55 protein-coding genes, 1 tRNA gene and 1 pseudogene (1 of these 57 only partly in view) are annotated in these 54,363 nt (G+C 68.9%); 33 read left to right on the top strand and 24 right to left on the bottom strand.

From position 1 onward, the window contains the following. Both AC1DMQ_RS23620 and kduI read right to left on the bottom strand, forming a co-directional pair. A protein-coding gene (locus AC1DMQ_RS23620) for a glycoside hydrolase family 88/105 protein (protein WP_477035978.1) crosses the window boundary here: on the bottom strand, positions 1-238 show its 5' portion. The gene continues 968 nt to the left of window position 1, outside the view; 238 of the gene's 1,206 nt are visible here — the first part of the coding sequence; the start codon lies at positions 236-238; the stop codon falls past the left edge of the window. Between the two features lie 62 nt (positions 239-300). Beyond that, positions 301-1,143 carry a 5-dehydro-4-deoxy-D-glucuronate isomerase gene (gene kduI / locus AC1DMQ_RS23615; RefSeq protein ID WP_477035977.1) on the bottom strand — a complete coding sequence of 281 codons (843 nt, stop codon included), beginning with the start codon at positions 1,141-1,143 and terminating at the stop codon, positions 301-303. Between the two features lie 395 nt (positions 1,144-1,538). Between kduI and AC1DMQ_RS23610 the strand changes: the two genes are divergently transcribed. Both AC1DMQ_RS23610 and AC1DMQ_RS23605 read left to right on the top strand, forming a co-directional pair. Further along, positions 1,539-3,908 carry a TonB-dependent receptor gene (locus AC1DMQ_RS23610; RefSeq protein ID WP_477035976.1) on the top strand — a complete coding sequence of 790 codons (2,370 nt, stop codon included), beginning with the start codon at positions 1,539-1,541 and terminating at the stop codon, positions 3,906-3,908. 145 nt (positions 3,909-4,053) lie between these two features. Next, on the top strand, positions 4,054-6,312 hold the full coding sequence (locus AC1DMQ_RS23605; RefSeq protein ID WP_477035975.1) for a transglycosylase domain-containing protein: 2,259 nt from the start codon (positions 4,054-4,056) through the stop codon (positions 6,310-6,312). A 30-nt stretch (positions 6,313-6,342) separates the two neighbouring features. Here AC1DMQ_RS23605 and AC1DMQ_RS23600 read toward each other — a convergent pair whose 3' ends face one another. The 5 genes from AC1DMQ_RS23600 to AC1DMQ_RS23580 all read right to left on the bottom strand — a co-directional run bounded on the left by AC1DMQ_RS23600 (position 6,343) and on the right by AC1DMQ_RS23580 (position 12,036). Next, the gene (locus tag AC1DMQ_RS23600) at positions 6,343-6,711 is read right to left on the bottom strand and encodes a YciI family protein (protein WP_477035974.1); all 369 of its coding nucleotides are present in this window, start codon (positions 6,709-6,711) and stop codon (positions 6,343-6,345) included. Positions 6,712-6,813: 102 nt separating this feature from the next. After that, a complete protein-coding gene (locus AC1DMQ_RS23595) occupies positions 6,814-7,590 on the bottom strand; it encodes a FadR/GntR family transcriptional regulator (RefSeq protein WP_477035973.1) in 777 nt (258 codons plus the stop codon). Positions 7,591-7,761: 171 nt separating this feature from the next. Next, the gene (locus AC1DMQ_RS23590) at positions 7,762-9,333 is read right to left on the bottom strand and encodes a DHA2 family efflux MFS transporter permease subunit (RefSeq protein WP_477035972.1); all 1,572 of its coding nucleotides are present in this window, start codon (positions 9,331-9,333) and stop codon (positions 7,762-7,764) included. A gap of 36 nt (positions 9,334-9,369) precedes the next feature. Next, positions 9,370-10,497: an EmrA/EmrK family multidrug efflux transporter periplasmic adaptor subunit gene (locus tag AC1DMQ_RS23585; protein ID WP_477035971.1), complete on the bottom strand. Its 1,128-nt coding sequence runs from the start codon at positions 10,495-10,497 to the stop codon at positions 9,370-9,372. A gap of 57 nt (positions 10,498-10,554) precedes the next feature. Then, positions 10,555-12,036, bottom strand: coding sequence for an efflux transporter outer membrane subunit (locus tag AC1DMQ_RS23580; protein ID WP_477035970.1), 1,482 nt, complete (start codon positions 12,034-12,036; stop codon positions 10,555-10,557). Positions 12,037-12,137: 101 nt separating this feature from the next. On the opposite strand from AC1DMQ_RS23580, the gene AC1DMQ_RS23575 reads away from it, so the two are divergent. The 3 genes from AC1DMQ_RS23575 (at position 12,138) to AC1DMQ_RS23565 (ending at position 13,936) form a co-directional block, all read left to right on the top strand. Continuing rightward, a complete protein-coding gene (locus tag AC1DMQ_RS23575) occupies positions 12,138-12,761 on the top strand; it encodes a TetR/AcrR family transcriptional regulator (protein WP_477035969.1) in 624 nt (207 codons plus the stop codon). A gap of 92 nt (positions 12,762-12,853) precedes the next feature. Next, a complete protein-coding gene (gene upp / locus AC1DMQ_RS23570; protein ID WP_477035968.1) occupies positions 12,854-13,483 on the top strand; it encodes a uracil phosphoribosyltransferase in 630 nt (209 codons plus the stop codon). Positions 13,484-13,537: 54 nt separating this feature from the next. Continuing rightward, a complete protein-coding gene (locus tag AC1DMQ_RS23565; RefSeq protein WP_477035967.1) occupies positions 13,538-13,936 on the top strand; it encodes a response regulator in 399 nt (132 codons plus the stop codon). Here AC1DMQ_RS23565 and AC1DMQ_RS23560 read toward each other — a convergent pair. The 4 genes from AC1DMQ_RS23560 to AC1DMQ_RS23545 form a co-directional block, all read right to left on the bottom strand. Further along, positions 13,933-15,384, bottom strand: coding sequence for a M6 family metalloprotease domain-containing protein (locus AC1DMQ_RS23560; protein WP_477035966.1), 1,452 nt, complete (start codon positions 15,382-15,384; stop codon positions 13,933-13,935). The genes AC1DMQ_RS23565 and AC1DMQ_RS23560 overlap by 4 nt on opposite strands. 86 nt (positions 15,385-15,470) lie before the next feature. Beyond that, on the bottom strand, positions 15,471-16,124 hold the full coding sequence (locus AC1DMQ_RS23555) for a hypothetical protein (RefSeq protein ID WP_477035965.1): 654 nt from the start codon (positions 16,122-16,124) through the stop codon (positions 15,471-15,473). 68 nt (positions 16,125-16,192) lie between these two features. Further along, entirely contained in the window at positions 16,193-17,149 is a 957-nt protein-coding gene (locus AC1DMQ_RS23550; RefSeq protein ID WP_477035964.1) for a KpsF/GutQ family sugar-phosphate isomerase, read from the bottom strand. Continuing rightward, positions 17,146-17,388 (bottom strand): hypothetical protein, encoded by a 243-nt coding sequence (locus tag AC1DMQ_RS23545; RefSeq protein WP_477035963.1) that lies wholly within the window; start codon positions 17,386-17,388, stop codon positions 17,146-17,148. The genes AC1DMQ_RS23550 and AC1DMQ_RS23545 overlap by 4 nt, the downstream gene beginning before the upstream one ends. A 122-nt stretch (positions 17,389-17,510) precedes the next feature. On the opposite strand from AC1DMQ_RS23545, the gene gpmA reads away from it, so the two are divergent. The 3 genes from gpmA (at position 17,511) to AC1DMQ_RS23530 (ending at position 21,026) form a co-directional block, all read left to right on the top strand. After that, a complete protein-coding gene (gene gpmA / locus AC1DMQ_RS23540; RefSeq protein WP_477035962.1) occupies positions 17,511-18,224 on the top strand; it encodes a 2,3-diphosphoglycerate-dependent phosphoglycerate mutase in 714 nt (237 codons plus the stop codon). A 123-nt stretch (positions 18,225-18,347) separates the two neighbouring features. Further along, entirely contained in the window at positions 18,348-19,607 is a 1,260-nt protein-coding gene (locus AC1DMQ_RS23535) for a pentapeptide repeat-containing protein (protein WP_477035961.1), read from the top strand. A gap of 156 nt (positions 19,608-19,763) precedes the next feature. Further along, a complete protein-coding gene (locus tag AC1DMQ_RS23530) occupies positions 19,764-21,026 on the top strand; it encodes a pentapeptide repeat-containing protein (protein ID WP_477035960.1) in 1,263 nt (420 codons plus the stop codon). A gap of 126 nt (positions 21,027-21,152) precedes the next feature. Here the strand turns inward: AC1DMQ_RS23530 and AC1DMQ_RS23525 are convergent, their stop codons facing one another. Then, entirely contained in the window at positions 21,153-21,620 is a 468-nt protein-coding gene (locus tag AC1DMQ_RS23525; RefSeq protein ID WP_477035959.1) for an Hsp20 family protein, read from the bottom strand. Positions 21,621-21,861: 241 nt separating this feature from the next. Here AC1DMQ_RS23525 and AC1DMQ_RS23520 point away from each other — a divergent pair, with 241 nt between their 5' ends. The 6 genes from AC1DMQ_RS23520 (at position 21,862) to AC1DMQ_RS23495 (ending at position 26,119) form a co-directional block, all read left to right on the top strand. Then, positions 21,862-22,704: a class I SAM-dependent methyltransferase gene (locus tag AC1DMQ_RS23520; protein ID WP_477035958.1), complete on the top strand. Its 843-nt coding sequence runs from the start codon at positions 21,862-21,864 to the stop codon at positions 22,702-22,704. 93 nt (positions 22,705-22,797) lie between these two features. Then, complete coding sequence (locus AC1DMQ_RS23515) at positions 22,798-23,700, top strand: class I SAM-dependent methyltransferase (protein ID WP_477035957.1); 903 nt, start codon at positions 22,798-22,800, stop codon at positions 23,698-23,700. Beyond that, on the top strand, positions 23,697-24,371 hold the full coding sequence (locus tag AC1DMQ_RS23510) for a hypothetical protein (protein ID WP_477035956.1): 675 nt from the start codon (positions 23,697-23,699) through the stop codon (positions 24,369-24,371). The genes AC1DMQ_RS23515 and AC1DMQ_RS23510 overlap by 4 nt, the downstream gene beginning before the upstream one ends. Positions 24,372-24,461: 90 nt before the next feature. Next, complete coding sequence (locus AC1DMQ_RS23505; RefSeq protein WP_477035955.1) at positions 24,462-24,770, top strand: SCP2 sterol-binding domain-containing protein; 309 nt, start codon at positions 24,462-24,464, stop codon at positions 24,768-24,770. Positions 24,771-24,773: 3 nt separating this feature from the next. Next, positions 24,774-25,745 carry an alpha/beta hydrolase gene (locus tag AC1DMQ_RS23500; RefSeq protein ID WP_477035954.1) on the top strand — a complete coding sequence of 324 codons (972 nt, stop codon included), beginning with the start codon at positions 24,774-24,776 and terminating at the stop codon, positions 25,743-25,745. After that, a complete protein-coding gene (locus AC1DMQ_RS23495; protein ID WP_477035953.1) occupies positions 25,742-26,119 on the top strand; it encodes a hypothetical protein in 378 nt (125 codons plus the stop codon). The genes AC1DMQ_RS23500 and AC1DMQ_RS23495 overlap by 4 nt, the downstream gene beginning before the upstream one ends. A gap of 7 nt (positions 26,120-26,126) precedes the next feature. Here AC1DMQ_RS23495 and hisN read toward each other — a convergent pair whose 3' ends face one another. Continuing rightward, positions 26,127-26,963 (bottom strand): histidinol-phosphatase, encoded by an 837-nt coding sequence (gene hisN / locus AC1DMQ_RS23490; RefSeq protein ID WP_477035952.1) that lies wholly within the window; start codon positions 26,961-26,963, stop codon positions 26,127-26,129. Positions 26,964-27,018: 55 nt separating this feature from the next. After that, entirely contained in the window at positions 27,019-27,402 is a 384-nt protein-coding gene (locus AC1DMQ_RS23485) for a helix-turn-helix domain-containing protein (protein ID WP_477035951.1), read from the bottom strand. Between the two features lie 139 nt (positions 27,403-27,541). On the opposite strand from AC1DMQ_RS23485, the gene AC1DMQ_RS23480 reads away from it, so the two are divergent. Then, positions 27,542-28,468 carry a lysophospholipid acyltransferase family protein gene (locus tag AC1DMQ_RS23480; protein WP_477035950.1) on the top strand — a complete coding sequence of 309 codons (927 nt, stop codon included), beginning with the start codon at positions 27,542-27,544 and terminating at the stop codon, positions 28,466-28,468. Between the two features lies 1 nt (position 28,469). On the opposite strand, the gene AC1DMQ_RS23475 is transcribed toward AC1DMQ_RS23480, so the two are convergent. The 5 genes from AC1DMQ_RS23475 to gcrA all read right to left on the bottom strand — a co-directional run bounded on the left by AC1DMQ_RS23475 (position 28,470) and on the right by gcrA (position 33,364). Further along, positions 28,470-28,973, bottom strand: coding sequence for a response regulator (locus tag AC1DMQ_RS23475; RefSeq protein ID WP_477035949.1), 504 nt, complete (start codon positions 28,971-28,973; stop codon positions 28,470-28,472). 102 nt (positions 28,974-29,075) lie between these two features. Next, positions 29,076-29,816, bottom strand: a complete 741-nt coding sequence (locus AC1DMQ_RS23470) for a M23 family metallopeptidase (protein ID WP_477035948.1) — start codon at positions 29,814-29,816, stop codon at positions 29,076-29,078. A gap of 107 nt (positions 29,817-29,923) precedes the next feature. Continuing rightward, entirely contained in the window at positions 29,924-30,145 is a 222-nt protein-coding gene (locus AC1DMQ_RS23465) for a DUF2093 domain-containing protein (RefSeq protein WP_477035947.1), read from the bottom strand. A 56-nt stretch (positions 30,146-30,201) separates the two neighbouring features. Beyond that, a complete protein-coding gene (gene xseA / locus AC1DMQ_RS23460) occupies positions 30,202-31,791 on the bottom strand; it encodes an exodeoxyribonuclease VII large subunit (protein WP_477035946.1) in 1,590 nt (529 codons plus the stop codon). A 1,054-nt stretch (positions 31,792-32,845) separates the two neighbouring features. Continuing rightward, positions 32,846-33,364 carry a cell cycle sigma 70 cofactor GcrA gene (gene gcrA, locus AC1DMQ_RS23455; RefSeq protein WP_477035945.1) on the bottom strand — a complete coding sequence of 173 codons (519 nt, stop codon included), beginning with the start codon at positions 33,362-33,364 and terminating at the stop codon, positions 32,846-32,848. A gap of 256 nt (positions 33,365-33,620) precedes the next feature. Between gcrA and AC1DMQ_RS23450 the strand changes: the two genes are divergently transcribed. From AC1DMQ_RS23450 to AC1DMQ_RS23425, 6 genes are all read left to right on the top strand, one after another. Continuing rightward, on the top strand, positions 33,621-34,442 hold the full coding sequence (locus AC1DMQ_RS23450; protein ID WP_477035944.1) for an ABC transporter permease: 822 nt from the start codon (positions 33,621-33,623) through the stop codon (positions 34,440-34,442). Between the two features lie 327 nt (positions 34,443-34,769). Further along, positions 34,770-35,984, top strand: coding sequence for an acetylornithine transaminase (locus tag AC1DMQ_RS23445; RefSeq protein ID WP_477035943.1), 1,215 nt, complete (start codon positions 34,770-34,772; stop codon positions 35,982-35,984). A gap of 69 nt (positions 35,985-36,053) precedes the next feature. Then, on the top strand, positions 36,054-36,989 hold the full coding sequence (gene argF / locus AC1DMQ_RS23440) for an ornithine carbamoyltransferase (RefSeq protein ID WP_477035942.1): 936 nt from the start codon (positions 36,054-36,056) through the stop codon (positions 36,987-36,989). Positions 36,990-37,005: 16 nt separating this feature from the next. Further along, positions 37,006-37,245: a DUF2164 domain-containing protein gene (locus AC1DMQ_RS23435; protein WP_018062315.1), complete on the top strand. Its 240-nt coding sequence runs from the start codon at positions 37,006-37,008 to the stop codon at positions 37,243-37,245. A gap of 189 nt (positions 37,246-37,434) precedes the next feature. Continuing rightward, entirely contained in the window at positions 37,435-39,654 is a 2,220-nt protein-coding gene (locus AC1DMQ_RS23430) for a formylglycine-generating enzyme family protein (RefSeq protein ID WP_477035941.1), read from the top strand. A 50-nt stretch (positions 39,655-39,704) separates the two neighbouring features. Beyond that, the gene (locus AC1DMQ_RS23425; protein ID WP_477035940.1) at positions 39,705-40,625 is read left to right on the top strand and encodes an Hsp33 family molecular chaperone; all 921 of its coding nucleotides are present in this window, start codon (positions 39,705-39,707) and stop codon (positions 40,623-40,625) included. A 5-nt stretch (positions 40,626-40,630) separates the two neighbouring features. On the opposite strand, the gene AC1DMQ_RS23420 is transcribed toward AC1DMQ_RS23425, so the two are convergent. From AC1DMQ_RS23420 to metZ, 5 genes are all read right to left on the bottom strand, one after another. Then, positions 40,631-41,485, bottom strand: a complete 855-nt coding sequence (locus AC1DMQ_RS23420; RefSeq protein ID WP_477035939.1) for a hypothetical protein — start codon at positions 41,483-41,485, stop codon at positions 40,631-40,633. A 101-nt stretch (positions 41,486-41,586) separates the two neighbouring features. Next, the gene (locus AC1DMQ_RS23415; RefSeq protein WP_477035938.1) at positions 41,587-41,949 is read right to left on the bottom strand and encodes a hypothetical protein; all 363 of its coding nucleotides are present in this window, start codon (positions 41,947-41,949) and stop codon (positions 41,587-41,589) included. A gap of 76 nt (positions 41,950-42,025) precedes the next feature. Then, positions 42,026-43,246 (bottom strand): hypothetical protein, encoded by a 1,221-nt coding sequence (locus AC1DMQ_RS23410; RefSeq protein WP_477035937.1) that lies wholly within the window; start codon positions 43,244-43,246, stop codon positions 42,026-42,028. Positions 43,247-43,358: 112 nt separating this feature from the next. Next, positions 43,359-43,823: a Co2+/Mg2+ efflux protein ApaG gene (gene apaG / locus AC1DMQ_RS23405; protein ID WP_477035936.1), complete on the bottom strand. Its 465-nt coding sequence runs from the start codon at positions 43,821-43,823 to the stop codon at positions 43,359-43,361. Then, positions 43,804-44,988, bottom strand: a complete 1,185-nt coding sequence (gene metZ / locus AC1DMQ_RS23400; RefSeq protein WP_477035935.1) for an O-succinylhomoserine sulfhydrylase — start codon at positions 44,986-44,988, stop codon at positions 43,804-43,806. The genes apaG and metZ overlap by 20 nt, the downstream gene beginning before the upstream one ends. A gap of 178 nt (positions 44,989-45,166) precedes the next feature. Between metZ and AC1DMQ_RS23395 the strand changes: the two genes are divergently transcribed. The 12 genes and pseudogenes from AC1DMQ_RS23395 to AC1DMQ_RS23340 all read left to right on the top strand — a co-directional run. Next, positions 45,167-45,385 carry a hypothetical protein gene (locus AC1DMQ_RS23395; protein ID WP_477035934.1) on the top strand — a complete coding sequence of 73 codons (219 nt, stop codon included), beginning with the start codon at positions 45,167-45,169 and terminating at the stop codon, positions 45,383-45,385. Between the two features lie 60 nt (positions 45,386-45,445). Further along, entirely contained in the window at positions 45,446-46,465 is a 1,020-nt protein-coding gene (locus AC1DMQ_RS23390; protein ID WP_477035933.1) for a 2'-deoxycytidine 5'-triphosphate deaminase, read from the top strand. 81 nt (positions 46,466-46,546) lie between these two features. Continuing rightward, a complete protein-coding gene (locus tag AC1DMQ_RS23385; RefSeq protein WP_477035932.1) occupies positions 46,547-47,431 on the top strand; it encodes a TraB/GumN family protein in 885 nt (294 codons plus the stop codon). Positions 47,432-47,600: 169 nt separating this feature from the next. Next, entirely contained in the window at positions 47,601-48,479 is an 879-nt protein-coding gene (locus AC1DMQ_RS23380; RefSeq protein WP_477035931.1) for a kinase, read from the top strand. 132 nt (positions 48,480-48,611) lie between these two features. Further along, a complete protein-coding gene (locus AC1DMQ_RS23375) occupies positions 48,612-48,893 on the top strand; it encodes a hypothetical protein (protein WP_477035930.1) in 282 nt (93 codons plus the stop codon). A 100-nt stretch (positions 48,894-48,993) separates the two neighbouring features. Next, entirely contained in the window at positions 48,994-49,575 is a 582-nt protein-coding gene (locus AC1DMQ_RS23370) for a hypothetical protein (protein ID WP_477035929.1), read from the top strand. A 13-nt stretch (positions 49,576-49,588) separates the two neighbouring features. Further along, positions 49,589-49,783, top strand: a complete 195-nt coding sequence (locus AC1DMQ_RS23365; RefSeq protein WP_477035928.1) for a helix-turn-helix transcriptional regulator — start codon at positions 49,589-49,591, stop codon at positions 49,781-49,783. 119 nt (positions 49,784-49,902) lie between these two features. Beyond that, positions 49,903-50,814, top strand: a complete 912-nt coding sequence (locus AC1DMQ_RS23360; protein ID WP_477035927.1) for an alpha/beta fold hydrolase — start codon at positions 49,903-49,905, stop codon at positions 50,812-50,814. Positions 50,815-50,856: 42 nt separating this feature from the next. Next, positions 50,857-51,741, top strand: coding sequence for a TraB/GumN family protein (locus tag AC1DMQ_RS23355; protein ID WP_477035926.1), 885 nt, complete (start codon positions 50,857-50,859; stop codon positions 51,739-51,741). A gap of 121 nt (positions 51,742-51,862) precedes the next feature. After that, positions 51,863-52,690: a class I SAM-dependent methyltransferase gene (locus tag AC1DMQ_RS23350; RefSeq protein WP_477035925.1), complete on the top strand. Its 828-nt coding sequence runs from the start codon at positions 51,863-51,865 to the stop codon at positions 52,688-52,690. An 85-nt stretch (positions 52,691-52,775) separates the two neighbouring features. Beyond that, positions 52,776-52,850, top strand: a tRNA-Gly gene (locus AC1DMQ_RS23345). Positions 52,851-53,031: 181 nt separating this feature from the next. Continuing rightward, positions 53,032-54,363 (top strand): annotated as a pseudogene (locus tag AC1DMQ_RS23340) (hypothetical protein); the annotation flags it as partial.

Here is a 54,363-nt window from a genome sequence, read left to right as displayed (position 1 = left end):
GGGCCTCGGTGTCGCGCCGGAACTGCGAGGCGGGCACGTAGTCGAAGTTGTCCATGTGGGCCAACTGCCAGTCGGCAACATGGGCGCCGGCCGCGAGGACGGCCGCGTTGGTCTTCGCGGCTTTGGTTTGGGCGGCGGTGGGCTTGGCTCCGGATTGGGCGGGAGTCGCCGCGCAGGCCTGCATCGGGCCCAGCAGGGCGGCGGTGGCCAGAAGCGTTCCGGTCAGGCGTCGCAACATCGTCTCGTCTCCCTAGTCGTTCTTGTACTTGTCTTCGGTCTCTTGTCCGGCCGCCCGCGCCCCTAGCGCAGGTCGGCCAGGGTCAGGTGGTCCATGTCGTCGAAGTCCAGGTTCTCGCCGCCCATCGACCAGACGAAGCGGTAGTCGGCCGTGCCGACGCCGCTGTGCATCGACCAACTGGGCGAGAACACCGCCTCGCCGTCGTCCATGAACACCGTCCGAGGGTTCGAAGGCTCGCCCATGATGTGCATCACCCGGGCCGGAGCGGCGTCGAAATACATGTAGATCTCGCTGCGACGCCCGTGGGTGTGCGGCGGCATGGTGTTCCAGACGTTGCCGGATTCCAGCTCGGTGAAGCCCATGACCAGCTGACAGGTCTCGACGATGCCGGGGCGGATGCTCTGGCGGATGACCCGGCGGTTGGCGGTCTTCTGGTCGCCGGCCTGGATTTCCCGGGCGTCGGCCTTGCGCACCACCCGGCTGGGGTGGGCGGCGTGGGCCGGATAGCTGACGAAGTAGAACTTGGCGGGCGCATCGACCGAGACGCTGGCGAAGGTCACGGTTTCGACTCCGCGACCGACATACAGGCTGTCCAGGTTGTCCAGATCGTGGCGCGCCCCGTCCAGCTCGACCCAGCCGGGACCGCCGATATTGATCACGCCCAGCTCGCGACGCTCGCAGAAATGGGTCGAGGCCAGGCGGCGGTCGGTGGGCAGGGGCAGGGGCGCGGCCAACGGCGCGGCGGAACCCACCACGGCGCGGTCGACCTCGACATAGGTCATCGAGACCTGGCCGGGCTGGAACAGGTCGTCGATCACGAACGTGTCGCGGATGTCCTCCGCCGTCATCCGACGCAGGCCTTCGCGGTCGGTGCTGGGGCGCAGCTTCATGCCGGACCCGCTCATCGGACGGATCCCGTACGGGGGCCGACGGGCCGCGCCTGGGGGATCGACGCCGTCGCGCGCGGTGGTGTTCGGATCATTCGCCCCTCAATCCTGTGACCAATCTGGCATTACCAATTTGCCGTCTGTCCGCAAGCTAAATGACCATATTCCACAGCCGTACGCAAAGGGGCTATCGCCGGCCGCTCGTTTAGTGTCGTTAAGTCGCTACATTAAATCGCCGCATTTTCAGTGAGTTGTGACGAAATGACAACGATGTCACTACTTACTTGACAAATTGCCTGACCACTGGCCAATTTTGGCCTTACCAAATTGGCGCTGATAATTGACCGGATGAACCGGCCTGGCGCCGCGCGAGGAAGCGAGGGGAAGTTATGAGAACGATCCAGCATGCCCTGTTGGCGTCTACCGCCGTGTTCGCCGTCATGGCGGCCACCGGCGCTGCCCATGCCCAGTCCGCCGGTTCCGATCCGTCGATCCAACTGGAAGAGATCATCGTCACCTCCACCAAGCGCGCCGAGCGCCTGCAGGACGTGCCGGTGTCGGTGACCGCCCTGACCCAGGACGTGATCGACCGCAACAACGTCCGCGAACTGGGCGACGTGGTGAAGCTGTCGCCGGCGATCTCGATCGACTACGGCTCGCAGCCGGGCAATTTCAGCATCAAGATGCGCGGCATCGGCACCTTCTCGAACGGCATCGCCGTGGAGTCCGATGTCGCGGTGGTCATCGACGACGTGCCGATCGGCTTCCAGGCCGCGGCCTTCAAGGACCTGATCGACGTCGAGCGCGTGGAAGTGCTGCGCGGTCCGCAAAGCACCCTGTTTGGCAAGAGCGCCATCGCCGGCGTGCTGAACATCGTCACCGCCGCGCCGTCCGACACCTTCGGCGGCAAGGCCATGTTGCTGACCACCGACGACGGCGAGAAGCGCATCGGCTTCACGGTCACCGTTCCGATCAACGACACCGTGCGGGCCCGCCTGACCGTGGCCAAGAGCGACTACGACGGCAACCTCAAGAACCTGACCACCGGCAAGAACGTCAACGGCAGCTCGGGCCTGACGGTCACCGCCAAGATCGAGTGGACCCCGACCGAGAACCTCAAGCTCAGCCTGGCGCCGCGGTTCAACCACAACGTCTCCAGTTGCTGCGCCAGCGCGATCATCGAGCTGACGCCGGGCCTGTTCTACCAGGGCGAGCCGGGCTTCCCCGCGACCACGACCCTGCGCGGCATCACGATCGACAAGAACAACCACTTCATCCGGGCCGACGACCGCATCGGCGGCGGCAATTCCGAGGTGTTCGGCGGCACGGCCCGCCTGGACTACGACTTCGGCGAGGGCTCGGTCCTGAAGGGTCACACCTTCTCGTCGATCACCTCGCAGGACCGCTGGAAGATGCGCGACTTCCAGGACATCGACGGCACCGACGTGCCGTTCCTGATCGGCTTCCCGGTGGCCAACCCGTCGGGGATCAACAGCGGCGCGGTGATCAACGGCTATTTCCACGCCAAGTCGGTGACCCAGGAGTTCCGCCTGACCTCGCCGGGCGACAGCCGGTTCCGCTACGTGGCCGGCCTCTGGTACGCCAAGAACGACCTGGACCGCTTCCTGGATCGCGGCCCGGTGCTGCAACTGGCCCGCTATCTGGCCGAGAGCACCAACGAGAACTATTCGGCCTTCGCCAACGCCACCTTCGACGTGACCGACAAGCTCAGCCTGACCGGCGGCGCGCGGGTGAACCGCCAGAAGATCAGCTACAAGTTCGACAAGACGATCTTCGCCAGCACCACGCCCGGCGCGGCCACCACCCATCAGTATTTCGGCAAGTCCGACGAGGACGACGCGGTGACCGGCAAGGTCGGTGTCCAGTACAAGTGGACGCCCGACATCATGACCTTCGCCACCTATTCGACCGGCTACAAGGGTCAGGCCTACGACCTGGTCAGCACCTTCGACGCTCGGATCGCGGCCCAGATGCCGGTGCCGCCCGAGACCGCCAAGAACTATGAACTGGGCTTCAAGAGCAGCCTGCTGGACCGCCGGGTCTATTTCAACGCCACCCTGTTCAACGCCGACTATTACGGCTTCCAGACCTCGGTGACCTCGTTCTTGCCGGACGGCACCTTCCTGACCTTCCTCAACAGCGTCGGCCACCTGCGGACCCGGGGCCTGGAACTGGACGCCGTGGCCCGGATCACCTCGAACTTCCGGCTGAACGGCGCCTTCGCCTACACCGACGCCACGGTGATCGATTTCCCGAACGGCCCCTGCTACAGCGGCCAGCCGACGGTGGTCAGCGCTGACCCCGCCTTCGTCGGCGCGCCGGGCGTCTGCTACAACACGCCCCGCACCAACGGCCGCGTGCAGAACCTGCACGGCAAGCGCCTGAACAACGTGCCCGAGTACAAGTTCAGCGTCGGCGGTCAGTACGACATCGACCTGCCGGACAACGTGCCGTTCAAGGGCTTCATCGCCGCCACGCTGCGCTGGCAGGACGACATCAACTTCGGGCTCAGCCAGGATCCGCGCACGATCCAGAAGGCCTACAGCATCACCGACCTGAGCGCCGGGATCACCGACCGCGACGGCAAGTACAAGCTGACCGCCTTCGCCAACAACCTGTTCGACAAGCGCTACGCCCAAGGCCTGGGCAACGGCACCTCGGGCTACAGCAACCCGGCCATCCCGACGGCCCAGGGCAAGACCTGGTTCCCCGGCCGCGACGCCTTCCGCTACTTCGGCGCGCGCCTGGACGTGAACTTCTAGACCTCCCCGTTCATCCCCCCCACTGTTGGCCGGTCCCGTTCGCGGGTCCGGCCAATTTTTTGCGTCCCGCGCCATCCGCTCGCCGGATCGTCTGTGCTATTGCCGCGCTCTTGCTGGCGATTTCGCCCGAACGAGTCCGATCCGAATGTCCGACGCCGCCGACGACCGCGAACCCATCGATCCGACGATTCCGGGGGAGGTCCCGGTCGAGGAGGTCGTGGACGCGGTGACGCCCAAGCGCAAACCCGCCCGCCGCCGGTCCAGGGCCAAGCCCGCCGCCGAGCCGGTCGCGGCCGACGCCGTCGAAGAGCCCACGAGCGAGGCCACGCCGGCGCCCGAGGCGCAAGCCGACGACGCCGCCGAGCCGGCCGAAACGGTCAAGGCGGAAGCCGTCGAAGCGCCCGTCGCGGAGGTCCCCGAACCGCCGTCGCCGGCCAAGCCGCCGATCTGGAAGCGACGGCCCTGGCAGATCGGCGCGGCCGCCTCGGTGGCGATCGTGATCGCGATCGTCGTCTCGCTGCTGTGGTCCCTGCCGCTGGGCCGGGCGCTGGAGCCCCTGGCCAATCCGACCTTGGTGATCGTGGCGGCCGACGGCTCGCCGATCGCCCGTCGCGGCTCGTACAAGGAGGCCCCCGTCGAGGTCGCCAGGCTGCCCGCCTATGTGCCCGGCGCGTTCATCGCCATCGAGGACCGGCGCTTCTACAAGCACATGGGCATCGATCCGAAAGCGATCCTGCGGGCCGTGGGCGCCAACGCCAAGGCCGGCGGGGTGTCCGAGGGCGGCTCGACCATCACCCAGCAGCTGGCCAAGAACGCCTTCCTGTCCAACAAGCGCACCTTCCGGCGGAAGATCCAGGAGGTGCTGATCGCGCTCTATCTGGACGCCCGCCTGTCCAAGGACGAGATCCTGTCGCGCTACCTGTCGTCGGTCTATTTCGGCGACGGCACGTTCGGCCTGGGGGCGGCGTCGCGGCACTATTTCGACAAGGCGCCCGAGCAACTGAGCGTCGGCGAGGCGGCGATGCTGGCGGGCCTGGTCAAGGCGCCGTCCCGCTGGGCTCCGACCGAGAACTTCGAGGGCGCCAAGACGCGGATGAAGACCGTGCTGGGCGCCATGGTCGACACCGGGGTGATCACCCAGGCCCAGGCGACCAGCGCCGTGCGGCAAGTCCACGTCCGGGCGGGGCGCCCGAAGCTGCCGGTCGGTTCGTACTTCGCCGACTGGGTGTTCCCCCAAGCCAAGGCGGTGTTCGAGAACACCTATGGCGAGACGGTGGTGCGCACCACGCTGGATCCCAGGCTGCAGGCCCAGGCCGAGAAGATCCTCGACCAGGCGATCGCCCGCGACGGCAAGGTGCTGAACGTCACCCAGGGCGCGATCGTGGCCATGCGCACCGACGGCCGGATCGTCGCCATGGTCGGCGGCCGCGACTACAAGGTCAGCCAGTTCAACCGCGCCGACGCCCAGCGCCCGCCCGGCTCGGCCTTCAAGCTGTTCGTCTATCTGGCGGCCCTCCGCCAGGGCATGACCCCGACCAGCCCGATCCTCGACGCGCCCGTCGTGGTCAGCGGCTGGACGCCCAAGAACCACGAAGGCAAGTACGCCGGCCGCGAAGTGCCGCTGATCACCGCCTTCGCCGGCTCGTCCAACGTGGCCGCCGTGCGCCTGGCCCACGACATCGGCCGCGACCCGATCGTCCGCACCGCGCGCGACCTGGGGATCACCGACCCGATCCCGGACGACCTGACCCTGGCGCTGGGCACGGGGCCGATGAGCCTGGTGCATCTGACGGCCGCCTATGCGGCGATCGACGCCGGCGAGGCGCCGGTCATCCCGCACGGCCTGGCCGACTGGAAGAAGCCGGCCAACATCAAGAAGCTGAGCAAGGCCGAGCTGGCCGGCATGCGCGACCTGCTTCGCTCGGCCACCCAGCGCGGCACCGGCATCGAGGCCGCCATCCCCGGCGCCTTCGGCAAGACCGGCACCAGCCAGGATTATCGCGACGCCCTGTTCGTCGGCTATGTCGGCGACCTGGTGATCGGGGTTTGGGTCGGCAACGACAACAACAGCGCCATGAACGGCGTGGTCGGCGGCGGCCTGCCGGCCAAGATCTGGAAGAGCGTCGCCACCTACGCCGTCAATCGCGACGCGCCCAAGGCGGCCGAGCCCGAAGGCGACGACGCCGTCTCGGCGGCCGAGGATCCGACGCTGGTGGGACCCGACGGCCTGCCGATCAACGGGGCTATCCCGCTGGAAGGCCAGCCGGCCCAGCCGATCGACCCGAACGCGCCGCCGGCTCCCGCTGGACCATCGCCCTCCGCGCCGCCGCCGCCCGTGATAGGCGTGCCCGCGGCCCCGGCCCCAGTCCCGGCCGCGCCGACGTCGGATCGACCGGCGGGCTAGGACCGGTCGTCGGAGGCTGGCGCGGGGACCTCATTGCAGATCTTCGATCTCGTACAACGGCCGGATCTCGATATCGCTGGGTCCGGGCATGGGGTTGGGGCAGCGCTTCACCCAGGCGACGGCCTCGTCCATGTTCTTGACCTCCCAGAGCCAGGAACCGGCGACCAGCTCGCGGGTCATGGCGAAGGGCCCGTCGATCACCGTGCGGCCGGCGCCGTCGAAGGCGACGCGCTTGCCTCGGGAGGAGGGTGTGAGGCCGTCGCCGGCCCGCAAGACGCCGGCTTTCGTCAGTTCGTCGTTGTAGCGGCCCATCGCCTCGAGCATCGCGTTCGTCTCGGCGGTGGGGAAGAAGCCCTTTTCGCTGTCTTCGGTGGCTTTCACGAGCACCATCACGCGCATCGTCCGTCTCCTTGTTCGAGCCGATCCCATCGGCCTGACACTGGAACGACGAACGACGCCCGCGGGGACCGACATCGCCCCGCGAAGATCGGGATGGGTCGTTTACTTCGCCGCGCTGGCGGCCCGCAGGGCGATCTCTTCGCGCTTGCTGGCCAGGCGTTCGCGGGTCTGCTCCATGGCCTCCAACTCGGCGGTCAGCAGCAGGTTCTCGATCAGCCCGCCCAGGTGGGTCTGCATGGCGGACCGGGCGGCCTTGGGATCGCGAGTGCGCAGGGACTCGATGATGTCCTGGTGCTCGTCGTTCAACGGCCGCTTGCGCACGTGCCGGGCCTTTTCCAGCATCTGCATGCACAGGCGCGACTTGTAGCGCAGGTCCCAGGTGTTCTCGACCACGCGGACGATGGCGCTGTTGCGGGTGGCCTGGGCGATGGTGATGTGGAACTGGCGGTCGGCCAGCTCGGACTGTTCCTTGGTCGACTTCTCGCTGTTCATCTCGGCGACCAGGGTCTCGAGATAGGTCAGCTCCTCGTCGGTGATCAGGGTGGCGGCCAGGGCGGCGGCTTCGCCCTCGAACAGGCGGCGGGCCTCGGCCTGATCGAACGCCCCGATGTCCAGGTCGCGCGGCGGCGGGGGCGGCTGGCCCCCGGCGCGGACATAGACGCCCGAGCCCTGCCGGGCCTCCAGCAGGCCGCGCATCTCCAGGGCGATCACGGCGCGGCGGATGGTGGGACGGCTGACGCCGAACTCCTCGGCCAGGTCGCGCTCGGAAGCCAGGCGCTGGCCGGGCTGGTGACGGCCGTCGGCGATGGCCTGACCGATGTCCGCGGCCACGCGCTGGTACAGGCGCAGGGGATTTGCGGCGGCCGTCGTCGTCGTCATTTCGTCTTCAACCCTCTCGACAGCGCTATCTTAAGCGGCGTCGCGCCGGAAGGGTAGGGCGCGCGCGACAACCGCGGTCTAGAGCCCACACCGGCTCTAGACTGAGCATCTGGAGCGTGACGGGCGCCGAAACCGGCATCCACTTTCGGCTGTCACGCTCCGGTCGGCCGCCTAATCGGCCGGGGGCGGTCCGCCGCTGCTCATCGCCTTGTTGGTCATCCAGACCAGGGGGATCAGCAAGACCGCCAGCCAGGCGGAGGCGCGGAAGAAGTCGATGGTCGACAGCAGATAGGCCTGGTTGACCACCTGGCTGGTCACCGCGCCCACGGCCTGGGCGTGGCTCAGGCCCGCGGCCTGAAGGCGTTCGAGGGCCGTCAGCCAGGTCGGGTCGTTCGAGGCCATCGACTCGGCGAGGCGGTTCTGGTGCAGGCTCTCGCCCCGGTCCCAGATCGTCGTGGTCAACGAAGCCGCGAAGCTGCCGGCGGTGATCCGCGAGAAGTTCGACAGGCCCGAGGCCGAGGGCAGTTGATGGGGGGGCACGCCGTTCAGCGAGATGGTCACCATCGACAGGAAGAAGGTGCTCATCGCCACGCCCTGAACCAGCATGGGCCAGACTAGGGCGCTGAAGTCGGCGTCGGAGTTGAAGCCCGAGCGCATGAAGAACGACAGGCCGAACGCGGCCAGCGACAGGGTGGCGGCCCAGCGGGCGTCGACCTTCTGCATGATGCGGGCGGCGAACGGGGTCAGCAGCACGGCCACCACGCCGCTGGGGGCGGCGACCAGGCCGGCCCAGGTGGCGATGTAGTGCATCTGGGTCTGCAGCCACAGCGGCTGCAGCAGGTTGCTGCCGAAGAACACCGCGTAGCCCAGGCAGAAGGCGACGGTGCCCAGGGCGAAGTTCTTGGACTTGAACAGCGACAGGTCGACGATCGGGTGCTTCTCGTTCAGCTCCCAGATCACCCAGGCGATGAAGCCGACGATGGCCACCAGGGTCTCGACGACGATGGCCGGCGAATTGAACCAGTCGGCGTCCTTGCCGGTGTCCAGCATCACCTGCAGGGCCCCGACCCAGACCAGCAGCAGCATGAAGCCGGTGGTGTCGATCGGGACCTTGCGGGTCGGGGTCTCGCGGTTGCTCATCCCGCGCCAGCACAGGAAGGCGCAGAGCAGGCCGACGGGCACGTTGATCAGGAAGATCCACGGCCAGGCGAAGTTGTCGGAGATGTAGCCGCCGAGGATCGGCCCACAGATCGGCGCCACCAGGGTGGTCATCGACCAGATGGCCAGGGCCGTCCCGCGCTTGTGAGCCGGGAAGATCATGATCAGCAGGGCTTGCGAGCCGGGGATCATCGGCCCCGAGACCAGGCCTTGCAGGATGCGGAAGCCGATCAGCGACGGCAGGTTCCAGGACACGCCGCACAGGAACGAGGCCAGGGTGAACAACAGCACCGAGGCGACGAAGGTCTTGACCACGCCATAGCGACCCATCAGCCAGCCGGTCAGCGGCACCGACACGCCGTTGGCCACGGCGAACGAAGTGATCACCCAGGTGCCCTGGCTGGTGCTGACGCCCAGATTGCCGGCGATGGTCGGGATCGAGACGTTGGCGATGGTGCTGTCCAGCACCTGCATGAAGGTGCCCAGCGCCAGGGCGATCGAGGTGACCGCCAGCATCATGCCGGCCATCGGCGCGGGGCCGGCGGCGGCCGGTGCGGCGGCGGGTGAGGAATCCTGGTCGGCCATGCGGCGCTTCCTTGGAGGGGCTTGTAAGGGCGCGGACTACTTGGAGATGTCGATGGCGGCCTTCATCGACAGGCCGACCCGCAGCGGGTGTTCCTTCAGCTCGGCCGGGTCCAGCTGGATGCGGACCGGAAGACGCTGGACCACCTTGATCCAGTTACCGGAGGCGTTCTGGGCGGGGATCAGCGAGAAGGCCGAACCGGTGCCGCCCGACAGGCCCTTCACCCGGCCGTGGAACTTCACGCTCCCGCCGTAGAGGTCCGAAGTCAGGGTCACCGGCTGGCCGATGCGGACCTTGTCCAGTTGCACTTCCTTGAAGTTGGCGTCGACGAAGGCGTCGGTGGTCGGGACGATGGCCATCAGCGGCGCGCCGATGGTGACCTGCTGGCCGACCTGGACGTTCTTCTTGGACACCACGCCGGCCAGCGGGGCGCGCAGCACGGTGCGGTCCAGGGCCAGCTGGGCGCTGGCGAGACGCGCCTCGGCGGCCGCGATTTCCGGGTTCTTGTTGGCGGGCAGGCCCGAGATCAGGGCGGTGTTGACCTCGCGGTTGCCTTCGGCGGCGACGCGGCTGGCCTTGGCCTGCGCCAGGGCGGCGCGGGCTTCGGTCACGGCCGACTGGGCGTTGGTGAACTGGCCCTGGGCGATGGTCAGCTCCTCGCCCGAGACCGCGCCGGAGTCCGACAGGGCCTTGCGGCGCGACAGCTCCAGCCGGGCGCGCTCGAGGCTGGCCTGGGCACCGGTCACGGCGGCGGCGGCGCGGGCGATGTCGGCGTCGCGGGCCGCGACCTGTCCGGCCAGGGCGTCGTCGCTGGCGAAGTAGCCGTTGACCTTGCGCTGGGCCTGGCCGAGGGCGGCCTCGGCGGAGAGGACGGCGATCCTGGCGTCGGCGTCGTCGATCACCACCAGCGGCTGGCCGGCGGCGACGACCTGGGTCTCGGAGACCAGCACCTTGGCGACCGGGCCGCTGATCAGCGGCGTCACCTGGGCGACCTCGGCCCCGACATAGGCGTTGTCGGTCTCGACGTGGTGCGAGCCGATGAGGACGGCGTAGAGCACCCAGAGCACGACGCCGACCACGACCACGGCGGCGAGGCCGGTCAGCAGTTGTCTGCGGTTTCCATTGGGCTTGCCCGTGGGCTGGGCGGAGGGGGCGGTGTCGGCCATGGGTGGAGGTCCTGGAGGCGCGAAAAGCGAAGGGGCGAAGAAGGGTTCGGACTGAAATCAGACCGGGGCGAAGCCGCCGCCCAAGGCGCGCACCAGGGCGACGTCCAGGGTCAGGGCGCGGCTTTCCAGGTCGGCGACATTCCGGCGTTGGGCCAGAACCGCCAGCTCGGCGATCAGCACGTTCTGATAGGTGGAAAGGCCGCCCTGGTAGCGGAGGCGGGCGATGCGGAAGCCGTCCTCGTTGGCGGCCAGGGCGGCGCGGCTCTCGGCCAGCCGGGTGTTCAGGGCCCGCTCGCTGGCGGCCACGTCGGCCACGTCGCGGAGGGCCTGGGTGACGGCGGAGTCGTAGGCGGCCACCGCGCCGTCGCGATCGGCCTCGGCGGCGCGGAGGTTGGCCTTCAGCCGTCCGCCCTCGAAGATCGGCAAGCTGACGGCGGGGCCGACGCTGCCGACGTCCGAACCGCTGTCGAACAGCTTGTCCAGGTGCAGCGACTGCACGCCGATGGCGGCGGCCAGGTTGACGTTCGGATAGAAGGCCGCCTTGGCCTGGCCGATCCGCTTGCTGCTGGCCTCGGCCCGCCACTTGGCGGCGACCACGTCGGGTCGGCGGCCGATCAGGTCGGCGGCGAGATTGGCGGGCAGGCCGAACGGCTTGAGGTTGGCGACCGACGGGCGGGCGATGGCCAGGCCGCGGTCCGGACCCGCGCCCAGCAGGGCGGCCAGGCCGTTGCGGGTCTGGGCGATCTGCTCGTCGATGGCGGCCAGTTCGGCGCGGGCGTTGGGCGGCCCGGCCTCGGCCTGACGCAGCTCGCCGCGGGTGTCGAGGCCGTTGGCCACCCGGTCGCTGACCAGGTTCAGGGTCTCCAGCCGCAGGGCCACGGAGCGTTCGGCCACGTCGCGCTCGGCGTAGAGCCGGGCCAGGTCGGCGTAGGACGCGGCGACCGAGGTGGCCAGCATCAGCCGGGCCTGGGCGGCGTCGGCCTGGGCGGCCCGGGCTTCCGAGGTGGCGGCGGCGACGGCCGCGCGGTTCTTGCCCCAGAAGTCCAGCTCCCAGCTGAAGTCCAGGCTCAGCCGGCCGTAGTCGTTGTAGCCCTGGGGCACGAAGTCGGCGGGGATGCCGTTGTTGTAGCTCTGCTTGGCCCGCTCGACGCCGCCGTTGGCGCTGACGCTAGGCAGTTGGGCGGCCTTGGCCTGGTTGGCCAGGGCCTGGGCGCGGCGCAGGCGGGCTTCGGCCTGGGCGAGGGTGGGGGAGCCTGTCAGGGCCTCGTCGACCAAGGCGTCCAGCTGGGTGTCGCCATAGGCCTTCCACCAGGAGTCGGCCGGCCAGGCCGCGGCGTCGGCGGTGGTTAGGGTCTGGGCCGCGGCGTAGGCCTCTGGGGCCTTGGCGACCCGGGCCGGCGTCGGGGCGGGCATGGTGGCGCAGGCGCTGGTCAGAAGGGCGGCCAGCAGGATCGAAACGGTGACGCCGACCTCGCGAGACCTTGGCGACCCTGAAGCGGTTGGAAAGGCGATGGGCTTGTCCAGGGCGTTGGTAGTCATGAGCGCCGACCTTGAATTGACCGTACTGTACGGTCATATGATGGCGCTGATATAACCGTGAGCTTGACGGGATCAAGGGGGACCCCGAAGGAAAAGAAATGATGCAGGACGTGAAACCGCGTCTCGACCGAGACGCCCGCCGTGAAGCCATCCTGGACGTCGCCAGCGACGTGTTCCTGGAGGAGGGCTATGCCAATGCATCCATGTCGACGATCGCGGCGCGGGTCGGCGGCTCCAAGGGCACGCTCTACAACTACTTCAAGAACAAGGAAGAGCTGTTCGCCGCCTATGTGGTGCGCCACTGCGCCTGGCAGCGCGACGCCATGTTCGAGATCGAGTCCGAACTGGGCGACATCCGCGAAGCCCTGATCAAGACGGGGCGCATCTATCTGTCGATCGTGCTGAGCGACTTCAGCATGGCCAATTTCCGGGTGATCGTCGCCGAGGCCCAGCGCACGCCCGAGATCGGCCTGGCGTTCTACGAGGCCGGTCCCCGGAGCGGATCGAAGCGGCTGGGCGCGGTCCTGCAGAAGGCGGTCGACGGCGGCCAGCTGAAGATCGACGACCCGGTCCACGCCGCCCGGCAATTCATCGGCATGTGCCAGAACCACCTGCTGAAGGCGCGGCTGTGCAACGCCATGGCGGCGCCGACGTCCGAGGAGATCGACCGCGAGGTGCTGCCGGCGGTCAACATGTTCCTGGCCGCCTACGGAACCGGCCGCTAGGCGATTTCCGCTTGGCGTTGGGGGCTTAAGACGGCACTTGGTCCGGCGAGGGGGCGCGGCTGTCCGGCGTCCCGCAAGAGGAAAGCCCGGCCATGCAAGGCGTCACCATCGTCGACCACCCGCTGGTCCGCCACAAGCTGACCCGGATGCGCGACAAGCAGACCTCGACCAAGACCTTCCGCGCCCTGATGCGCGAGACGGCGACCTTGCTCTGCTACGAGGTCACCCGCGCCCTGCCGACCCACACCGTCGAGATCGAGACGCCGGTGGCGCCGACCCAGGCCGAGGAGATCTCCGGCAAGAAGCTGGTCTTCGCCCCCATCCTGCGGGCGGGCCTGGGCATGGCCGAGGGCATGCTGGACCTGGTGCCCTCGGCGCGGGTGGCGCACATCGGCCTGTTCCGCGACCCGGCGTCGCTGGAGGCGGTGGAGTACTACTACAAGACCCCCGAGGACATCGCCGACCGCCTGGTCATCGTGGTCGACCCGATGCTGGCCACGGGCCATACGGCGGTCGCGGCCCTGAACCTGCTGAAACGCTCGGGCGTCACCGACCTGCGCTTCGTCTGCCTGGTGGCCTCGGTCCAGGGCGTCGAGACCCTGCGCGCCGCCCATCCCGACGTGCCGATCTGGACGGCGGCCGTGGACGCCGAGCTGAACGACCACGGCTACATCGTGCCCGGCCTGGGCGACGCCGGTGACCGGACTTTCGGCACGCGCTGACGAAAGTCCGGCGGTGGTCTTCCGCTGGCCAAGCTTGGGCGTTAAGGCTTTCGCATGCTGTTCGCGCCGCCCCTGATCTTCGTCGCCGACGACGATCCCGTCACGCTGGAGGTGATCCAGATCACGCTCGAGCGCGAGGGGTTCGCCGTGCGCGTCTTCGGAGCGGTGGAGCCGCTCATCGCCGCCCTGGCCAACGAGACTCCCATCCTCGTCTTGCTGGACGTGCGCATGCCTGGGCAGAGCGGGCTGGACGGCCTGAAGGCGATCAAGGACGCGACGAACGAGCCGGGGCGCGATCCCGGCCCGCCCGTCCTGATGCTGACCGGCGACGGTCGCCTGGACCGCATCGTCCAGGCCATGCAACTGGGCGCGGCCGGCTACGTGATGAAGCCGTTCGAACCGCGCCAGCTGGCGGCCAAGGTGCGCGAGACCCTGGCCGGGCTCGCGCCCTAGGCGTCCAGGGTGATGTCGATCTTCATCTGATCGTCGCCCGGATTGCCGACCACCTTGATGCTGACGCCGGACCATTTGGAGCGAGGCATGTTCAACGCCGGCTTGGTCTTGCGGCCCAGCTCGGCGTTGCCCAGCGAGGGGTAGAGGTCGTTGGAGTCGCCGCGATTGCCCTGGCCGAAGATCTTGGCCAGGTCGCGCCGGTTGTCGGCCTGCATCAGCTCGATGGCCAGGCGGCCCTCGTCATTGACGTCCTCGACCGCCTCGTCGACCACATAGACCGCCACGCCCTGGTCGGGGAGGAAGGCGTCCTGGCTGCGCTTTCGTCGGTACTCCACCAGCAGGTACTGGCTGTCGGTCATGAAGGCCGAGTTGCGGATCATCACCGGCGCGCCGCCCTCGGCGGCCGGTTTCAGCACCACGCCCTTCTTGCTTTCCATGATGATCTGCGGCTCGACCCAGCCGTGGAACATCCGCAGCATGCCGTTGGGATAGACCGGCGTCAGGCCTGAATTGCCCCACGACCCGGCCGCCATCAGGCAGTAGTTGCCAAGGCCGTTGGACTGGGTGCTCTGGGTGGCGCCGGTGTCATAATAGTCGGCCCAGCGCGCGGCCAGGTGGCCCCATTCATGGGCGCAGACGCCCACGCGGCAATCCTCGGGCACGGTGAGGTAGGTGCTGACCGAGATGCCGTGGCCCACCTCGACGCCGTCCGGGATGATCCACTTGTGGCTCCAGATGTCGTTGCGATCGCCCGTGGTCTCGGCCCCGCCGCCGGCGTGGATCACGAACAGCGCCGTGACGGTCCCTTCGCCCAGGGCGTCGAAGGCCCCGAAGTCGACACCGGCGAACTTGGCGGCCAGCACCGCGTCGCGAGCCAGGGCCGGCGCGTTGCGCGGGAAGTTGTCGCTCATGCCGGAATTGCCGTCGGCGTAGAAGGTGATCGGGTTGGGCATCCGGAACCAGCCGTGCACCTCGCCGGTGACGTCGATGCCGGGGCCCTCCGCGCCGCTGTCCTTGTTCCAGCCGCTGATCTGCCGGTAGAAGTCGCGCATGCTGCCGGACGGGAACTTCCCGACGCTGAACAGCATCTGCTCATACATGCCGGGGCTGTGGTCGTCGGCGTGCGGACGATCCGGGAAGTCGACCAGCAGCACCATGGTGCGGATCTCGCCGGCCAGCTTGCGCGCTGGCTGGTCGATCCGCAGGGGGCCCTTGGTCCCGCCCAGCCGCACCTCGCCGTCGTCCAGCCCGACATTGTTGGGGCCGCGCCGGCTGGCCCGCCAGACCTTGTAATAGGCTTCGAAGGTCATGTCCTTGTCGAGCCGGCCTTCGGCCAGCAGCGACAGGTACCGCGCGTAGAGCTGGGAGATCAGCCCCGGCGAGGCGGGCACCGCGCACTGGGCCCGCCGACAGGCGCATCCGGAAAACGGCTTGAACGCATAGCGCATGGAACCCTCCACGAGACGCCCGACGCGCTAGCACAGTGTCCTAAAAGTGCATGTCAGGCAAACTCAACCATATGGAGATATTCGCGCTAGAACGGCCACCAGCCGCGCCACCAGTTCACCACGCCGTCCCAGAAGGCCGCCAGCCGCTCCAGAGGACCGGGCGCGGTCGGCGTCGCGACGGGCTTGGGCGGCGGGGCGGGCACGAACCAGCTGGGGGCGGCCGGCGGTGCGCAGTTCATCCGCATGCCCACGCCCTTCAGATAGCCTCGACGAACGGCGCCGGCCTGGATCGCCGCCTGGACGGCCCGGTCGTGCTTGGCCGCGCCGGTCAGTCTGCGCACCCAGCCGCGGAAGGGCAGGGCGTGCTGGGTGGTGTTGCGCACCTCGCCCACGCCAGCGCCATAGGCGGCGTCGGCGACCTTCTTGCCGCGCGAGCGGGTGTCGGGCGGCGGGGCCTCGTCCAGGTCCGGCCCCAGGGCCGCGTCCAGCCGGCCGATCTCGCCAGCGATGCCCTCGCAGCGGGTCAGGTCCGTCAGGTCGTACGGACTCTCGACCGCGCGCAGCAGCACGGGAGGGATCGCGGCCCGCTTGAGGTTCAGGTCCTCCAGCGGCGCGGCCACCGCGTCGCGCAGGGAGTCTTTCTGCTGCATCGTGCCGGGGTCCGACGCCCCCAGGGCCGGCGCGGCCGGACCGGCAAGCAGCAGGGCCGTGATCAGGAGCGGAAGGGACGAGCGGCGCATGCCCCGAGATCGCCTGTCTTAGCTTCGCCGTGCAAGTGGAATCGCCGGCTAGGGAGCGGGCGGCCTCGTCAGATCACGCCGGCCCGCAGCAGGTCGTGGACATGCAGGATGCCGACCGGGCGGCCCTGGTCGACCACGAACAGCACGGTGATGCGCCGCTCGTTCATCACCGCCAGGGCCTCGGCCGCCAGGGCGCCGGGGGTGATGGTCAGCGGGGCGCGGGTCATGACCTCGCCGGCCACGTGGCCCATCAGCCCGTCCATGTGGCGGCGCAGGTCGCCGTCGGTGATCAGGCCGCTGAGCGTGCCGTCCGAGGCGATCACCCCGACAGCGCCGAAGCGCTTTTCGCTCATCTCGAGCAGCGCCTCGGGCATCGGGGCGTCCTCGCGGGTCAGGGGCAGTTCGCCCTCGCCATGCATCAGGTCGCCGACCGTGCGCAGCATGGCGCCCAGCTTGCCGCCGGGGTGGAAGACCCTGAAGTCGCTGGCCGTGAAGCCGCGGCGCTCCAGCAGGGCCACGGCCAGGGCGTCGCCCAAGGCGATCTGCAGGGTGGTCGAGGTGGTCGGGGCGTTGACTTCCGCCGTGGCCTCCGGCGCGTCGGGCAGCAGCAGCAGGATGTCGGCGGCCCGGCCCAGCTGGCTGTCGGCGACGGCGGTGATGGCGATCAGCGGGATCGAGAACCGCTTGGCGTAGGCCAGGCTGTCGGACAGCTCGCGCGCTTCGCCGGACTTGGACAGGGCCAGCACCACGTCGCCCTGGCCGATCATGCCGAGGTCCCCGTGGCTGGCCTCGGCGGCGTGCACGAACATGGCCGGCGAGCCGGTCGAGGCCAGGGTCGCGGCGATCTTGCGCGCCACGTGGCCCGACTTGCCGATTCCGGTGCAGACCACGCGGCCCTTGGCGTCGAATAGGGCCTCGACGGCGCGCACGAACGATTCGTCGAGGGACGCCGACAGCAGCGCCAGGGCCTCGGCCTCGGCGTTCAGGACCCGCTGGCCGACAAGGATGGCGTCGAAGGCGCTCATGGCCCGGTCGACGCCGCGGCGCGGGCGTCGCTCACCTGCTGGCGGGCCTGCTGCTCGCGCAGGGCCGCGGCGTCCTTTTCGCGCTGGATCTTGACCCGCATCTCCGGCGTCTGCTGGATCGGAACGGCGCCGAACGGGGCCGGCGAACGGGCGCCGTAACCCTGCGGCCAGACGAGCGAAAACGCGATCAGGGCCAGGCCGATGAGCGCCAGGAAGGGCATGAGGATGCGATCGGGCATGGCCTGCCTATAGCATGCCCCCCAAAGGAGAGAAGGGCGAGAGAACGGCAATGCAAGGGCAGGGCGCTTGACGCGGGGGCGGCCGGGGCTTAGCCCGCCCTCCGACACATCTTGGAGGTCCGATGCCCGTTCTCGTCCTGCTCCGCCACGGCCAGAGCCAATGGAATCTCGAAAACCGCTTCACCGGCTGGGTGGACGTCGACCTGACCGCCGAGGGCGAGGCCCAGGCCCGCAAGGGCGGCGAGCTGATCAAGGCCGCCGGCATCGACATCGACGAGGCCTTCACCTCGGTCCAGACCCGCGCCATCCGCACCTGCAACCTGGCGCTGGACGCGGCCAGCCAGAGCTTCGTCCCCGTGACCAAGGACTGGCGGCTGAACGAGCGCCACTACGGCGGCCTGACCGGCCTGAATAAGGCCGAGACCGCCGAGAAGCACGGCGAGGAGCAGGTCACGATCTGGCGCCGGTCCTACGACATCCCGCCGCCGGAACTGGCCCCGGGCGGCGAGTACGACTTCGCCAAGGACCGCCGCTACGCCGGCAAGGACCTGCCAAGCACCGAGAGCCTGAAGACCACCCTGGTGCGCGTGCTGCCGTACTGGGAAGCGGCCATCGCGCCCAAGCTGGCGGCCGGCGAAACGATCCTGGTGGCCGCGCACGGCAACTCGCTGCGCGCCATCGTCAAGCACCTGTTCGACGTGCCCGACGCCGACATCGTCCATGTCGAGATCCCCACCGGCAATCCGCTGGTCATCGATCTGGACGCGGCCCTCAAGCCGACCGGTGCGCGTTATCTGGATGAAAGCCGCGCCCAGCCGCTGCCGGCGGCGCGCTGATCCAGCGTTCGGGACACTCGGGCAAGCTGCGCCCCGGTGTCCCGAAATGCTTGGAAACGCAGCGTTAATCCGGCTCGGCGCATTGTGCGGATCTAGCCCTTCGGGGAGCCGATACGAGCCGTCATGAACGCCCCTCCCGCGGCAGGCCAAGAGCACAAGCGCCTGACGCAGCACGACGTAGACGTGATCTGCGCCAAGCATGACCGTCTGTGGTCGGCTCGGATGGGAGGCGCACGCGCCGTCTTCGCCTTCTGCGATCTCTCGGGCCTGTCGGTCACCGGCCGCAATCTGTGCGACGCCGACTTCACCGGCGCCCTGTTGGTCGGCTGCGACATGCGGCGCACCAAGCTCGACAACGCCACCCTGTACGGCGCGGACCTGCACGGCTCGGACCTGACAGACGCCTCGATGCGGCGCTGCGACCTGCGCGGCTCCAGCCTGCGCGGCGCCAACCTGACCGGCGCCGACCTGTTCGAGGCCGACCTTCGCGAAGGCCAGATCGCCGCCGCCGACCGCAAGGAAGGCTATCGCGTCATCGAGCCGGTGCAGCGCGAGGCCCAGGCCCACGGCGCGATCCTGGCGGGCGCCAACCTCGAACGCTCGCGCCTGTCCGGCATCATCGCCACCAAGGCCGACTTCAGCGACGCGATCCTCAAGGACGCCAAGCTGGTGCGGGCCAACCTCAAGCAGGCCAATTTCAACGGCGCCAACCTGGCCGGGGCCGACCTGTCGGGCGCCAACCTGTTCGGGGCCGATCTGCGCAACGCGGTCCTGGTCGGCGCCAAGACCATGTCCTGGAACATCAACGACACCAACATGGACGGCGCCCTGACCGACAAGGCGTCGGGCAAGGACGTGTCCGACATGCCCTACGAGCAGATGATCGCCGACCACGCCAAGTGGTGCGAGACGGGCGGCGCCGAGGGCAAGCCCTCGGTGTTCGACAAGGCCGACCTGCGCAACCTGAAATCCGTGCGCGGCTTCAACCTGACGGCCCTGTCGGCCAAGGGGGCGGTGTTCTACGGCCTGGACATGGAGAGCGTGCAGATGCAGGGCGCGCAGCTGGAAGGCGCCGACCTGCGCTCATGCAACCTGCGTCGGGCCGACCTTCGCGGGGCGCGTCTCAAGGGGGCCAAGCTGGCGGGGTCGGACCTGCGCGAGGCCCAGTTGGGTCCGCTGCTGATCGGCCGCGACCGCCTGCTGCCCAGCGACCTGACCGGGGCCCTGCTGACCAATGCGGACCTGGCCCGGGCCGACCTGCGCCAGGCCTGCCTGAGCGGCGCCGACCTGTCGCGCGCCAACTTCACCAACGCCCTGCTCAAGGACGTCGACATCACCGGCGCCATCCGTCAGGGCGCTCGCGGCCTGGACGACGTGATCTAGGGCTTGGGTGATCTGGCGCCTGGTAGCGCTAACCACGAATTTTCGACGCCACCTCGCGAAAGTTGCGGCAAAACGGCGCGGCCTTAACGGTTCGCTTGTCGATCGCCGTTATTCCTCAGCGGGATCAACGGGTTTCTCGGGGGAGAAGCGTAAGACATGAGCGCGGCGCAGAGCATTGCGGGACGGCGGCGACTTAGCCAGGCCGAGCTCGACATGATCGTGTCGGCGCACGAGAAATTCGTCACGGGCAAGCAGGGCGGCAAGCGGGCTTCGCTGCGCTTCATGAACCTGTCGGGCCTGGACCTGTCCTTCCGCAACCTGGCCGACGCCGATTTCTCGGCCTCCATCCTCGACGGCTGCCGCATGGTCCGCACGCGGCTGGAGCGGGCCAATCTGTTCGGCGCCGACCTGCGCAAGGCCGATCTGCGCCAGGCCGTGCTGGTGCGCGCCGACCTGCGCGGCGCCTGTCTGCGCGGCGCGAACCTGTCGCAGGCCGACCTGACCCAGGCCGACTTCCGCGAAGGCCAGGTGGCCATCCCGCATCCTCGCAAGGGCCTGGAGACCGTCCGCCACGAGACCCGCAACGGCGAGGTCGACGAGGTCAACTTCTCGGGCGCTACGCTGGACGGCTCGCAGTTCACCGGCGTCTCGGCTTTCAAGGCCGACTTCAGCGACTGCTCGCTGCGCGGCGCCAAGCTGGCGGGGGCCAACCTCAAGGAAGCCAATCTGAGCGGGGCCATCCTGGACGGCGCCGACGTCAAGGGCGCGAACCTGGAAGGCGCCAACTTCACCGGCGCGGTGATGGCGGGGGTCGACACCTCCACCGCCCGCACCAGCGGCGCGGCGATGCAGGGCTGCCTGGCGGCCTCGACCGAACGGGCCCTGTCGCGCGTCGAGGAGATCCACCAGCGCTGCCTGGCCAACCAGGCCTGGTGCAAGACCGGCGGCAAGGAGGGCGAGCCTGCCCGGCTGGACGGCGAAGACCTGCGTCCGCTCGGCGATCGACTCAAGGGCCTGAGGCTGACGGCGATGAGCGCGGCCGGCGCCTGCATGGTCGGGATCGACCTGTCCGGAACCCAGCTCCAGGGCGCCGACCTGCGCAACGCCGACCTGCGCATGGCCAATCTGCGCGGTGCGGACCTGCGCGGCGCCAAGCTGTCGGGCGCCAACCTGACCAAGGCCGACCTGCGCCAGGCGTTCCTCTCGCCGCTGCCCCTGGGCCCCGAGCGCAAGACCCTGGTCAACCTGAAGGCCGCCCGGATGCGCTACGCCCTGTTGCAGGCGGCCGACCTCAGCGAAGCGGTGCTCGACGGCGCAGACCTGCGGGGCGCCGACTTCACCGGCGCCCGGCTGAGCAAGACCAGCCTGCGCGACTGCGATCTGACCCAGGTGCAGGGGCTGGATTTCGCGCCGGCTTAGGCCGGCGGCGTCCGGAGGATCGGCCGCGTCCATGAGCGCGCCATTCCGGCCAGAAAAAAGGGCGACGCCTGATGGCGCCGCCCTGAAAGTCATAGAGGGGAGATACAGTAACGCGCGAAGGTGGTGTTAGGCTGCCTTCTCGCCTTCGACCTTGTCGCCTTCGATCAGGGGCGCGGCCGACTTGATCTCGATCGTGCGGGGCTTGAGGGCCTCGGGCAGCTCGCGCTTCAGCGAGATCGACAGCAGGCCGTCCGACAGGGCGGCGTCGGTCACGACCACGTAGTCGGCCAGTTGGAAGCGGCGCTCGAAGTTGCGCTCGGCCAGGCCGCGGTGGAGATAGCGCTTGGCCTCGTCATTGGCCGGCTTGCGGCCGGTGACGGTGAGAAGGTTCTCCTTCACCTCGATGCCGAGCTCTTCCGACTTGAAGCCGGCGACGGCGATCTCGATGCGGTACGCGTTCTCGGCGGTGCGCTCGATATTGTAGGGGGGATAGCCCGAGGCGGCTTCGTTCGAGGCGGCGGCGTCCAGCAGGGCGGCCAGGCGGTCGAATCCGACGACGGAGCGATACAGGGGGGACAGGTCGATCGTACGCATGGTGACATCCTTCTTTCAAAGCAAGGTTGTTCAATAGGTTCAGACCCTTGGCGACCCGAAATGGCGTCGTCGGCGGTCCGGAAGGCCCGGGTTTCCAGCGCCTTCGAGACCAAGGTGGTGAGCCGAAATTCGACTTCAAGGGGTTGAATGAGCGACTTGGCGGTGAATCGCTTGATCGCCGTTCGGTCACGGCTAAGGTCGGCTCGCCCGGTCCCCCGGCCCACCTTGGAGAGCTCCGACGATGACCTGCCGCCGCCATCTCCTCCTTGTCGCCGCCGCGACGCTTTGCCTTTCCGCCTCGCCCGTGTTCGCCGCCGACGCGGCGTTGCAGGCGGCCGTCGCCTCGCCCGACCGGACGCCGGCCAACGTGGTCCGCGACGGCGCCCGCCATCCCTACGAGAGCCTGACCTTCTGGGGGCTGAAGCCCAAGCAGACCGTGGTCGAGGTGTCGCCGGGCGGCGGTTACTGGACCGAGATCCTTGCGCCCTACGCCAAGGCCACCGGCGGAACCTACGTCGCCGGTCTCGCCGACCTGGCCAATCCGAAGGTCTCGGACGGGGCTCGAAAGGGCAGGGCGAACTTCGAGATGCGCTTCCTGGATCCCGCCAAGTACGGGACCGTGCGGTTCGTGAACTTCGGACCGGTAGCCGGACCCTTGGGCGCGGCCGGTTCGGCCGACCTGGTCCTGACCGCGCGCAACGTCCACAACTGGACCGTCCAGCCGGGCGTGGCCGACAAGATCTTCAAGGACTTCTTCGACGTGCTGAAGCCGGGCGGGGTCCTGGCGGTCGAGGACCACCGCGCCGATCCCAAGTCGGAGGCCGACAAGGGCGCGGACGGCTATCTGGCGACGGCCACGGTGGTGGCGCTGGCGGAGAAGGCCGGCTTCAAGCTCGACGCCAAGTCCGAGATCAACGCCAACCCCAAGGACACGAAGGACCATCCGTTTGGCGTCTGGACCTTGCCGCCGGTCAAGCAGACCGCGCCCAGCGGCCAGCCGGCCGATCCGACCTTCGACCGCACGAAGTACGACGCCATCGGCGAGAGCGACCGCATGACGCTGCGCTTCCGCAAGCCGGGCTGAACCTTGCCAAGCTGAAAACTGGGCTGATCCGGGCGAAGTTTCGCCAAGGTCGGGTGCATGATCGGGGGCTGTGAATTGATGGTGGGTGGCGGCATGGGTTCAGGACTTCGATGGTCACGGCGGGGGCTGCTCACCGGCGTCGCCGCGCTGAGCCTGGCGGGCTGCGGCCGCAAGCCGGCCAAGCCGGACGCCGAGGCTGGCGCGGGCAAGCCGGCGGACAAGGCCGGAACCATGACCGTGAAGGCCGCGACCGAGGGCGACTGGCGCTCGCCGGCAGACAAGACCCGCGACGCCTCACGTCATCCCGTCGAGAGCCTCGAGTTCTGGGGCCTCAAGCCGGGGCAGACCGTGGTCGAGTTCTGGCCCGGCTCCGGCTGGTACACCGACATCCTCGCCCCCTATCTGGCGGCGACCGGCGGCAAGCTCTACGCCGCCTCGCTGCAGACCGACCTGCCGGACGAGCCCAGCGCCAAGGCGTCCGTCGAGGCCTACCAGCGCAAGCTGGCCGACAAGAAGAAGCTCTATGGCGAGGTCGTCGTCACGGCGTTCGGACCGTCCAGCGGCCCGGTGGCTCCGGCCGGGTCGGCCGACCTGGTGCTGTTCCTGCGCAACCTGCACAACTGGATGGCCGCGGGCCTGGCCGAGAAGGCCTTCCGGGAAGCCCTGACCGCGCTCAAGCCGGGCGGCGTGTTGGGCGTCGAGGAGCACCGCGGCGAACCCGGGCGGGTACAGGACGTCCTGGCCGCCGACGGCTACGTGCAGCAAGCCTATGTGATCGAGATGGCCAAGGAGGCCGGCTTCGTCCTGGCGGGCGAAAGCGAGATCAACGCTAATCCCAAGGACACCAAGGATCATCCGTTCGGCGTCTGGACCCTGCCGCCGACCCGACTGTCGGCCCCGCGCGGCGAGCCGGCCGAGCCCGGCTTCGACCACGCCAAGTACGACGCCATCGGCGAGAGCGACCGCATGACCCTGAAGTTCGTGAAACCGAAATGAGCCTGGACCGGCGCGCCGTCGCCTCGGCCCTGATGTCCCTGGCGCTGGCGGCCACGATCCCTTCGGCGGCGCGCGCCGAGGCGGGCAAGGTCGCGCCGGCCACCAAGGTCTTCTCGTTCCTGGAGGCCTTCCTGAAAGTGCCGGCCGCCGAGCGGTCCAGGATCAAGGTCACCTACGCCCTGATGCGCGAGGGCAAGCGGGCGACCGGCGTCAAGGCTACCCTGATCGAGGCCAACGGCGTCCGCACCCCGCTGCCGATCGACGGCGAGGGGCGTTTCGAGCGCACGCCGACCCTGGCCCAACTTCAGGCCAAGGCGCAGGTCAGCTTCGACGTTCCCGCCGACACCAAGCTGGGCTCGACCATGCTGCTCGATCCCGTGCTCAAGCCGGCCGCCGAGTACGATGCGCGAGAGTTGGTCGCCACGGTCGAGGACTCCAACAAGGCCATCCGCAAGGCCGCCGGCCCCATGGCCCTGATGGCCCCGCAGATGGACGGCCTGAAGTTCCTGACGGTCGATTCCGGCGTGGCGATCTTCCCTAACGGAAGCTCCAGGCCGCTGCCGGTCATCGCCGGAGGCGTTGTCTTCGAACCCGGCCAGTTCAAGGGCGCGTCCCGCGTCCGTTTGGCCAAAACCCCGTCGGCGGTGGACTATTACGTCACGAAGAAATAGCCGCCGGCGCGTCTGAACAGTGTTTACTCGCCGCGATCCAGCGGCCAGTCTGCCGCCCAGAATCCACGCGCCACAGAGGGAGACGCGCTAATGGCTACGTTGCAGGAAATCACCGATCGTATCAAAGGCGCCGTCGGCGACGACAGCGGCCTGGGCAAGAGCCTGAAGTTCGACCTGAAGGAAACCGGCGTCATCCACATCGACGGTGGTTCGGTCACCAACGAAGACAAGCCGGCCGACCTGACCATGACCCTCTCGCTGGACGACCTGCTGGCCATCGGCGCCGGCTCGCTCGACCCGACCATGGCGGTGATGACCGGCAAGCTGAAGCTGTCGGACATGGGCACGGCCATGGCCCTGCAGTCGAAGATGGCGGCCCTCTTCGCGAAGATGCGCTGATCCATGGGGGATGCGGCGCCGCTGGTCTCGATTCCCGAGGCGCCCGTCCCCGACCATGGCAAGGCAGAGTGGTTCAGCGGCGCGGACGGGGCGACCCTCCGCGCCGCTTTCTTTTCGCCGGAAGGTTCGCCACGCGGCTCGGTGGTGGTCAGCCCCGGCCGCAGCGAGCCGATCGAGAAGTATTTCGAGGTCGTGCAGGACCTGCTGGACCGCGGCTTCGCCGTGCTGGTCCATGATTGGCGAGGGCAGGGGCTATCGCACCGCGCCTTGCCGGATCGCCTGAAGGGTCACGCGGCCGGGTTCAAGGAATTCCTCGGCGACTACCAGGCGCTGCTGGCCGCGTTCGAGGCGCGGCTGCCCAAGCCCTGGATCGCCCTGGGGCACTCGATGGGCGGCTGCCTGACCATGCTGGCCCTGGCCACGGGCGAGAGCCGCTTCGCCGCCGCCGTGCTGTCCGCCCCGATGCTGGGCCTCAACACCGGCGGCAAGCCCGCCGGCGGAGCGCGGGCCCTGGCCTGGCTGATGAGCCGCTCGCGCTACAAGGGCGACTACGTGCTGGGCGACGTCGGCGACCCGTTCGTCCAGAGCTTCCCCAAGGACGCCCTGACCCACGACGCGGCCCGCTACGCTCGCCATCGGGCCCAGATCCACGCCAATCCCGACATCGCCTTGGGCGGCATCACCTGGGGCTGGACCGACTTCGCGTTCTCGACCTGCGCCTTCCTGCGCCGGACCAAGGGCGTCGAGGCCGTGTCGATCCCGGTGACCATCGTCGCGGCGGGCCAGGACAGCCGGGTGCTGATCGCCGACGAGAAGTCGATCGCGGCCCGCATGCCGAAGGGCCGCTACGTCGAGATCCCCGACGCCTTCCACGAGATCCTGATCGAGACCGACGACCGCCGGGCGGTGTTCTGGAAGGCGTTCGACGAGACGGTGGACGGGGTCGCGCCCTTGCGCGACGGCGGGTCCGAATGAGTTTCTGGACCTGGCTGAAATCGCTGGGCGGCCTGGCTCGGGAGCGCCGAGCCGAACCCGAGACTGAATACGTCATGTCGCTCATCGACGAGGTCATCGCGGTCCGAGATCCTGATGGTCAGGAGCATCGGTTGGCGATCTCGGATCTTCGCGGCGTCATTGTCGAGACCGACGACTCCGGTCCCTGGGGAGCGGACCTATGGTGGTTGCTGTTCGGCGCGGACGACCGCGTCGCCGTCGCGTTTCCGGGCGGCGCCGCCAACGAGCAGATCGTCATCGATCGCCTGATGGCCTTGCCTGGCTTTGACTTTGAGGCCATGACGAGGGCCATGGGGTCGACCGATGTAGCGGTGTTTCCGTTGTGGCGCGCCTAGGCGCCGGCTACTTCGCCGACCGGCGCAGCGACACCAGCGCCTCGTCCAGGCAGCGGCGGTCGCCGGAGATCACCATCTGGCCGCCGTCGGGGCCGATCGGTTCGCCGCGCCAGTCGGTGACGATCCCGCCGGCGCCTTGGATCAGGGGAATGGCCGCCTCGACGTCCCAGGACTTCAGGCCGGCCTCGATGACCATGTCCATCTTGCCCATGGCGACCATGGCGTAGGCGTAGGCGTCGCAGCCCAGGCGCGCCAGCTTGGCGGCGGCGCGCACCTGCAGCCAGGCGCCGCGCTCGGCCCCGTCGAAGCAGGCGTCGGGGTCGGTGGTGGCGATGATCGCGTCGGTCAGCTTGGGGCACTCGCGCACCCGGATCGCCCGCTCGGCGCCCCGCGACAGCAGACGCGATCCAGCGGCCGAGCCGATGAAGATCTCGCCCGTATAGGGCTGGCCGATCGAGCCCAGCACGGAACGTCCCTGATGGCGCAGGCCGATCAGGGTGGTCCACAGCGGCAGGCCCGAGATGAAGGCGCGCGTGCCGTCGATCGGGTCCAGAACCCAGACGAACTCGGCGTCGGGGCGGTCTTCGCCGTACTCCTCGCCGATCACCCCGTGCTCGGGATAACGTTCGGCGATCAGCTTGCGGATCGCGGCCTCGGCGCCGCGATCGGCTTCGGTCACCGGATCGAAGGCGGCGTGGCTGTCGCGCGGCAGGTTCTTGCCGGCGCCCTTGTCTTCCAACCCGTGGTCGGCGCGGAACAGCGGCAGGATCGCCGCGGCCGAGGCGCGATTTAGGTCAACGACGAAGGCGTCGAGCTGAGCGAGGTGATCGGCGGCGAGGGTCATGAGGCGAGGATTAGCCCGCCCTTCGACTCGACGCCACCGTTCGCGATCCCCAAACTCAGGCTTCGATCGCCTCGCCGCCGTTCAGCGACTTGGCCAGATCCAGCAAGCGACGACGCGGACGCTCGCCCAGCAGGTAGTAGGCGCGGACCAGGTCCAGCGTCTCCTTGCGGGCGAACATTTCGCCGCCTTCGGCTTCGGTGGTGGTTTCCTTCAGCGCACGGTCCGACAGGCCGTCGTAGAAGTAACCGACCGGAACCTCCAGCGCTTCGGACAGCTGCCAGAGGCGAGCGGCCGAGATGCGGTTGGCGCCGCATTCGTACTTCTGGATCTGCTGGAAGCGCACCCCGACGGTGCCGGCCAGCTGTTGTTGAGTCAGGCCCAGCAGACGGCGACGACGCCGCAATCGCTTGCCCAGATAAACATCAATGTCGTTGCCCATGATGACGCCCCGATTTCATGTTCCCGTCCCGAAACGGAACGGTCTGGGCTGGCAGCCGCAAGTCGCGTGCCGGGCGAACCACGCGAGTCGACACACGCTCCGAGTCCCACTCGTCCACGAAGCAGGCTACTAAGGGTTCATGTCGGATAAGCGTCGGCCCTTGGGCCAGGATCTCCTGTGGCGCGCGGAAGCGCTGGGCTTTGACCTCTTCATAGGCGTGGTGCGCCTGCTGGGCGTCGACGCCGCTTCAGCGTTCGGCGGTTGGCTGGGCCGCACGGTCGGACCGTTGAGCGGCGCGCACAAGGTGGCGACCCGCAATCTCAAGCTGGCCTTTCCGGACAAGGACGAAGCCTGGCGCGCGGCCATGCTCAAGGCGCAGTGGGACGGCCTGGGCCGCACCTTCGCCGAGTTCCCGCTGATGGACAAAATCCTGCCGTCCACCGGGCGGGTCGAGGTGGTCAACCAGCAGCGGCTGTTCCAGATCGCCGCAGAGAAGACGCCCGTGGTCTTCGTTTCGGGACACTTGTCGAACTGGGAGGTGATGCCCGCGGCGATCGTGGATTCCGGGGTCGTCTGCGAGATGACCTATCGCGCGGCCAACAATCCGTATGTCGACGAGCGCATCAAGGCCAGCCGCTTCCGCTACGGCGTGCGGCTGTTCGCGCCCAAGGGCGGCGACGGGGCTCGAGAGCTGCTGGAAGGCATGAAGCAGGGCAAGTCCGTTGCGCTGATGAACGACCAGAAGTTCAACAACGGCGTCGAGGGGCTGTTCTTCGGCCATCCGGTGCGCACGGCGCCGGGGCCGTCGCGCCTGGCGATCCGTTTCGGCACGGTGCTGCAGCCGATGTCGGTGCAGCGCACCGAGGGGGCGCATTTCCGGGCGGTGGTCCACGATCCGATCCATCTGCCCGACACCGGCGACCGCTCCGCCGACATCGAGGCGGGCGTGAAGCTGATCAACGCCTTCATGGAAGACCGCATCCGCGAGCGGCCCGAGGAATGGTTCTGGGTCCACCGGCGCTGGCCGAACGAGGTCTATGCCGAGCTGGCGGCTCGGGGCGAGTGAGCTAGAGCTCCAGCATCCGCTCGTTGCCGCGTCGGCGGGGCCCGTCGTACTTGGGGTCGTCGCGGCGACGGCGGCAGGGCCCGAAATAGTCCTCGGTGCGGATGAACGGCCGGGGCTTGAAGATCACCGCATCGATGCGGTCCAGCAGCGAGCGGGCGGTGACCGGCTTGACGACGATCTCGGTGACTCCGGCGTCGCGGGCCTCAAGCACCCGATGCCGTTCGGCGAAGCCGGTCAGCATGATGATCGGCAGGAACGGGTCCGGACTGTCGGGCGACTGGCGGACCAGCTGGGTGAACTGCACGCCGTCCAGGGGCGCCATCCGGAAGTCGACGATGGCGATGTCGATCTGGTGGTCGCGGACGACCTGCAGGGCCTCGGCGCCGTCCATGGCCTCGAACACGTGCCGCACGCCGACGCCCTTGAGGATCGTCGAGACGATCGCCCGCATGTGATGGTTGTCGTCCACCAGCAGAAAGCGCAGCTGATCGAGCGTCGCGGACATGCGGGACAAGACCTCCATCACGGCAAGGGGGATGGCGGGCATACTGTAGAGCTAACGGGCTGTCGATCCCCTGGCAGGGGAATTGAGCTAACAAAGTTCTCCCTACGCGTGTGGTTGCGGCTTGCCGGCCATCAGGCCGACCATCAGGGACGGGTCGAGGTTCTGGTCGCGCCACTTCATGCGCCAGCACAGGTGCGGGCCGGTGGCGCGGCCTTCCTGGCCGACCGCGCCGATCCGCTGGCCCTGGGCCACCGACTGGCCGGCGGCGACGTCGACACGCGACAGGTGCAGATAGGCGGTGATCAGGCCCTGGCCGTGGTCGATCAGGATCAGCCCGCCTTCGAAGTGCAGGCCGGTCTCGGCGAAGCTGACCACGCCGGCGGCTGGAGCCACCACGGGCGTCCCGACCGGAGCGGCCAGGTCGACGCCGTAATGCGGGCGCTTGGGCTCGCCGTTCAGGATGCGCTGGCCGCCGAAGCTGGACGAGCGGCGCGTGGCCTGGACGGGCCAGATGAAGCCGGTGCGGAACCAGTCGCCGTCCACTCGGCTGGCGAAACCCGCCGATTTGCGCGCGCCCTCGGCGGCGATGCGGGCGAGCAGGGCGGGATCGCTGGGCGCGACCTGGTCCTGGGCCAGACCGTCGATGCGTTGGATGTCGAAGACGCCCGGCGCGATGGTCGCCTGGTGGCTGGCAGAGCCGTCGGCGGTCTCGACCTTGATCAGGGCCGGGGGCGGGGCGTCGCGATCGAAGCCGATCACGAACCAGCCGTCGGCCGAGGCCTGGGCGGCCGGCGCGCCGTTCAGCAGCACGGTGGCGCGCGGCGCGGTATGGCCGACGACCATGCCGCCCTGGACGAAGCGGCCCGACAGGGTCAGGCCGGGCGCGGCGGCGCGGGCGAGGGTCGGGAAGCCCAGGGCGAGCGTCAGGCCGGCAAGCGCCCCCCGCCGGTTCAGCCCCGGCTCTCCCGCCAGCGCTTCAGGGCTTCGGTGGGGCCGGCATAGGCCTCCTGCAGCTCCGGGCTCCAGTAGCGCAGGTTTTCCAGCGACACCTTGGCGCCGGTGACCGCGCACAGCACGTATTGGCCCGGGCTCATGATGGCGAACTCGCCGTCGCCGTAGTGCAGGGTGGCCGGGCCGCCGGATTTGCCGAGATTGGGATCGAACGCGTTCATGAGGCTCTTTTACGCCAGTTGAGGTCGGGGGAACAGGTGGGCGGGCGGAAGCCGGATCAAAAGAGGCTGCCCTGATCCGTGGGCGGCGGCGGGGCCTTGGGCTTGGGCGCCGGACGCGGCGCGGCGATCGGCGCGGGGGGAACCGGCGTCGAACCCTCGCCGTCGATCACCGCGTCGCGCTCGCCGGCCTTGAACTTCAGGCTGACGCGCTCGCCGCTGGTCAGTTCGGCGGCCGAGCGGGCGATCGAGCCGTCGGCCCTGTGCACCAGGGCGAAGCCCAGCTCCAGCGGCCGTTCGGGATTGAGCGACAGCCGCAGCTTGTCCAGGCTGGTCAGGCGGTCGGTCTCGCGCTCCAGCCGTCGCCGGGCAACGGCGTTCAGCCGTTCCTGCAAGGCGGGAAGGCGGGCGTGCTGGGCCACCCGTTCCGGGACCCGGCGGGCCGCCAGGTCCAGCCGCCGGCCGAGGTCCTCGACCCGGCGGCCGCAGTCGGCGCGCTGGCGGTGCAGGGTCTCGGGCGACAGGCGGGCGGTGACCTTCAGCAGGTCGCGGGCGTGGATGTCGGTGTTGCGCTGCAGGGCCGCGTCCAGGCGGGCGGCGACCTCCTTGAAGCGGCGTTCGGCCGGGGCGGTCAGGTCGTCGAGACGCGGCAGGCCGCGCACCGCCAGGTCCAGGCGCTGCTGGGCCAGGGCCAGCAGGTCGGCGGGCCGGGGCAGGCCGCGGGCGGCGCTGATCAGGCGGGTGCGCCGCTCCTCGATCACCCGGCCGCCGCAGGTGTTCAGGCGGCGATCGTAGTCGCTGACCAGGGCCCGCAGCTCGGCCAGCACCGGCGTGGCCATCTCGGCGGCGGCGGTCGGGGTCGGGGCGCGACGGTCGGAGACGAAGTCGATCAGGGTGGTGTCGGTCTCGTGGCCGACGGCCGAGATCAGCGGGATCGTTCCCTCGGCCACCGTGCGGGCCAGGCCCTCGTCGTTGAAGGCCCACAGGTCCTCGACCGAACCGCCGCCCCGGGCGACGATGATGATGTCGGGGCGCGGCACGGGACCACCCGGCGCGATGGCGTTGAAGCCGCGGATCGCCGCGCTGACCTGGCCGGCGGCGGCGTCGCCCTGGACCACGCAGGGCCAGACCAGCACCTGGCAGGGCCAGCGGTCGCGGATGCGGTGCAGGATGTCGCGGATCACCGCCCCCGTCGGGCTGGTGATCACCCCGACCACGGCCGGCATCGAGGGCAGGGGACGCTTGCGCTCCGGGGCGAACAGGCCCTCGGCGTGCAGCTTGGCCTTCAGGCGTTCCAGTTGGGCCAGCAGGGCGCCGACCCCGGCGGCCTCCATGGTCTCGATGACGATCTGGTAGCGCGAGCCGGCCGGATAGGTGGTGATCTTGCCGGTGACGATGACCTCCAGCCCGTGCTCGGGCCGGATCTGCAGCTGGCGGACATTGCCCTTCCAGACCACGCCGTCGATGGCGGCCTTGTCGTCCTTGATGGTCAGGTAGACGTGGCCGTTGGAGTGGTGGGTGACCTTGGAGAGCTCGCCGCGCAGCCGCACGAAGCTGTACCGGTCTTCCAGCGTGCGCTTCAGGGCGAAGGCCAGTTCCGAGACGGAATAGGCCTGGGCGTTGGAATCGGGGGCGGCGACGTCGGTCATGGGGTTCTAGATAGGACGGAAGCTGGATTGGGTGAAATGGGATGCTCCGTGCGTTGAGCACTTGCCCCCTACGGACCGCTTCGCGGTCGTCTTCCCCCACAGGGGGAAGAGGGCGCGCGTTCTCCTCCGCCCCCTATGGGGGCGGACAGACCGCGAAGCGGTCAGGTGGGGGCAAGTGGGTGTGATCCCACGCCAATCTGGCTGTGAGAGGGAACGGAAAGGGTCGCGGAGCGCCGGACGACGTCCGGAGTTCTTTGTGTTGTTACCGTTTCGACGAAGCCAGTCGCTCCGCGCCATCGTTATCCGCCAGCATCCGGTGGGCAGCCCTGTTGAGGCTTAGCCGGACCCGATCCCWGTCGTTTCCGACSRGAYCAGCCGCCGGGGGCGCGGGCCAATGGGCAATACACGCGCTTTGTCCCCGTTCGACGCCGACGGCGGGCGGGCTCCCCAACGACRGGAGTCCCCGGACACGCTGAAGTAACCCCCTCCAGCCCAATCCCGCTCGATCGCCCCCCGCCGCCGCATCGGTCGCTGGCCTTGCGCCCTTTCCATGCGGCGAGGTGGGATCAGGATACGGGCGGTTTGGAAGGTGAGGATCAAATCGGGTCGAGAAAGTTCAGGGCGTTGAAATCGTGGGGGTTTGTTGGCTATCCGCCGAGCGTAAGTCGCTCAGTCGGGGACATGCTCTCACGGCAGGGCCTCGGTAAATCATCCCGGGAGCCTGGGGTGAGTGCGTGTCCCCAACGTCGTCCACCGCGCCAGAAGCTCATCCCGAAGACGCTCGTCCCAAACTCGGCGGATAAAGGTGGGGACACGCACTCACCCTGACCGCCCCGCGAACCTGGCTGATACCCTGCCGTGAGAGCATGTCCCCGGCGCCCAAAACGCAAAAATCCCGGAGCGGCCCCTCAGCCGTCCGGGATCTTTTCCAGTCCTCGCCGTGAGGCCGAAGTCCTCGAAGCGCAGCAGCGCGAGGACTCCTACCGCCGACCCGGCATCCCGCGCCCGGAAGCGCGAGCTTCCCGCGACGGAGGCGGCCCCACGGGCGTGGGGACTAGATGTAGCGGCGCAGCGAGCGCGCCAGTTCGGTGGCGCCGGCCTTCTTCTTGGTCTGTTGCGGCTGGTAGGCGATGCGGGCGTGCTCGCCGCAATAGGGGCCTTCCGACGACCGGCGACCGCAGAAGGTGAAGCCGTCGGTCGACGGATCGCCGATCGGCCACTTGCACATGTGGGCGCCCAGGGTCAGCACGGTGGCCGAACCCGGCTCCTCGGCGCGGAACGCCGGGACCGAGGGCTGCTGGGCCACGGCGGGCAGCGGCGCCGGCTCGGCGGCGATCACCCGGCGCGGGGCCGAAGGCATGGTGGTGGCGGCCGGACGCGCCGGACGCGGGGTCTTGAAGGCCGGACGCGCCGGCTGCGAGGGAGCCGCGCGGCCCGAAAGGCCGAGGCGGTGGACCTTGCCGATGACGGCGTTGCGCGTGACGCCGCCCAGCTGTTTGGCGATCTGGCTGGCCGAAAGGCCGTCCAGCCAAAGCTTCTTCAAGGTGGTGACCCGTTCGTCAGTCCAGCTCATTGCCCATCTCCGCCTAAAAAAGAGTCCGAAACGGGTTTCCCCGACTCGCTCCGGCCCCTACATCTGGTGTACCAACGGCCCCGCCGGCCGCTCGCCTACCAGATAGTGTAAAGAATACGTTAAAACACACAATAGGCGCCAAGGGGTCTGTCCACAGAAACAACATATTGATTCTGTCGGAGCGCCGCTTGCGCTGGAACGGCCTCGGGCGCACATGCGCAGGCAGTTCGCCCCAAGGCCGCAGGACTCCAAGCTCATGAAAGACGTGACGGACGCCGTCATCCCGCCGCAGCCGCGCGACTACCACGGCTGGAACTGGAGCGGGTTCTTCACCCTGTATCAGCGCGAGATCCGCCGCTTCTGGAAGGTGGGCACCCAGACGGTCGCCGCCCCGGTGGTGACGACGCTGCTCTATATGCTGGTGTTCGTGGTGGCCGTGGGCCCCAGCCGGCAGGCCGTGGACGGCGTCAGCTTCGGCCATTTCGTGGCCCCGGGCCTGATCATGATGGCCATCCTCAACAACGCCTTCGCCAATTCGTCCTCGTCGCTGATCCAGGCCAAGATGATGGGCCTGACGCCGGACTTCCTGACGCCGCCCCTGACGCCGCTGGAGCAGGTTTCGGCCTTCGGCCTGGGCGCGGCGACGCGCGGCATCGTGGTCGGGGCCGTCACCGCCCTGGTGATCGGCGTGCTGCCGGGCGCGGGCCTGCAGATCTCGCACCTGTGGGCGATCGTCTATTTCGCGGTCGGCGCCTCGGTGATCCTGGGCCTGGCCGGGGTGCTGGCGGGCCTGTGGGCCGAGAAGTTCGACCAACTGGCGGCCGTGACCAACTTCCTGATCATGCCCATGACCTTCCTGTCGGGCACCTTCTACCTGGTCGACCGCCTGCCCGAGCCGTTCCGCTCGGCCAGCCACTTCAACCCGTTCTTCTATCTGATCGACGGCTTCCGCTACGGCTTCATCGGCCACGCCGACGGTTCGGTGGCGATCGGGGCGGTGGTGACCGCCGTGCTGTCGGTGGGCCTGTTCCTGTGGTGCTGGTGGCTGTTCCGGACCGGATATCGGCTCAAGAGCTAGCACCCCAAATTCCGCTTATCCCGGCGAATGCCGGGACCCAGATGGAATGACTTTGAGGCTGACGCCATGAGCGTTGAGCCTTTTCCAGTCATCCACACCGCCATGGGATCTGGGTCCCGGCATTCGCCGGGATGAGCGGATCGAGGGGTTTCGCTGGCCCGCTACGGCAATCCCCGTGTGACCGCAAACAGTGTGGCTTAACCGTCCCTGACACCCAAAATTCACGCCCGGTTTGTTGACAGGGCAGGCTTACGCGCCGACAACGCTGGGCCTTCCGGTCCCCGTGCTTTTGAGCACGGGGGCTTCTTTCCTTTTTGGGAGGCCGTCTTGAGCAGTTCGACGTCGTCTAACCCCTCGCAACACCACATCATGGGCGTCTACAACCGCGCCCCGCTGGCGTTCGAGCGAGGCCGAGGCGCGCGCCTGTTCTCGACCACCGGCGAAGAGTACCTGGACTGCGTGGCCGGCATCGCCACCTGCGGCCTGGGCCACGCCAACCCGGTGCTGGTCGAGGCGCTGAAGACCCAGGGCGAGAAGCTCTGGCACGTCTCCAACATCTATACGATCCCCGAGCAGGAAGTGCTGGCCGACAAGCTGTGCGCGGCCACCTTCGCCGACGTGGTGTTCTTCACCAACTCGGGCACCGAGGCGATCGAGTGCGCCCTGAAGGCCGCCCGCCGCTACCACGTGGTCAACGGCCAGCCCGAGCGGGTCGACATCATCGGCTTCGACGGCTCGTTCCACGGCCGCTCGTACGCGGCGGTCAACGCCTCGGGCAACGCCGGCTATCTGGACGGCTTCGGTCCGCGCCTGCCGGGCTACGTCCAGCTGCCGTTCGGCGACTGGGACGCCCTGAAGGCCGCCATCGGCCCGACCACGGCCGGCGTGATCATCGAGCCGGTGCAGGGCGAGGGCGGGGCGCGCGCCCTGACCGACGCCCAGCTGAACGAACTGCGCCAGATCACCCGCGACGCCGGCGTCCTGCTGATCTTCGACGAGGTCCAGAGCGGCATGGGCCGGACCGGCAAGCTGTTCGCCCACGAATGGGCCAGCGACGCCGCGCCGGACATCATGGCGGTGGCCAAGGCCCTGGGCGGCGGCTTCCCGGTCGGCGCGTGCCTGGCCTCCACCGAAGGCGCGCGCGGCATGACCCCGGGCGTCCACGGCTCGACCTACGGCGGCAACCCGCTGGCCATGGCCGTGGGCAAGGCGGCGTTCGACGCGATCAACACGCCCGAGATCCTCGACAACGTGAAGACCATCGCCGGCTTCTTCACCCAGCAGCTGGAAGGCCTGAAGGACCGCTTCCCGGACGTCATCGTCGACATCCGCGGCAAGGGCCTGCTGATCGGCATCAAGCTGATCCCGAACAATCGCGAGTTCATGGTCCTGGCCCGCGACGAGAAGCTGCTGATCGCCGGCGGCGGCGACAACTGCGTGCGCCTGCTGCCGCCGCTGAACCTGACGGTCGAGGAAGCCTCCGAGGCCATCGCCAAGCTCGAAAAGGCCTGCGAGGCCGCCCGGGCCAAGGCGGCCGCCTAGGCCGTCTGGGCACCTTATGAAACCGCTCGTTCCGGCGTCGGCCGGGGCGGGCGGGCAGGGGGATATGCAATGACCGAACCCAGACACTTCATCGACCTGTGGAAGCTGGACGGCCCCACGCTGCGCGTCCTGCTCGAGGACGCCAAGGCCCGCAAGGCCGCCCGCGCCGGCTGGGGGAAGGGCCGCGTCGACGCCGACGCCCCGGCCCAGGACCGCGTGCTGGCGATGATCTTCCAGAAGAACTCGACCCGCACCCGCTTCTCGTTCGACGCGGCGATCCGCCAGCTGGGCGGCAGCGGCATCATCTCGACCTCGGCCGACATGCAGCTGGGCCGCGGCGAGACCATCGAGGACACCGCCAAGGTGCTGTCGCGGATGGTCGACGCGGTGATGATCCGCGCCAACAGCCACGCCGACGTCGAGCGCTTCGCCCAGGTCTCGACCGTGCCGGTGATCAACGGCCTGACGGACAAGAGCCACCCGTGCCAGATCATGGCCGATCTCCTCACGATCGAGGAGCATCGCGGCGACGTCGGCGGCAAGACCATCGCCTGGGTCGGCGACGGCAACAATGTCTGCTCCAGCTTCATCCACGCCGCGCCGCTGCTGGGCTTCAAGCTGAACATCGCCTGCCCGGCGGTCTATCACCCGGACCTGGTCGACCTGGCCCGAGCCCAGGAGCTGCAGGGCCAGATCACCCTGACCGACGACCCCAAGGCGGCCGTGCGCGGCGCCGACGTGGTCGTGGCCGACACCTGGGTGTCGATGGGCGACACCGACCATGACGAGCGCCTGGCCGCGCTGGAGCCCTATCAGGTCGACGACGCCCTGATGGACCTGTCCAAGCCCGACGGCGTCTTCCTGCACTGCCTGCCCGCCCACCGCGGCGAGGAAGTGACCGACAGCGTGCTGGACGGCCCGCGCTCGCTGGCCTGGGACGAGGCGGAGAACCGCATCCACGCCCAGAAGTCGGTGCTGGCCTGGTGCTTCGGGGCTATCGGCTGATCGAAAGGGCGGGCTGATGTCGAAGATCGAGTTCAACAAGCAGAAGCGCGACGCCTTGCTCGACAAGCTGACGCGCTATCTGGATCGCGAACTCGACTGCGAGGCCAGCCCGCTGCAGGCCGGCTTCCTGCTGGACTTCATCTCCGAGCAGATGGGGCCGTACTACTACAATCAGGGCGTCCAGGACGCCCAGCAGCTGTTCCGCGACAAGCTGGAAGACGCCGTCTACGAGATCGAGAAGCCGTTCGTCGACTAGGCGGCGGGAGGGGCGTGCAAGCCTCGTGCGCGTGCGGGCAAGTCGGCGCATGAAAACCGGGCCGGGCGCCGTTCATCTGCGCGACGGCGCGGCGCTTTCCTGAAAGCACCGCTCGGACGGGACGGGCGAGGTGTCGCCGCCCGGCGTGATGCTACCCCCTGTTCCTTGAACTCAAAGGGGGAGAGGGCCGTGGTCGAGAACCATCGTGCGTCGAAGGGCCGTCGCGCCGCGATCCTGGCGTCCGCCCTGGCCGCCCTGACGCTGGCCGGCCAGGCCCGAGCCCAGGACACCCAGTATTCCACCTTCCCATGGTTCAAGCAGAACATGGTCGTGGGACCGCGTTGCTTCACCTATCCCGAGCCCTGGGAGGGCCCGTTCAATCCCTGCACGGAAGCCGACCACCAGGCTTGGCTGGCCGACGTCACGCGCTGGCGCGCCGAGCGCCGGATGCGGGTGGGACTGGACACGACCCGCTACGACAGGCCCGAACTGGCCTGGACCCAGCGGGCCTTCATGCAGGCCCAGGCGATGATGGAGGACCGCTACCTCTATGACCCTGTCGCCGGCCGCTACACGGTGGACCGCTATCTGGACGACCTGATCGCGCGGTTCGGGGGCGTCGACGCGGTCCTGTTGTGGCCGGACTATCCCAACCTGGGCGTCGACGCCCGCAATCAGATCGACATGATCCACGCCCTGCCCGGCGGGGTCCCGGGCGTGAAGGGGATGATCGCGGACTTCCATCGCCGCGGCGTCAAGGTGCTGTTCCCGATGATGATGTGGGACCAGGGCACGCGCGATCCCGGGGCGCCCTGGCCCGAGGCCCTGACCCGGCTGATGATCGAGATCGGCGCCGACGGCATGAACGGCGACACCCAGGACGGCGTGCCGCTGGCCTTCTCGCTGGCGGCCGAGCGCCAGGGCAAGGTCCTGGCCTTCCAGCCCGAGGGCGTGGTCCACGACGAGCAACTGGCTTGGAACGTGATGTCGTGGGGGCAGTACGACTTCGGCTTCGTCCCCAAGGTCGACCGCTATCGCTGGCTGGAGCCGCGCCACATGGTCAACATCTCCGACCGCTGGGCGCGCGCCAAGACCGACGACCTGCAGTACGCCTTCTTCAACGGCGAGGGCTGGGAGAGCTGGGAGAACATCTGGGGCATCTGGAATGGGATCACCCCGCGCGACGGCGAGGCGACGCGGCGGGTGGCGACGATCGAGCGCGGCGTGGCGCCGTTCCTGACCAGCCCCGGTTGGGAGCCGTTCTATCCGATGACCCGGTTCGGCGTGTTCGCCAGCCGCTGGCCGAAGGACGGGGCCGAGGTCTGGACCATCGTCAACCGCAACGAATACGACGTTGACGGCCGGCAGATGAAGGTGGCCGACGCCCCGGGCCGGCGCTGGTTCGATCTCTATCACGGCGTGGAGCTGAAGCCGGAGCGCGAGGGCGGCCAGACCTGGCTGTCGTTCCCGATCGAGGCCAAGGCCTATGGCGCGGTGCTGGCGGTCGACGGCGAGCCCGACGCGGCCATGCGCGACCTGATGGTCCGGATGAAGGCCATGACCGCCAAGCCGCTGGCCGGCTATTCGGCCGAGTGGAAGCCGCTGCCGCAGAAGATGGTCGAGGTCGCCCCGACCCGTCCGGCCGCCCCCAAGTCTTCTGGGGCTCCGGCCGGCATGGTGGAGATCCCGGCCGGAGAATTCCGCTTCCAGGTGCGGGGTCTGGCGGTGGAGGGCGGCAATGGGGCGGGCGTCGACGTGGCCTATCCCTGGGAGACGGCGCCGCGTCGTTTCCACGACCACCAGATGGCGATGAAGCGGTTCTTCATCGACCGCACGCCGGTGACCAACGCCCAGTTCAAGGTCTTCCTCGACGCCACGCGCTATCGCCCCAAGGACGACTTCAACTTCCTGAAGGACTGGACCGGCGGGACCTATCCCGAAGGATGGGCCGACAAGCCGGTGACCTGGGTGTCGCTGGAGGACGCGCGGGCCTACGCCGCCTGGGCCGGCAAGCGCCTGCCGCGCGAATGGGAATGGCAATACGCGGCCCAGGGCGGCGACGGCCGGGCCTATCCGTGGGGCGAGGCCTGGAAACCGGACGCCGTGCCCACGCCCAACAAGGGCCGGGCCTTGGTCCCGCCGGCCGCCGTCGACGCCCATCCGGCCGGCGCCAGTCCGTTCGGCGTGCTCGATATGGTCGGCAATGTCTGGCAGTGGACCGACGAGCATCAGGACGACCATACCCGGGCGGCGATCCTGCGCGGCGGCAGCGACTACCAGCCGCAGGGCTCGATCTGGTACTTCCCTCAGGCCTATCGCAACGACCAGCACGGCAAGCTGTTGCTGATGGCGCCGGGCAAGGACCGGGCGGGGACCATCGGCTTCCGATGCGTCGTCGACGCTAGCTGAGGCGGCGAGGGGGCTCGCATTTTCCGCCTGAGCGACTATCTAGCCTCCCCATGACCGACATCGCCGCCCAGACCGCCCTCGGGGACGCCCCCGACGACCTCGTTTCCGCTTTCCAGATCGAGGGCCTGCCCGTGCGCGGCCGGGCCGTGCGCCTGGGCGCGGCGGTCGATGAGGTGCTGACCCGTCACGACTATCCCGAGCCCGTCGCCAACCTGCTGGGCGAGGCCTGCGCCCTGGCGGCCCTGGTCGGCTCCAGCCTGAAGTTCGACGGCCGGCTGATCGTCCAGGCCCAGGGCGACGGCCCGGTGCGCTATGTCGTGGTCGACTACGACACCAGCGGCGCCCTGCGCGGCTATTGCCGGTTCGACGCCGACGAAGTGGCCAAGGTCTCGCAAGGCTTCGTGCGCCCGGGCGCCAGGACGCTGCTGGGCGGCGGAACCTTCATGATGACCGTCGACCAGGGTCCGGACATGGATCGCTACCAGGGCATCACCCCGATCGAGGGCGAAACCCTGGCGCTGTGCGCCGAGCAGTACTTCGCCCAGTCTGAACAGACCCCGACCCGCGTGCGCCTGGCCGTCGGCCAGGTCGACACGGGCCAGGGGCCGACCTGGCGCGCCGGCGGGATCCTGATCCAGGCCATCGCCGGCGACGAGACGCGCGGCGAGACCGAAGAGGCCTGGAACCACGTCCGCGCCCTGTTCGAGACCACCGGCGAGGACGAGCTGATCGACCCGACCGTGCCGACGACCCTGCTGCTGTGGCGGCTGTTCAACGAGGACGGCGTGCGCCTGCTCGAGGAAAAGCCGCTCCGCGCCTTCTGCCGGTGCTCGGAAGACCGCATCGGCGCGGTGTTGGGCTCGTTCACGGCCGAGGAAGTGGCCGAGATGATCGAGCCCGACGGCAAGATCCACGTGACCTGCGAGTACTGCTCGCGGGTCTACGCCCTGGAGCCGACGACGGCGGCCTGAGGCGGCTACCGGCCGAGCGCGATGGCCCGGAACGCCGGTCCCACCGGATAGACGCGCGTGGGATCGGCGTCGTCGCGCACGAGGGCGTTGTTGAGGATCGTGAACGATCTCATCGCCGTCCCGCCGAAGCTGGCGCGCAGACGGCCCGTGATCATGGCGGCGGGCTTGCCGGGCCCCTGGAACGTTTGATCCCAACGCACCTGGCTGGCCAGGGCCAAGGCTGATTTTCGCGGCAGGGGGACGCCCCCCGAGCCGAAGGCGGCGCAGGCGCCGATCCTGGCGCCAGATCGGCTTGAGGGCGTGCCGACGGCCGGGGAAGAAGGTTGGACCGTGGGCGGCGAGAGCGGCGTGGGCGGCGCCTGTGGCGTCGCGACCTGCCAGAGCGAACCGGTTTGTAGAAGGAAGTCTCCCTGGCCGTCGCAATAGATCAGGCCGGTCGGGCCCCAGACAGGCGCGTTCACGACCCTGGCCAGCGCATAGAGCAGTTGGGCGCCATCATCCCCGGCTCCAACGTGGGAGCCGTAGAGATACAGCGTGCTGATCCGCCCGTTCAGAGGTTGGAGGAGCGGGGCCCAGACGTTCTGATTGTCGAGGGCGATATACTGCGAGGACGTGCCGACCGACTGCCCGCCGCCGGTGGCGATAAGCCCCATCATCCCGTGCCCGACCAGCGAGGCCGTCGAGGGTTGCGAGGCGCCGTTCGCGCAGGCCAGCAGATTGCCGGCGGCGGTTTGAACGTCGCTGTGGGCGCGGGCGTCCGGCGTGCCGGCGCGGGCGTTGTCCAGATAGCCGTCGGGCACGGTGGCGTCGATCGACACGCATCCGGGCAGGGGCGCGTTCAGGGGAGGGGGAGTGGGCAAGGCGATCTCCAGACGGCGTTTGGGCGGCGGCGCGGAGCTCCCGCCCGAGGGTTTCGCGATGGAAAAGGGTTCGCGCGAGACGACGCCTCGCGGGCCGTCGGTCAGTCGTAGACGACCGAGAAGCCGCCGTCGGGATGCTCGGTGACGGTGGCGGCGGTGTTCGGCAGTCCCGTGAAATCGACCACGGCGATCTTCAAGCTCTTGGCCGGCGTGAACACCTGCCCTGGCGTATAGGCGCCCTCCGCGACCAGGATGCGGGGCGCCGGCGCAACCTTGACGGTCTTGCCCTGGACGACGGGTTCGGGGGTGAAGACGAAGCTGTCCCAGCCATCGTTGTGGATGTTGTCGAACGTGGCCCAGGCGTTGGTGTAGACCGGCGTCGTGACGCCCGGCGGCTGCGTGAAGAGGACGTAGCTCTTGTTCGCGCCGCTCTGATTGAACACGTTGATCGTGTAGGTCGTCATCGCCGTTTCCCCCTGTTTGTCGACGGAAACCGTCGCGTACTTGTTGTCGGCTATGCATCCAAGCCGCGTGCCGGGCTTAGGCCGCGGCGAGCGCCATCTCGCTGAGCTGGCCGCCGATATCGAACGTCGCCTTGACCGGCGTCGCCTGGCTGGGAAGCAGGCGGTGAACGATGGTGGCGGTCGTCCCCCGCTTGCCGCCCACCTCGTGGGCCGCCGGCTCCGCGGCGGTGACGGGCTGGCCCTCGGCGTCGACCAGGGTGAGCTTCACCGCGTTCGGGTCCAGCCGCGGCGAGCCCCATGCGCGGGCGATCACCACGTGAACCTCCGGGCCGCCGTCGGCGAGATTGTGGCTCAGATGCACGCCGACCAGCCGATCGCTGGCCTGGAAGCCCTTGGCCACCTCGACCCTGTGCACCGACGCCGAGGGCGCCGGCGCCGCGATCGCGCCTTCCACACTCCAGCTCCGGACGGCCAGCGTCACGCCGGTGGCCGTGTCGACGAGCTCGCCCCGGAACTGCAGGTCGACGACGTAGGTGGCGCCATGGAAGAGGTTCGTGAACCCGGGTTGGTCATACATCGCGTACTGTGCCCCGGTCGCCTGGTCCGGAGCGTACCGGCTCCAGGGCGAGGGTGGACAAGCCCGATAGCCGAAGGCCGTGCACGCTCCGGGCGGGCATCCGTCCTCCTGAAAGACGGCGGGCGACATGACCGTCGATCCGCACAGGATGTGGGCTATGACCGAGCCGTCGGCGGAGAACTGGCCCATGACCATCTGGCGGTATTCGCCGGCCGCGCAGCTGCCTCCGGCGCTGTTGGTGAAGGCCGCCGCGATGTTGAAGGGCGCGACGAAATCGTCGCCCTGGAGGGTTGGCTGCAGATTGCCCACGGGCGTGTCGAACGTCGAATAGCCGAGCGTCGAGGCAGCGGCGACCGACAGACCGCCGTCGAGGCCATGGAGGATCTTGGTCGAGGCGGTGGGACTGGCCGAGAAGTCGAGGTGAGACGCTGCCGTGGGGTCGTCGGTTTCCACCGTCAGATGGAAGCGGTCGGGCGCGGGGCTGGGCGGGGCGCCGAGCAGCACGGCGCACAACTTCGCGAACAGGCCGTCGGGCTCGGGCGGCGGCGGCGTGAAGCTGACCTCCGCCGAACCTCCCGCCTCGATCTTCTCGCGCACGGACCAGCCTGCGGGGGCGGTGGCGGGCGTCGAGCCTCGGAAGCCGGGCGGCGGCGCCTGGAACACGGTGTAGGTTGCAGCCTTGCTGCTGTTGTTGACGACGATGACTTGATACTGGCTCACGGCTCGTTTCCCCCGCCTGGCGGGAGGGTCTCGCAATCAGCGCAGCTTCGCAATCAAAACGCGCGGTCGGGCTTGTCATCAACTTTAGTGACAACCCGCCGGGGCGGCGGCGCTAGTTGTAGCGCCGCGCCGCGCCCGGCAGATGCAGCGAGAACTCCGGGATCTGCGCCTCGAACACCTCGCCGGCCTCGGTCATCATCTGGAAGTGGCCGGTCATGGTCCCCGACGCGGTCGGCAGCGGGCAGTTGGAGACGTAGCGGAACGCCTCGCGGGGCCGCAGTTCCGGCTGCTCGCCGACCACGCCCGAGCCCTCGACCTCGGTGGCGCGGTTCAGGCCGTCGGTGATCGTCCAGTAGCGGGAGATCAGCTGCACCGTTTCGGCGCCGTGGTTCTCGATCTCGACCGTATAGCCCCACATCCACAGCCCTTCCTCAGGCGCGGAGTCCTCGGGCTGGTAGACGGGCGAAACGCGCACGACGATGTCGCGCGTGCGCGCTTCATAGATGCCGGCGTCCGCGCCGCGACGGCGACGGATGCGCTTCAGCGGGGGAGAGGACTCACGCCTGATCGAGCGCACGGGTCACGTCTCGGGTCAGGTCCGACAGGCTTTCCAGGCCGACCGACAGGCGCACGCCGCCTTCGACCACGCCCAGCGACGGACGCATCTCCTCGGGCACCGAGCGGTGGGTGGTGGTCGGCGGGTGGGTGGCCATCGACTTGGCGTCGCCCAGATTGTTGGAGATGTCGACGATCTCCAGCGCGTTGAGGAACTTGAACGCCGCCTCGCGCGAGCCGAGGTCGAGCGCCAGCACCGTGCCGCCGCCGCTCATCTGCGACTTGGCGATGTTGTGGCCCGGGTGGTCGGCGCGGAAGGGATACAGCACCTGCTTGACCGCCTTGTGCTCGGCGACGACGTCGGCCAGGGCCGCGGCGCTGTCGTTCTGGCGGCGCACGCGCAGGTCCAGGGTCTCCAGGCCCTTGACCAGGACCCAGGCGTTGAACGGCGACAGCGACGGGCCGGTGTGGCGCAGGGCGTCGCGGTAGCATTCCTCGTTGATCGCCTCGCTGGTCAGGATGGCTCCGCCCAGCACCCGGCCCTGGCCGTCGATGTGCTTGGTGGCCGAATAGACCACGATGTCGGCGCCCAGCTTCAGCGGCTGCTGGAAGATCGGGGTGGCGAAGACGTTGTCGACAATGACCTTGGCCCCGACCGCGTGGGCCATCTCCGACACCGCGCGGATGTCGGTGATCTCCAGCACCGGGTTCGACGGGGTCTCGATCAGCACCGCCTTGGTGTTGGGGCGGATCGCCGCTTCCCAGGCCTTGGGATCGGTGGCGTCGACGAAGGTCGTCTCGACCCCGAAGCGCGGCAGCCATTCGGCGATCAGCCAGCGGCACGAACCGAACAGGGCGCGGCCGGCCACCACGTGGTCGCCCGCCCGGACCAGGCCCATCAGCGCCATGTGGATCGAGGCCATGCCGGTCGCCTGGGCGCGGCACACTTCGGCGCCTTCGAGCAGCGCCAGGCGGTCCTCGAACATCTTCACGGTCGGGTTGTTGAACCGCGAATAGACGAAGCCCGGGTCCTCGCCCGAGAACCGGCGGTCTGCCCCCTCGGCGGTGTCGTAGGTGAAGCCTTGCGTCAGGTAGAGGGCCTCGGCCGTCTCCATATACTGCGAGCGCGCCAGACCGCCGCGGATCAGCTTGGTCGCGACGTCCCAGTCTTTTGGATTCTCGGCCACGGTCACCTCACTGACACACGAAAAGGGCGCGCATGAAAGGTACAGGGCGGGGGTGGGTCAAGCCAACAATTGTCCTGCGTGACAAAGGTTTCGCCTGGTCACGCTCTGGTGGAACCGCGCGGACGTGGTTAACCTCCCGCGCCAGAACTCAAGGTCGGGACCCCGTTTGGAGATTTCCATGACGCTGACGCTCGTTTTCCGTGTCTTCGCCGCGCTGCTCGCGATCTTCGGCGCCTTGAACATCCTGCTGTTGATCCTGTCGGACCGCATGGTCGCGTTCTTTCCGGTGCAGTTCCACGCGGTGAACACCCTGACCGAAGCCACGGCTCTGTTCGGCGTGGGGGCCGGCATCTACCTGCTGGCCAGCGCGCAGGGCGCCAAGAAAGCCCACCACTAGATTTAGGAGAGGCGCGGTCCCCGCTTGCTTCGGGGCGACGCTTTAGCGAGTGTCGCCCCGATGACCGACGCCCACGCCGCAGGGATTCTGCCCTGCCAATCCATCGAGGACCTGATCGCGCAAGAGGCGATCACCTCGCAGACCCCGTTCGACACCGACCAGGTGCAGCCGGCCAGCCTCGACCTGCGCCTGGGCGCGCGGTGCTGGCGGGTGCGCGCCTCGTTCCTGCCCGGCGTGGCCCGCCGTGTGCCCGACCGTCTGAAGGACGTGGCGATGCACGAGCTGGACCTGACCAAGGGCGCGGTTCTGGAGAAGGGCTGCGTCTACATCGCCGAGATCCAGGAACGCCTCAGCCTGCCGGGCAACATCGCGGCGCGCGGCAATCCCAAGAGCTCGACGGGCCGGGTGGACGTGTTCGTCCGCCTGCTGACCGACCACTCCAAGGCCTTCGACGACGTCGAAGCCGGTTACGAGGGGCCGCTCTATATCGAGATCGCGCCACAGACCTTCTCGGTGCTGGTGCGGGCCGGCACCCGGCTGAACCAGCTGCGCCTCAAGCGCGGCGAGCCGGCCAAGCTGGCGATCAAGAGCGTCGGCGTCGACCTGACCACGGGCATCGTCGGCTTCCGCGGCCGCCGCCACGCCGGGGTCGTCGACCTGGACCACGAGGACGGCCACGACCCGCGCGACTTCTGGGAGCCGCTGGAGACCCGCCGCGGCGAGCTGCTGCTGGATCCGGGCGAGTTCTACATCCTGGCCTCGAAGGACAATATCGAGATCCCGGTGCTGGAAGCGGCCGAGATGACGCCGATCGATCCGTCGGTCGGCGAGTTCCGGGTGCACTATGCCGGCTTCTTCGACCCGGGCTTCGGCACCGAGGAGGCCGGTGCGGTCGGCTCCAAGGGCGTGCTCGAGGTGCGCAGCCACGAGACCCCGTTCCTGCTGGAGGACGGCCAGATCGTCGCCCGCCTGGTCTACGAGCCCCTGACCGCGCGGCCCGAGCGACTGTATGGCGAGGGCGGGTCGCACTACCAGCGCCAGGGCCTGAAATTGTCCAAGCACTTCAAGGCGTGGCGTTAGGTCGCAACGCTTCGCGCTTCCCTGATTAACCGCTGTCTTCGTAGCCTGGACGCTTGTTGAGTCCGGACGTCGGGGGACGTGGTGTCGAGTTCGAGCGCGTATCGCAGGCTTTTGGCCGCCGGCCTGGCGGTCTGCGCGCTCGCCTGCGCCACGGCCGCTTCCGCCGCCCCGGCCATGTGGGAAGTGCGCGACCACGACACCCGCATCTATCTGTTCGGCGCCATGCACGTGCTGGCGCCGAACGTGAAGTGGCGCACCCGGGCCTTCGACCGCGCCTACGCCCAGGCCGACAAGATCTGGTTCGAGACCCGGGCCGACGCAGATCCGGCCGAGGTCCAGGCCCTGGTCGACCGCTACGGCGTCGATCCCGAGCGGCCCCTGACCGAAAAGCTGCCGCCGCGTACGGTCGCCACCCTGAAGGCGGCCTTGGAGCGGGACGGCGGCTCGCTGGACCGCGTGGACCGCCTGCGGCCCTGGGCGGCGGCGATGATGCTGTCGGTCCTGCCCATGACCCAAAAGGGCGCTTCGGTGCAGGCCGGAGCCGACGCCACGGTCACCCGGCAGGCCCGCGCCGCCGAGAAGCCGATCGCCACCTTCGAGACCCTGGAGCAGCAGATCCGGCTGTTCGCCGCCCTGCCCGAGGCGGTCGAGGTGCAGTACCTGGACGATGTGGCGTCCGAGACCCTGACCCCGCCCCGCAACGGCGTGGCCCTGCAGTCGGCCTGGCTGCGCGGCGACATGAACAAGCTGGGCCCGCTGGTGGTCGACGTGATGAAGCGCGACCGCCCGGCGCTGTACGAGGCTCTGCTGAAACGCCGCAACGAAGCCTGGGCGGAGGCCCTGGTCGCCGAGATGGCCAAGCCCGGCGTCGAACTGGTGGCGGTCGGGGCCCTGCACATGGCGGGCGACGACGGCCTGCCGGCCCTGATGGCCGCGCGCGGGTTCCAGGTGCGGCGGGTGCAGTAGGGTAATCTGTCCTTCTCCCCTTGCGGGAGAAGGTGGCCGCCAAAGGCGGTCGGATGAGGGGTCTATCAAACCTTTCCGTTCATGCACTTGCCGCGCCATCCGACGCCGTGCGACCCCTCATCCGTCGGCTGCGCCGACACCTTCTCCCACAAGGGGAGAAGGAGGGGGAATGACGATGATCGATCCGACTTGGCTCTCAGCCTTCCTGCGCGAGGAGAACCTCCCCGCCGAGTTCGCCGCCGAGGTCGAGGCCCTGCACGCGCCGCTGGCCGCCCGGATCGCGGCCGTGGCCATGGGGCCGGCCTTCGTGGTTGGGATCTGCGGACCGCAGGGTTCGGGCAAGTCGACCACCGTCGCCGTCGTGGCCGCGTTGCTGGAGGCGCGGGGGCTGAAGGTGGCGACCCTGTCGCTGGACGACCTCTACCTGCCGCGCGCCGACCGCGAGGCCCTGGCCCGAGACGTCCATCCGCTTCTGCGCACGCGCGGCGTTCCGGGCACGCACGACGTCGCCCTGGGCCTGGCCGTGCTGGACGGCCTGGCCGGGCAGGGCGAGACGGCCCTGCCGCGCTTCGACAAGGCCAGCGACGACCGCGCGCCCGTCGACGCCTGGCCCGTGCTCGCCGGCCCGGTCGATGTCGTGCTGTTCGAAGGCTGGTGCGTCGGGGCCCGTCCCGAGCCGCCCCAGGCGCTGGCCGCGCCGATCAACGCCCTGGAGCGCGAGCGCGATCCGGACGGCGCCTGGCGGTCCTATGTCAACGCCGCCCTGGCCGGACCCTACCGTGCCCTGTTCGCCCGCCTCGACCTGCTGGTGCTGCTCTCGGCGCCCGATTTCGAGACGGTGCTGGCTTGGCGCCGGGAGCAGGAGGCCAAGCTGCGGGGCCGCCTGGCCGAAGCCGGGCAAGCGGCGGATCGCGCCATGAGCGACGACGAGGTCGCCGTCTTCGTCCAGCACTACGAGCGCCTGAGCCGTCATATCGCCCGCGAGATGCCCGCCCGGGCCGACCTCGTCGTGGCGCTGGACGCGGACCGCCGTTCGTCGATCATCTGACCTGCCATTCGGTCGCGCGGCACGGCGTCGCACTAGATGTGGTGTGGCCGCATTTCGGCCTCCACCAATGCTAGTTTCGCTTTGTCGGCGAAACGACTCACCGAGTCGCTGGCCCAGTGGAGCTTTTGGATCATGAACGCACTCTTCGGCGGGCCCTATTCGACCCACGCCAAGCGCGTCACGATCTGGAATCGGGCCGCCCCGATCCCCGGCTGCGACAAGGCCATCTGGCGCTGCGACGACCAGGGCCGGATCATCCGCTGGTCCGACTACGAGGACCGTTTCTCGCGCTATGGCTGGACGATCCTGCGCGAGCGCCGTGAAGGTCTGGCCCAGACCCTGCTTGGCCCCGCCGCCAAGCCCGTCCATGTGAGCCAGGCCGACGCCGCCGCGCTCATGAGCAAGGCCGCCTAGTCCCACCTGTCGCCATTCCTTGATATTTTGACAAGCTTACTTGACACGATCGCTACGAAATAGGACAAGTGTCCTTGTCATAACGACGAGGAGGCTTGTCATGTCGGACGATGTCGCACCCAGCAGCGCGCTGAAGAAGCTGGGCTTGTTCGCCGCCTTCCTCCTGGCCGTGGCGCTGTCGATCTTGATCGGCAAGCAGGGCGGGGTCTGGGCCTATGTCGGCGGGCTGGGCACCGTGGCCGCGTCGCTGGCCTTCGCCCTGCTGTCCAACCGGCTGTTCCGCCGCGAGAAGATCCGCCCGCCGATGCGCCGCTACCTGCTGCGGCTCGGTGTCTCGATGAGCCTTTACGCCGTCCTGCTTGTGGCGGCGGTCTCGCTGGCGCGCCAGGGACTGGCCGAGGGCGTCTGGGGTTATGCGATCGCCCTGGCCCCGACGATCGGCGTCCTGGGCGCCATCGCCACCGTCGGCTTCTATCTGGTCGAGGAGACCGACGAGTTCGCCCGCACCACCGTGATGCACAGCCTGTTGTGGGCCACGGCCGGCACGCTGAGCATCGCCACGATCTGGGGTTTTCTTGAAACCTTCGACAAGGCGCCGCACGTGGCCACCTGGGCGACCGTGCCGGTGTTCGCGGTGGTCATGGGCCTGGCCCAGGCCCTGATCGCCCGCCGCTATCGCTGACGGACGCGGGACGATGAAGAACCGCCTCAAGGTCCTGCGGGCCGAACGCGACTGGAGCCAGGCCGATCTGGCCGAGCGCCTGGAGGTCTCGCGCCAGACCATCAACGCCCTGGAGACCGGCAAGTACGACCCCAGCCTGCCGCTGGCCTTCAAGCTGGCCCGCCTGTTCGGCCTGCCGATCGAGACCATCTTCCAGGACGAAGCCTGACCTGACGCCGCCAAGTGCTGGCGGCCGCCCGGCCAAACCAAGTCCCTTTCTCACCAGTCCCTCCGTCAATCGGCGCGACGCCGAACCCTCGCGCGCGCCTTCACTCAGGAGTTCCGACCATGACCTTCCGTCGTCCGCCCATCCACCTGTTCGTCGTCCTGCTGGCGATCCTGGCCGCCATCGGCGTGTTCGGCCCGGTCCACGCCGCGCCTGTCGCGGTTCCTTCGGCCGCCGCGCCCCGGTTCACCGTCGCGGTGACGGGGCAGGGGCCCGACGTGATCCTGATCCCCGGCCTGGCCTCGTCCGCCGCCGTCTGGGACGACACCGTCAAGCAGTTGCAAGGCCGCTATCGGCTGCACGTGATCCAGATCGCCGGTTTCGCCGGCGCCCCGGTCGGGGCCAACGCCGAGGGGCCGGTGCTGCAGCCGGCGGTCGACGCCCTGGACGGCTACGTCAAGTCCGCCGGGCTGAAGTCGCCCGCCGTGATCGGCCATTCGATGGGCGGGCTGATGGGCCTGATGCTGGCCCGCCAGCACCCCGAGGACGTCGGCCGCCTGATGGTGGTCGACAGCCTGCCGTTCTACGCCGTGCTGTTCTCGCCCCAGGCCACGGTCGAGGGCGTCAAGCCCCAGGCCGCCGCCCTGCGCGATATGGCGATGAAGTCGACGCCCGAGCAATGGGCCGCCGGCCAGGCCCGGACCATGACCCGCCTGGTTAAGTCGCCGTCCGGCCTGAAGTCGGCCACCGAGGCCTCGGTCGCTTCCAACCCCTCGGTGACCGGCCACGCCCTCTATGACGACCTGACCACCGACCTGCGCGGCGAGATCGCCTCGATCAAGACCCCGACCGTGATGCTGTATCCGTGGGACGAGGCGACCGGCGCGCCCCAGTCGGCCTATGACGCGCTCTACACCGGCGCCTACGCCCCGATGACCTCGGCCAGGGTCAAGCGGATCGACGGCTCGCTGCACTTCATCATGCTGGACCAGCCGGCCGCCTTCGCCTTCGAGGTGGAGAGCTTCCTGAAGTAGAGGCGGCTTGCCGGTCGCGCTTCGGGCCGGAACAGTGGCGGCATGATGATTCTGCTCGGGTCCGTCCGCCGCTTCGCCCTCGCCCTGGTCGCTTTCGCAGCGATGGGGGCGAGCCCCGTTCTCGCCGAGCCCGCCCTGTGGGCGATCAAGGACAAGGACTCCACGATCTACCTGTTCGGCACGGTCCACGTGCTCAAGCCCTCCACCCAGTGGCGCTCGCCCAGGATCGACAAGGCGTTCCGGGACGCCGACGAGGTGGTCATGGAGATCGAGCAGCCCGAGGACCCGGCGACGACCCGGGCCCTGATGCTGAAATACGGCGTCGACCAGGCCGCGCCGCTGTCGAGCAAGCTGAAGCCGGAGTCCTACGCCAAGCTGCAGTCCGCCGCCCAGGGCATGGGCTTTCCGCCCCAGGCCCTTGAGCCCATGCGGCCCTGGCTGGCGGCGCTGACGGTGTCGCTGACCCCGCTGCTGCGGGCCGGCTACGATCCCGAAAGCGGCGTCGAGAAGCTGCTGAGCACCCAGGCCAAGGCGGCGGGCAAGCCGATCTCGGCCTTCGAGACCATGGAGCAACAGGTGCGCTTCTTCGCCGACATGACGCCGGCCCAGGAGACCCAGCTGCTGGAATCCACCCTGGACGAGATCGACGACGGCCCGGCCAAGATCGACGCCCTGGTCACCGCCTGGGCGGCGGGCGACCAGGCCGAGCTGAAGCGTCAGATGGTCGACGAGATGCAGAGCGAATACCCGGACATCTACAAGCTGCTGCTGGTCGATCGGAACCGGGATTGGGCCAATCAGCTGAAGACCAAGCTGGCCGGCTCGGGCGTCAGTTTCGTCGCGGTCGGGGCGGGGCACCTGGCGGGACCGGACAGTCTGCAGGCGCAGTTGAAAGCGCTGGGGATCGAGGCGAAACAGGTCAAATAGACCGATCGCGGAGAATTCCCGAAAGGACGAATATCGGTAAAACAATGACTTAACAGCTTGACTGCCAGCTCGCCCCATGAGGTTGTAACGAAAAGACGTTTACCCGGGGGGGAGTAAACCGATGTCGTTCGTAAGAGCGAACCAGAAGCTGTCGCGCGCGGTCACGGCCAGGGCGATCGGCGCGACAAGCGTCTTCGACATGTTTCCCAAGCTCGCCACCATGCTCTTCGCCTTGCCGTCGACCCGGCGGGTCCTCGACGCCGGCGCCGGCGCGGCCTGGTGCTTTCCGATCGAGTACAAGTCGTATTTCGGCCTGACCCTGATCGGGAACGACATCGACGCCGACGAGATGGCCCTGAACCCCGCGCTGGACGAGAGGGTCGTCGGCGACGTCTGCAAGTCGCTGAACGTCGATAACGGCACGGTGGACCTGATAACCTCGTATTCCGGCGTCGAGCATTTTCCCGACAACGCCGCCTTCCTGCGCAACTGCCACAAGGCCCTGCGTCCCGGCGGCCGCTGGATCGGCCAGTTTCCCAGCCGCTATGCCTCCTTCGCCATCCTCAATCGACTGATCCCGGAAGACCTCAAGCAACGCCTTCTGAAGGCGCTTCGGCCCGACGCCGTGGACCACATCGGCTTCAAGGCCCACTACGATCGCACCCAATATTCCGAGTTCCGCAAGATGGCGGAGGAGGCCGGGTTCGTGGTGGAGCACTGGCATCCAGGATACTTCCACTTCTACTTCGGGTTCTTCACGCCGCTCTATCTGCTGTCGCTGTTCAGCGGCCTTCTGCGCATGGCCTTCGGGGCGCGCGACTTCGCCACCTACAACCTGTTCGTCCTGAGAAAATGCGGTCCTGCCGAGATCGTCGTCTTCAACAGGCAGCGCCACGGCGGGGTGGAGCAAACGACCGTCGCCGCGGCGGCCGCGCTCGAGCCGGCCTGACCGTTCGGCCGTCGCTCCGGATGGATTTCGTCGGGGGCCTTGAGGCCGCTGCGCGAACTCGCTACACGGAGCGGCGCTGAACAGCGCGGGCGTAGCTCAGAGGTAGAGCGTCTGCTTCCCAAGCAGAATGTCGTGGGTTCGATTCCCATCGCCCGCTCCAGCCTCCCAGCCCCTCTCACCCGGAAATTGCAAAGCTGGCCGTGACGGTCGGGGTCTGTCCCGTTTTGGCGCGAACAATGTTCGTCCACTGCGGGAAAGCGCTCCGATATCCGTTAAGAACGGTTAAGCTACGCGCGCGCGGATCGCAGTCGGATGTGACCGCGCCGGTATCGGGGGAAGTCATGGGTAAGCAGTCGACTGGCGCGGCGAAGGCCGCCGTTGTGGACCCCACGCGCGTGGATCGCCTGGCGCGCTTCGCCGACGGTCTGGAGCAACTGGCCGGACGCTGGGAGCGCGAAGCCCGCGATCCGCGGGTCGCCGCCGCCCTGAGCGAGCGCTTCGGCGCCTCGGCCCCGGAACTGCTGGCCACCCAGGACGCCGTCGGCCATCTGCTGGCCTCTTCCTTCGGAACGCCGGGCGCGCTGCCGCCCAAGCTGCTGCTGCGCCTGCACGACGCCCTGGCGGCCCTGGCCCTGCTGGCGGCCTATGCGCCGCCGCCGGCCGAACTGAACATCATCCCGATTGTCGACGTGAAGAGCCGGGCCCAGGCCGTGCGGCTCGAGACCGCCGCGCGCAAGTTGCTCAAGGGCCTGGGTCGGGTCCTGGCGGCCGGCGCGGTCGGCGCCAGCGTGCTGGCCGCCATGCCGGCGGCCGCCCAGCAATACGTCCAGCACGTCGACGGCGCCCACGCCGACAGCGGCAACGACCAGCCCGCGGTGGGCGAGGACGGCGATTCCGGAAATCCCGGCGGCACGATCAACGGTTCGATCAACGGCAGCTACAGCAACGTCAACGCGCCGGCCGTGAACGTCAGCGCCAACGGCAGCAACGGCGGCGATGGCGGCGTCGGCTTTCTGCTTCCGATCGCGCTGATCTTCGTGGGCTACGGCGGAGACGGCCAGGAGGGCGGCAACGGCGGCACGGTCAACCTGACGGTCGGCGGCAATGTCTCGACCACCGGCGACAACGCGGTCGGGATCCGTGTGCAGACCAACGCCGGCGCGGGCGGCGACGGCGGCTGGGGCCTCGGCGCCGTCGGCGAGGGCGGTTCGGGCGATCACGGGGGCGCCGGCGGCTCGGCCAACCTGATCAACAACGCCTCGGTCCTCACCTATGGCGCCCAGTCCTCCGCCCTGTTCGTGCAGAGTTCGGGCGGCGCGGGCGGTGACGGCGGCGACGGCGACGGCCTGGTCGGCGCGGGCGGGACCGGCAGCGGCAGCGGCCCCGGCGGTTCGGTGAACGTGACCAACAACGACCTGTTGGAGACCTACGGCACGGGGTCGAACGGCATCCTGGCCCAGAGCGTCGGCGGTCTGTCCGGCTCGGGCGGCTCGGCCGGCGGCATCGGCGCCTTCGCGGGCGGCTCCAATGCGGCGGGCGGCGGCGGTTCGGTCGGCGTCACCAACCACGGTGGAATCCTGACCCACGGCGCCGTCGCCTACGGCATCCTGGCCCAGAGCGTGGRCGGCGGCGGCGGCGCGGCCGGCGGCGCCGGCGGCGTCGTGGCCTTGGGC

The organism is Caulobacter sp. 05L422 (assembly GCF_056397765.1).
The sequence above is the reverse complement of the archived record's forward strand: the minus strand, read 5'-3'. Positions and strand labels throughout refer to the sequence as shown.

What these genes read in the sequence shown, in the direction of transcription:
- kduI (WP_477035977.1), bottom strand. Translation starts at nt 1,143, where the DNA reads ATGAGCGGGTCCGGCATGAAGCTGCGCCCCAGCACCGACCGCGAAGGC.
- AC1DMQ_RS23605 (WP_477035975.1), top strand. Translation starts at nt 4,054, where the DNA reads ATGTCCGACGCCGCCGACGACCGCGAACCCATCGATCCGACGATTCCG.
- AC1DMQ_RS23600 (WP_477035974.1), bottom strand. Translation starts at nt 6,711, where the DNA reads ATGCGCGTGATGGTGCTCGTGAAAGCCACCGAAGACAGCGAAAAGGGC.
- AC1DMQ_RS23595 (WP_477035973.1), bottom strand. Translation starts at nt 7,590, where the DNA reads ATGACGACGACGACGGCCGCCGCAAATCCCCTGCGCCTGTACCAGCGC.
- AC1DMQ_RS23590 (WP_477035972.1), bottom strand. Translation starts at nt 9,333, where the DNA reads ATGGCCGACCAGGATTCCTCACCCGCCGCCGCACCGGCCGCCGCCGGC.
- AC1DMQ_RS23585 (WP_477035971.1), bottom strand. Translation starts at nt 10,497, where the DNA reads ATGGCCGACACCGCCCCCTCCGCCCAGCCCACGGGCAAGCCCAATGGA.
- AC1DMQ_RS23580 (WP_477035970.1), bottom strand. Translation starts at nt 12,036, where the DNA reads ATGACTACCAACGCCCTGGACAAGCCCATCGCCTTTCCAACCGCTTCA.
- AC1DMQ_RS23575 (WP_477035969.1), top strand. Translation starts at nt 12,138, where the DNA reads ATGCAGGACGTGAAACCGCGTCTCGACCGAGACGCCCGCCGTGAAGCC.
- upp (WP_477035968.1), top strand. Translation starts at nt 12,854, where the DNA reads ATGCAAGGCGTCACCATCGTCGACCACCCGCTGGTCCGCCACAAGCTG.
- AC1DMQ_RS23565 (WP_477035967.1), top strand. Translation starts at nt 13,538, where the DNA reads ATGCTGTTCGCGCCGCCCCTGATCTTCGTCGCCGACGACGATCCCGTC.
- AC1DMQ_RS23560 (WP_477035966.1), bottom strand. Translation starts at nt 15,384, where the DNA reads ATGCGCTATGCGTTCAAGCCGTTTTCCGGATGCGCCTGTCGGCGGGCC.
- AC1DMQ_RS23555 (WP_477035965.1), bottom strand. Translation starts at nt 16,124, where the DNA reads ATGCGCCGCTCGTCCCTTCCGCTCCTGATCACGGCCCTGCTGCTTGCC.
- AC1DMQ_RS23550 (WP_477035964.1), bottom strand. Translation starts at nt 17,149, where the DNA reads ATGAGCGCCTTCGACGCCATCCTTGTCGGCCAGCGGGTCCTGAACGCC.
- AC1DMQ_RS23545 (WP_477035963.1), bottom strand. Translation starts at nt 17,388, where the DNA reads ATGCCCGATCGCATCCTCATGCCCTTCCTGGCGCTCATCGGCCTGGCC.
- gpmA (WP_477035962.1), top strand. Translation starts at nt 17,511, where the DNA reads ATGCCCGTTCTCGTCCTGCTCCGCCACGGCCAGAGCCAATGGAATCTC.
- AC1DMQ_RS23535 (WP_477035961.1), top strand. Translation starts at nt 18,348, where the DNA reads ATGAACGCCCCTCCCGCGGCAGGCCAAGAGCACAAGCGCCTGACGCAG.
- AC1DMQ_RS23530 (WP_477035960.1), top strand. Translation starts at nt 19,764, where the DNA reads ATGAGCGCGGCGCAGAGCATTGCGGGACGGCGGCGACTTAGCCAGGCC.
- AC1DMQ_RS23525 (WP_477035959.1), bottom strand. Translation starts at nt 21,620, where the DNA reads ATGCGTACGATCGACCTGTCCCCCCTGTATCGCTCCGTCGTCGGATTC.
- AC1DMQ_RS23520 (WP_477035958.1), top strand. Translation starts at nt 21,862, where the DNA reads ATGACCTGCCGCCGCCATCTCCTCCTTGTCGCCGCCGCGACGCTTTGC.
- AC1DMQ_RS23515 (WP_477035957.1), top strand. Translation starts at nt 22,798, where the DNA reads ATGGGTTCAGGACTTCGATGGTCACGGCGGGGGCTGCTCACCGGCGTC.
- AC1DMQ_RS23510 (WP_477035956.1), top strand. Translation starts at nt 23,697, where the DNA reads ATGAGCCTGGACCGGCGCGCCGTCGCCTCGGCCCTGATGTCCCTGGCG.
- AC1DMQ_RS23505 (WP_477035955.1), top strand. Translation starts at nt 24,462, where the DNA reads ATGGCTACGTTGCAGGAAATCACCGATCGTATCAAAGGCGCCGTCGGC.
- AC1DMQ_RS23500 (WP_477035954.1), top strand. Translation starts at nt 24,774, where the DNA reads ATGGGGGATGCGGCGCCGCTGGTCTCGATTCCCGAGGCGCCCGTCCCC.
- AC1DMQ_RS23495 (WP_477035953.1), top strand. Translation starts at nt 25,742, where the DNA reads ATGAGTTTCTGGACCTGGCTGAAATCGCTGGGCGGCCTGGCTCGGGAG.
- hisN (WP_477035952.1), bottom strand. Translation starts at nt 26,963, where the DNA reads ATGACCCTCGCCGCCGATCACCTCGCTCAGCTCGACGCCTTCGTCGTT.
- AC1DMQ_RS23485 (WP_477035951.1), bottom strand. Translation starts at nt 27,402, where the DNA reads ATGGGCAACGACATTGATGTTTATCTGGGCAAGCGATTGCGGCGTCGT.
- AC1DMQ_RS23480 (WP_477035950.1), top strand. Translation starts at nt 27,542, where the DNA reads ATGTCGGATAAGCGTCGGCCCTTGGGCCAGGATCTCCTGTGGCGCGCG.
- AC1DMQ_RS23475 (WP_477035949.1), bottom strand. Translation starts at nt 28,973, where the DNA reads ATGTCCGCGACGCTCGATCAGCTGCGCTTTCTGCTGGTGGACGACAAC.
- AC1DMQ_RS23470 (WP_477035948.1), bottom strand. Translation starts at nt 29,816, where the DNA reads ATGGTCGTCGGCCATACCGCGCCGCGCGCCACCGTGCTGCTGAACGGC.
- AC1DMQ_RS23465 (WP_477035947.1), bottom strand. Translation starts at nt 30,145, where the DNA reads ATGAACGCGTTCGATCCCAATCTCGGCAAATCCGGCGGCCCGGCCACC.
- xseA (WP_477035946.1), bottom strand. Translation starts at nt 31,791, where the DNA reads ATGACCGACGTCGCCGCCCCCGATTCCAACGCCCAGGCCTATTCCGTC.
- gcrA (WP_477035945.1), bottom strand. Translation starts at nt 33,364, where the DNA reads ATGAGCTGGACTGACGAACGGGTCACCACCTTGAAGAAGCTTTGGCTG.
- AC1DMQ_RS23450 (WP_477035944.1), top strand. Translation starts at nt 33,621, where the DNA reads ATGAAAGACGTGACGGACGCCGTCATCCCGCCGCAGCCGCGCGACTAC.
- argF (WP_477035942.1), top strand. Translation starts at nt 36,054, where the DNA reads ATGACCGAACCCAGACACTTCATCGACCTGTGGAAGCTGGACGGCCCC.
- AC1DMQ_RS23435 (WP_018062315.1), top strand. Translation starts at nt 37,006, where the DNA reads ATGTCGAAGATCGAGTTCAACAAGCAGAAGCGCGACGCCTTGCTCGAC.
- AC1DMQ_RS23425 (WP_477035940.1), top strand. Translation starts at nt 39,705, where the DNA reads ATGACCGACATCGCCGCCCAGACCGCCCTCGGGGACGCCCCCGACGAC.
- AC1DMQ_RS23415 (WP_477035938.1), bottom strand. Translation starts at nt 41,949, where the DNA reads ATGACGACCTACACGATCAACGTGTTCAATCAGAGCGGCGCGAACAAG.
- AC1DMQ_RS23395 (WP_477035934.1), top strand. Translation starts at nt 45,167, where the DNA reads ATGACGCTGACGCTCGTTTTCCGTGTCTTCGCCGCGCTGCTCGCGATC.
- AC1DMQ_RS23390 (WP_477035933.1), top strand. Translation starts at nt 45,446, where the DNA reads ATGACCGACGCCCACGCCGCAGGGATTCTGCCCTGCCAATCCATCGAG.
- AC1DMQ_RS23380 (WP_477035931.1), top strand. Translation starts at nt 47,601, where the DNA reads ATGACGATGATCGATCCGACTTGGCTCTCAGCCTTCCTGCGCGAGGAG.
- AC1DMQ_RS23375 (WP_477035930.1), top strand. Translation starts at nt 48,612, where the DNA reads ATGAACGCACTCTTCGGCGGGCCCTATTCGACCCACGCCAAGCGCGTC.
- AC1DMQ_RS23370 (WP_477035929.1), top strand. Translation starts at nt 48,994, where the DNA reads ATGTCGGACGATGTCGCACCCAGCAGCGCGCTGAAGAAGCTGGGCTTG.
- AC1DMQ_RS23365 (WP_477035928.1), top strand. Translation starts at nt 49,589, where the DNA reads ATGAAGAACCGCCTCAAGGTCCTGCGGGCCGAACGCGACTGGAGCCAG.
- AC1DMQ_RS23360 (WP_477035927.1), top strand. Translation starts at nt 49,903, where the DNA reads ATGACCTTCCGTCGTCCGCCCATCCACCTGTTCGTCGTCCTGCTGGCG.
- AC1DMQ_RS23355 (WP_477035926.1), top strand. Translation starts at nt 50,857, where the DNA reads ATGATGATTCTGCTCGGGTCCGTCCGCCGCTTCGCCCTCGCCCTGGTC.
- AC1DMQ_RS23350 (WP_477035925.1), top strand. Translation starts at nt 51,863, where the DNA reads ATGTCGTTCGTAAGAGCGAACCAGAAGCTGTCGCGCGCGGTCACGGCC.